Source organism: Pseudomonas imperatae, assembly GCF_057128625.1.
Genome location: NZ_JBSKHP010000039.1, coordinates 1 through 54,315, shown reverse-complemented (window position 1 = coordinate 54,315; position 54,315 = coordinate 1). Strand labels below are relative to the sequence as shown.

At 66.7% G+C, this 54,315-nt stretch carries 39 protein-coding genes and 2 pseudogenes; 26 read left to right on the top strand and 15 right to left on the bottom strand.

Annotated elements, in window-relative coordinates:
- Positions 1-203: 203 nt before the first annotated feature.
- Genes ACWKWX_RS30750 through ACWKWX_RS30740 form a run of 3 tightly spaced genes read left to right on the top strand, consistent with a single transcriptional unit; the run spans position 204 to position 4,268 of the window.
- Entirely contained in the window at positions 204-1,649 is a 1,446-nt protein-coding gene (locus tag ACWKWX_RS30750) for an efflux transporter outer membrane subunit (RefSeq protein WP_483829713.1), read from the top strand.
- Positions 1,646-2,776, top strand: coding sequence for an HlyD family secretion protein (locus tag ACWKWX_RS30745; RefSeq protein ID WP_483829712.1), 1,131 nt, complete (start codon positions 1,646-1,648; stop codon positions 2,774-2,776). The genes ACWKWX_RS30750 and ACWKWX_RS30745 overlap by 4 nt, the downstream gene beginning before the upstream one ends.
- Entirely contained in the window at positions 2,766-4,268 is a 1,503-nt protein-coding gene (locus tag ACWKWX_RS30740; protein ID WP_483829711.1) for an MDR family MFS transporter, read from the top strand. Before ACWKWX_RS30745 ends, ACWKWX_RS30740 begins: the two co-directional genes overlap by 11 nt.
- A 124-nt stretch (positions 4,269-4,392) precedes the next feature.
- Here the strand turns inward: ACWKWX_RS30740 and ACWKWX_RS30735 are convergent, their stop codons facing one another.
- Complete coding sequence (locus tag ACWKWX_RS30735; protein ID WP_483829710.1) at positions 4,393-4,593, bottom strand: hypothetical protein; 201 nt, start codon at positions 4,591-4,593, stop codon at positions 4,393-4,395.
- A gap of 318 nt (positions 4,594-4,911) precedes the next feature.
- On the opposite strand from ACWKWX_RS30735, the gene ACWKWX_RS30730 reads away from it, so the two are divergent.
- The 4 genes from ACWKWX_RS30730 (at position 4,912) to ACWKWX_RS30715 (ending at position 8,498) form a co-directional block, all read left to right on the top strand.
- Positions 4,912-5,778, top strand: a complete 867-nt coding sequence (locus ACWKWX_RS30730) for an alpha/beta fold hydrolase (protein WP_416425494.1) — start codon at positions 4,912-4,914, stop codon at positions 5,776-5,778.
- A 29-nt stretch (positions 5,779-5,807) separates the two neighbouring features.
- Positions 5,808-7,079 carry a glycosyltransferase gene (locus tag ACWKWX_RS30725; protein WP_483829709.1) on the top strand — a complete coding sequence of 424 codons (1,272 nt, stop codon included), beginning with the start codon at positions 5,808-5,810 and terminating at the stop codon, positions 7,077-7,079.
- Between the two features lie 98 nt (positions 7,080-7,177).
- Positions 7,178-7,903 carry an autoinducer binding domain-containing protein gene (locus tag ACWKWX_RS30720; protein ID WP_416425492.1) on the top strand — a complete coding sequence of 242 codons (726 nt, stop codon included), beginning with the start codon at positions 7,178-7,180 and terminating at the stop codon, positions 7,901-7,903.
- A gap of 19 nt (positions 7,904-7,922) precedes the next feature.
- Positions 7,923-8,498, top strand: coding sequence for an acyl-homoserine-lactone synthase (locus ACWKWX_RS30715; protein WP_483829708.1), 576 nt, complete (start codon positions 7,923-7,925; stop codon positions 8,496-8,498).
- Here the strand turns inward: ACWKWX_RS30715 and ACWKWX_RS30710 are convergent.
- A pseudogene (locus tag ACWKWX_RS30710) lies at positions 8,495-9,940 on the bottom strand (flavin-containing monooxygenase). The gene ACWKWX_RS30715 and the pseudogene ACWKWX_RS30710 sit on opposite strands and share 4 nt — an antisense overlap.
- Positions 9,941-10,139: 199 nt before the next feature.
- Between ACWKWX_RS30710 and ACWKWX_RS30705 the strand changes: the two are divergent.
- The gene (locus tag ACWKWX_RS30705) at positions 10,140-11,744 is read left to right on the top strand and encodes an ArnT family glycosyltransferase (RefSeq protein WP_483829707.1); all 1,605 of its coding nucleotides are present in this window, start codon (positions 10,140-10,142) and stop codon (positions 11,742-11,744) included.
- Positions 11,745-11,871: 127 nt separating this feature from the next.
- On the opposite strand, the gene pmrG (ACWKWX_RS30700) is transcribed toward ACWKWX_RS30705, so the two are convergent.
- The 3 genes from pmrG (ACWKWX_RS30700) to ACWKWX_RS30690 all read right to left on the bottom strand — a co-directional run bounded on the left by pmrG (ACWKWX_RS30700) (position 11,872) and on the right by ACWKWX_RS30690 (position 14,698).
- Positions 11,872-12,513 (bottom strand): lipopolysaccharide core heptose(II)-phosphate phosphatase PmrG, encoded by a 642-nt coding sequence (pmrG, locus tag ACWKWX_RS30700; protein WP_483829706.1) that lies wholly within the window; start codon positions 12,511-12,513, stop codon positions 11,872-11,874.
- Positions 12,514-12,618: 105 nt separating this feature from the next.
- Positions 12,619-14,028: a sensor histidine kinase gene (locus tag ACWKWX_RS30695; protein WP_473003425.1), complete on the bottom strand. Its 1,410-nt coding sequence runs from the start codon at positions 14,026-14,028 to the stop codon at positions 12,619-12,621.
- A complete protein-coding gene (locus ACWKWX_RS30690; protein ID WP_416425487.1) occupies positions 14,006-14,698 on the bottom strand; it encodes a response regulator transcription factor in 693 nt (230 codons plus the stop codon). The genes ACWKWX_RS30695 and ACWKWX_RS30690 overlap by 23 nt, the downstream gene beginning before the upstream one ends.
- A 141-nt stretch (positions 14,699-14,839) precedes the next feature.
- On the opposite strand from ACWKWX_RS30690, the gene ACWKWX_RS30685 reads away from it, so the two are divergent.
- From ACWKWX_RS30685 to kdoO, 7 genes and pseudogenes are all read left to right on the top strand, one after another.
- Positions 14,840-15,511, top strand: a complete 672-nt coding sequence (locus ACWKWX_RS30685; RefSeq protein ID WP_416425486.1) for a response regulator transcription factor — start codon at positions 14,840-14,842, stop codon at positions 15,509-15,511.
- A 194-nt stretch (positions 15,512-15,705) separates the two neighbouring features.
- Complete coding sequence (locus ACWKWX_RS30680) at positions 15,706-17,106, top strand: efflux transporter outer membrane subunit (protein ID WP_483829705.1); 1,401 nt, start codon at positions 15,706-15,708, stop codon at positions 17,104-17,106.
- Complete coding sequence (locus tag ACWKWX_RS30675; protein WP_483829704.1) at positions 17,103-18,266, top strand: efflux RND transporter periplasmic adaptor subunit; 1,164 nt, start codon at positions 17,103-17,105, stop codon at positions 18,264-18,266. Before ACWKWX_RS30680 ends, ACWKWX_RS30675 begins: the two co-directional genes overlap by 4 nt.
- A complete protein-coding gene (locus ACWKWX_RS30670; RefSeq protein ID WP_483829703.1) occupies positions 18,263-21,343 on the top strand; it encodes an efflux RND transporter permease subunit in 3,081 nt (1,026 codons plus the stop codon). The genes ACWKWX_RS30675 and ACWKWX_RS30670 overlap by 4 nt, the downstream gene beginning before the upstream one ends.
- Before the next feature lie 23 nt (positions 21,344-21,366).
- Positions 21,367-22,191, top strand: a pseudogene (locus ACWKWX_RS30665) (sensor histidine kinase); the annotation flags it as partial.
- A gap of 180 nt (positions 22,192-22,371) precedes the next feature.
- On the top strand, positions 22,372-23,079 hold the full coding sequence (locus ACWKWX_RS30660; protein WP_416425482.1) for a response regulator transcription factor: 708 nt from the start codon (positions 22,372-22,374) through the stop codon (positions 23,077-23,079).
- A 167-nt stretch (positions 23,080-23,246) separates the two neighbouring features.
- Positions 23,247-24,122 carry a Kdo hydroxylase KdoO gene (gene kdoO, locus ACWKWX_RS30655; protein WP_416425481.1) on the top strand — a complete coding sequence of 292 codons (876 nt, stop codon included), beginning with the start codon at positions 23,247-23,249 and terminating at the stop codon, positions 24,120-24,122.
- A 92-nt stretch (positions 24,123-24,214) separates the two neighbouring features.
- On the opposite strand, the gene ACWKWX_RS30650 is transcribed toward kdoO, so the two are convergent.
- The gene (locus ACWKWX_RS30650; RefSeq protein WP_483829702.1) at positions 24,215-25,744 is read right to left on the bottom strand and encodes an ArnT family glycosyltransferase; all 1,530 of its coding nucleotides are present in this window, start codon (positions 25,742-25,744) and stop codon (positions 24,215-24,217) included.
- 225 nt (positions 25,745-25,969) lie between these two features.
- Here ACWKWX_RS30650 and ACWKWX_RS30645 point away from each other — a divergent pair, with 225 nt between their 5' ends.
- Positions 25,970-27,388 (top strand): ArnT family glycosyltransferase, encoded by a 1,419-nt coding sequence (locus ACWKWX_RS30645; protein ID WP_483829701.1) that lies wholly within the window; start codon positions 25,970-25,972, stop codon positions 27,386-27,388.
- A gap of 284 nt (positions 27,389-27,672) precedes the next feature.
- Here ACWKWX_RS30645 and ACWKWX_RS30640 read toward each other — a convergent pair whose 3' ends face one another.
- Genes ACWKWX_RS30640 through arnB form a run of 8 tightly spaced genes read right to left on the bottom strand, consistent with a single transcriptional unit; the run spans position 27,673 to position 36,473 of the window.
- Positions 27,673-29,034, bottom strand: a complete 1,362-nt coding sequence (locus tag ACWKWX_RS30640) for a UDP-glucose dehydrogenase family protein (protein ID WP_476297627.1) — start codon at positions 29,032-29,034, stop codon at positions 27,673-27,675.
- Entirely contained in the window at positions 29,031-29,447 is a 417-nt protein-coding gene (arnF, locus tag ACWKWX_RS30635; RefSeq protein WP_416425477.1) for a 4-amino-4-deoxy-L-arabinose-phosphoundecaprenol flippase subunit ArnF, read from the bottom strand. The genes ACWKWX_RS30640 and arnF overlap by 4 nt, the downstream gene beginning before the upstream one ends.
- Positions 29,444-29,791 carry a 4-amino-4-deoxy-L-arabinose-phosphoundecaprenol flippase subunit ArnE gene (arnE, locus tag ACWKWX_RS30630; RefSeq protein WP_473003411.1) on the bottom strand — a complete coding sequence of 116 codons (348 nt, stop codon included), beginning with the start codon at positions 29,789-29,791 and terminating at the stop codon, positions 29,444-29,446. Before arnE ends, arnF begins: the two co-directional genes overlap by 4 nt.
- Entirely contained in the window at positions 29,788-31,437 is a 1,650-nt protein-coding gene (gene arnT / locus ACWKWX_RS30625; RefSeq protein ID WP_483829700.1) for a lipid IV(A) 4-amino-4-deoxy-L-arabinosyltransferase, read from the bottom strand. The genes arnE and arnT overlap by 4 nt, the downstream gene beginning before the upstream one ends.
- Positions 31,434-32,318 (bottom strand): 4-deoxy-4-formamido-L-arabinose-phosphoundecaprenol deformylase, encoded by an 885-nt coding sequence (gene arnD / locus ACWKWX_RS30620; RefSeq protein ID WP_416425474.1) that lies wholly within the window; start codon positions 32,316-32,318, stop codon positions 31,434-31,436. Before arnD ends, arnT begins: the two co-directional genes overlap by 4 nt.
- A complete protein-coding gene (arnA, locus tag ACWKWX_RS30615; protein WP_416425473.1) occupies positions 32,318-34,309 on the bottom strand; it encodes a bifunctional UDP-4-amino-4-deoxy-L-arabinose formyltransferase/UDP-glucuronic acid oxidase ArnA in 1,992 nt (663 codons plus the stop codon). The genes arnD and arnA overlap by 1 nt, the downstream gene beginning before the upstream one ends.
- Positions 34,306-35,328: an undecaprenyl-phosphate 4-deoxy-4-formamido-L-arabinose transferase gene (gene arnC, locus ACWKWX_RS30610; RefSeq protein ID WP_416425472.1), complete on the bottom strand. Its 1,023-nt coding sequence runs from the start codon at positions 35,326-35,328 to the stop codon at positions 34,306-34,308. Before arnC ends, arnA begins: the two co-directional genes overlap by 4 nt.
- A complete protein-coding gene (gene arnB, locus ACWKWX_RS30605) occupies positions 35,325-36,473 on the bottom strand; it encodes a UDP-4-amino-4-deoxy-L-arabinose aminotransferase (protein WP_483829699.1) in 1,149 nt (382 codons plus the stop codon). The genes arnC and arnB overlap by 4 nt, the downstream gene beginning before the upstream one ends.
- Positions 36,474-36,908: 435 nt before the next feature.
- On the opposite strand from arnB, the gene ACWKWX_RS30600 reads away from it, so the two are divergent.
- The gene (locus ACWKWX_RS30600; RefSeq protein WP_416425470.1) at positions 36,909-38,213 is read left to right on the top strand and encodes a sensor histidine kinase; all 1,305 of its coding nucleotides are present in this window, start codon (positions 36,909-36,911) and stop codon (positions 38,211-38,213) included.
- Here the strand turns inward: ACWKWX_RS30600 and pmrG (ACWKWX_RS30595) are convergent.
- A complete protein-coding gene (gene pmrG / locus ACWKWX_RS30595; protein WP_483829698.1) occupies positions 38,210-38,887 on the bottom strand; it encodes a lipopolysaccharide core heptose(II)-phosphate phosphatase PmrG in 678 nt (225 codons plus the stop codon). The two genes, ACWKWX_RS30600 and pmrG (ACWKWX_RS30595), sit on opposite strands and share 4 nt — an antisense overlap.
- Before the next feature lie 325 nt (positions 38,888-39,212).
- On the opposite strand from pmrG (ACWKWX_RS30595), the gene ACWKWX_RS30590 reads away from it, so the two are divergent.
- From ACWKWX_RS30590 to ACWKWX_RS30550, 9 genes are all read left to right on the top strand, one after another.
- Positions 39,213-39,479, top strand: a complete 267-nt coding sequence (locus ACWKWX_RS30590) for a DUF1652 domain-containing protein (protein ID WP_416425468.1) — start codon at positions 39,213-39,215, stop codon at positions 39,477-39,479.
- Positions 39,480-39,638: 159 nt separating this feature from the next.
- Positions 39,639-40,961, top strand: coding sequence for an OprD family outer membrane porin (locus ACWKWX_RS30585; RefSeq protein WP_483829697.1), 1,323 nt, complete (start codon positions 39,639-39,641; stop codon positions 40,959-40,961).
- Between the two features lie 166 nt (positions 40,962-41,127).
- On the top strand, positions 41,128-41,628 hold the full coding sequence (tpx, locus tag ACWKWX_RS30580) for a thiol peroxidase (RefSeq protein WP_473003401.1): 501 nt from the start codon (positions 41,128-41,130) through the stop codon (positions 41,626-41,628).
- A 305-nt stretch (positions 41,629-41,933) separates the two neighbouring features.
- Complete coding sequence (locus ACWKWX_RS30575; protein ID WP_416425465.1) at positions 41,934-43,259, top strand: MdtA/MuxA family multidrug efflux RND transporter periplasmic adaptor subunit; 1,326 nt, start codon at positions 41,934-41,936, stop codon at positions 43,257-43,259.
- Positions 43,256-46,429 carry an MdtB/MuxB family multidrug efflux RND transporter permease subunit gene (locus ACWKWX_RS30570; protein WP_483829696.1) on the top strand — a complete coding sequence of 1,058 codons (3,174 nt, stop codon included), beginning with the start codon at positions 43,256-43,258 and terminating at the stop codon, positions 46,427-46,429. Before ACWKWX_RS30575 ends, ACWKWX_RS30570 begins: the two co-directional genes overlap by 4 nt.
- Positions 46,426-49,533 carry an efflux RND transporter permease subunit gene (locus ACWKWX_RS30565; protein ID WP_473003397.1) on the top strand — a complete coding sequence of 1,036 codons (3,108 nt, stop codon included), beginning with the start codon at positions 46,426-46,428 and terminating at the stop codon, positions 49,531-49,533. The genes ACWKWX_RS30570 and ACWKWX_RS30565 overlap by 4 nt, the downstream gene beginning before the upstream one ends.
- Positions 49,530-51,038, top strand: a complete 1,509-nt coding sequence (locus ACWKWX_RS30560) for an efflux transporter outer membrane subunit (protein ID WP_483829695.1) — start codon at positions 49,530-49,532, stop codon at positions 51,036-51,038. Before ACWKWX_RS30565 ends, ACWKWX_RS30560 begins: the two co-directional genes overlap by 4 nt.
- Before the next feature lie 217 nt (positions 51,039-51,255).
- Positions 51,256-53,346 carry a putative bifunctional diguanylate cyclase/phosphodiesterase gene (locus tag ACWKWX_RS30555; protein WP_416425461.1) on the top strand — a complete coding sequence of 697 codons (2,091 nt, stop codon included), beginning with the start codon at positions 51,256-51,258 and terminating at the stop codon, positions 53,344-53,346.
- 60 nt (positions 53,347-53,406) lie between these two features.
- Complete coding sequence (locus ACWKWX_RS30550; protein ID WP_483829694.1) at positions 53,407-54,153, top strand: SDR family oxidoreductase; 747 nt, start codon at positions 53,407-53,409, stop codon at positions 54,151-54,153.
- Positions 54,154-54,315: the final 162 nt, after the last annotated feature.

The window sequence follows — 54,315 nt, the reverse complement described above, 5'->3', positions numbered from 1 at the left end:
ACGGAACTGGGCGCAGGGCCGCTGGCGCTGCTCACGCTGCGCGGCTTCAGTTTGCCGCCGCGAATTTTCCTGGCGGAGGGCGATGCAGCGGGGCATCAAGGCTGAATGTCCGAATTGAAACGACGGTTGTCCCGAACGCGCGGGCGTCGGCTCTATAGGATCCAATAACCTGCAAGCCTTGTCTCCCGCGATGAAGGCTGCAGATGTTCGCTCCCCAGTTTCGTCCCTTCCTGTGGCTGTTGATGGCCACGCTGCCCGCCTGCAGCTCATGGACCCACCATGAGCCTGCACGCTCGACCCTGGCCGGCGTCAACCCGCTGCAGCAGCTACCGGCGCAGGTCACCGACCAGCCCCTGCCAGCCCAATGGTGGCAGCTGTACCACGACCCGCGCCTAAACGGCCTGGTGCAGCAGGCTTTGGCCCATAACCGCGACCTGGCCGCCGCCCAGGCCCATGTGCAGGCGCTGCTGGGTGGCCTGCATGAGGCTGATGCGCAGCGGTGGCCGAGCACCGACGTGCAGCTGGGCGCCAGTTATGGCAAGACCGCCGATGACCAGACCCTGGCCAGGGCTACCGGCAGCCACGCGCCGGCCCAGTGGGAGTTCAACCCGGGGCTGGAGCTGGCCTACCAGGTGGACGTGTGGGGCCAGGTGCGCCAGGCCATTGAGCACGCCCAGGCCAACGCCGAGGCCGCCGCGGCCGCCGAGGACCAGCTGCGCGTCACCGTCGCGGCGCAGACCACCCGCGCCTATGTCAACGCCTGCGCCCTGGGGGCTCGCGCGGCCGTGCAACGCCAGTCGTTGCAGGTGTTGGGTGACAGCGTGCGCCTGCTGCAACGCCAGCGCCGGGGCGGGGTGGTCACCGATTTCGAGGTGTCGCGCATGCAGGCCTTGCAGGGCCAGACCCAGGCGTTGCTGCCGATGCTGGAGGCACGGCGCCAGGCCGCGGTGTTCGAGTTGGCGACGCTGACCGGCAACAGCAACCCCGATCCGCTCAGTTGCCAGCAGGTACCGCGGCTCGACGCCGACCTGCCGGTGGGCGACGGCTGGCAGTGGCTGGCCCGGCGCCCGGACATCCGCCAGGCCCGCCGCGAGCTGCAGGCCGCCGGCCTGCAAGTGGGCATCACCCAGGCCGACCTCTACCCCAAGGTCAGCTTCGGCGCCTCGCTGACCTCGTCCAGCCACCCGCTGAACGAGCTGGGCAGCAGCCAGGCGGTGATGTTCGGCATCGGCCCGCTGATCAGCTGGCAGTTCCCCAACCGTGCCGCCAACCGCGCCCGCGTCGAACAGGCCAAGGCCCTGGAGCAGGGCAGCCTGGCGCGCTTCGACGGCCAGGTGCTGCTGGCGCTGCAAGAGGTGCGCCAGGCCCTGGCCCTGTACGACGGTGAACGCCAGCGCCATGCCGCGCTGGCCCAGGCCCTGGCCGACAGCCAGCGCGCCTTCGAGCTGGCCCAGCGCAACTACCGCGCCGGCGCCCTGGATTTTCTCGACGTGCTCGACAGCGAGCGCGAACTGGTAGCCCTGCAGGCCCAGGTCGCCGACGCCGACGGCCAACTGCTGCAACGCCAGATCACCCTGTTCGCCGCCCTGGGTGGCGGCTGGCAACGCCCTGACACTCTTCCTGCCACTGCCGATGGAACCCCCCGATGAACATTGCCGCCGACGACATCAACCACCGTGAACAGCAACTGCTGGCCCGCCGGGCGGCGCGCCGCCGGCAGTTGCAGCTGGGCGCCGGGGTGCTGGGGCTATGCCTGGCCGTGGGCTACGGCGGTTATTGGTGGCTGACCGGGCGTTACCTGGAAAGCACCGACGACGCCTACGTGCGTGCCGACTGGGTGCCGGTAAGCGCGCGCATCAACGGCTATGTTGCCCAGGTGCTGGTGGCCGACGATCAGCCGGTCAAGGCCGGCGACGTGCTGGTGCGCATCGACGACCGCGACTACCAGGCGCGCCTGGCCGCCGCTACCGCCAGCGTCGCCGAAGCCGACGCTTCGGTACAGGCCGCCCAGGCCAGCCTGACGGTGGCCCACGAGCGCGTGGCCGAACAGCAGGCGGCCATCGCCCAGGCGGCGGCGCTGGCCGAGGGCGCCGGCGCCGAAGCCCGCCGCGCCGGCCTCGATCGCCAGCGCTACCAGGGCCTGGTGCGCGACCAGGCGGCCAGCGCCCAGCGCCTGGAAAGCGCCGAGTCAAGCTTCGCCCAGGCCCGTGCCGCGTTGCAGGCGGCCCAGGCCCGGCAGCATCAGCAGGCCCTGGCGCTGAACGTCGCCCGCAGCCGCGAACAGCTGGCCCAGGCCGCCGTGCAGCAACAGCTGGCGCGCCAGGCCCAGGCCCAGGCGCAGCTGGCGTTGGCGCGCAATGCCCTGGAGGACACGCTGGTGCGCGCGCCCATCGACGGCGTGGTCGGCCAGCGCAAGGTGCGCGAGCGCCAGTACCTGGCCCCCGGCCTGCCGTTGCTGGCGGTGGTGCCGGTGCAGCAGGCCTATGTAGTGGCCAACTTCAAGGAAACCCAGTTGCAGCACATGCGCCCCGGACAGCCGGTGGAGCTGCGCGTGGACAGCTTCGGCGGCCAGCGCCTGCACGGCCACGTGGCGAGCTTCTCGCCCGGCTCGGGGGCGGTGTTCGCGCTGCTGCCGTCGGACAACGCCACGGGCAACTTCACCAAGATCGTCCAGCGCTTCCCGGTGCGCATCCTGCTGGACAAGGCCGCGGATGGCGCGCCGATCCTGCCGGGCATGTCGGTAATGGCCACGGTGGACACCCGCGATGAGCGCTGAACAGGCGGTCTCCCTGCGCGCCTGGGTGGCGGTGATCGGCGGGCTGTTCGGCTGCTTCATGGCCGGCATGAACGTGCACGTCACCAGCGCCGCCCTGCCGGAAATCGAAGGTGCGCTGGGCGCCACCTTCCAGGAGGGCTCGTGGATTTCCACCGCCTACCTGGTGGCGGAAATCGTGATGATCCCGCTCACGGCCTGGCTGGTGGAGGTGTTCTCCCTGCGGCGGGTGATGCTGGTGGGGGCGTTCGTTTTCCTGCTGGCCTCGGTGGCCTGCTCGCTGGCGCCGAACCTGGCGGTGATGATCGCCATCCGCGTGGTGCAGGGCGCGGCGGGGGCAGTGCTGATCCCGCTGTCGTTCCAGCTGATCATCACCCAGTTGCCGGCGAGCAAGGTGCCCATGGGCATGGCCCTGTTCAGCCTGGCCAACAGCGTGGCCCAGGCGGCGGGACCGTCCATTGGCGGCTGGCTGACCGACGCCTACAGCTGGCGCTGGATCTTCTACCTGCAACTGGCACCGGGGGTATTGCTGCTGATGGCCATCGCCTGGGCCATCGACGCCAGCCCCACGAAGCTGGCGCTGCTCAAGCGCGGCGACTGGTTCGGCATTGCGGCGATGATCATCGGCCTGGGCGGCCTGCAGATCGTGCTGGAGGAGGGCGGCCGCGAGGACTGGTTCGGCTCGGACTTCATCGTCGCCATGAGCTGGGTGTCGGCGCTGGCGCTGGTGTATTTCGTCTGGTCGCAGCTGTACGGCAGCCGCGCGTTCATCAACCTGCGGCTGCTCAAGGGCTACAACTTCGGCGTGGCCAGCGTGGCCATGTTCATCTTCGGTGGCATGACCTTCGGCCTGGTCTTCCTGGTGCCCAACTACCTGTCCCAGCAGCAGGGCTACAACGCCAGCGAGATCGGCGTCAGCCTGATCCTGTATGGCCTGGTGCAGTTGCTGCTGGCGCCGCTGATGCCGGCGCTGATGCGCGTGCTCAACCCCAAGCTGATGGTGGCCGGGGGCTTCCTGATCATGGCGCTGGGCTGTTACCTGGGCGCGTTCCTGGACGCCGACAGCGCCGCCAACGTGATCGTGCCGTCGGTGGTGGTGCGCGGCATTGGCCAGCCGCTGATCATGGTGGCGCTGTCGGTGCTGGCAGTGGCGGGGCTGAGCAAGGCCGAGGCCGGCTCGGCGTCGGCGCTGTTCTCGATGCTGCGCAACCTGGGCGGCGCCGTGGTCACCGCCGCCCTGGCCCAGGCCGTGGACGTGCGCGAGCGGGTGCACAGCGAGCGCATCGGCGAAGCCCTGAACGTGTTCGCCGCGCCCGTGCAGGAACGCCTGGGCGGCCTGCTCGACCCCTCGCTGCCCGAACAGCAGCAGACCCTGGCGCTGATGCTGGCTAGCGTGCGCCACCAGGCGTACCTGATGGCCTACAGCGATGCGTTCTACGTGGCGTTCGTGGCACTGGCGGGGTGCGCGGTGGCGGCGTTGCTGATGCGCCGCTGACCCGCCATCCTGAACCGTCTGTAGCCGCTGCCGAAGGCTGCGCTGGCCCTTGAATACACCCAGGTTCTTTGGCGTCGACACGGGCCAGCGCAGCCTTCGGCAGCGGCTACGCTGAATCCGTGCGCTATCGACCACTCATTGGAGGAAGTGCTTGGTTAGCATGAGATGAAGTGGGAAAATGAACTTGTTCATACTTCTCGATCAGTTGGGTCAGTGCCTCCAATTCGTCACCTTCCTCCGAAGCAATCGGTGCGCCCCACAATTGGTCTACGCGTGTGAGGGCGCGGGCAAGATCGTCGTCATTGCGAATGTGGTTGATGTTCATGCTCGCCTCGATGATTGGGTGCAAGCGGTTGCGCCCAGTGCCGGTTATTTTCTCCTGATTTGTGACAGGACTGCGATATACATATCGCCAAAAGTTCAATCTTTCGCCCCCCACCTACCTGATCAGGTAGTTGTTCCATTGCGCCATCACGCCGAGAATCACTTCCATTGGCAGCCAGTGTTTGCGCTGCCCGCCTGCTTTGCAAAGCCCTCGCCGTCTCACAACAACAAGGACGAACCTTTGCCCGCTGTGCCTGTAACCGGGGGCGCGTCGGGCTTCTATGCACGCAAATGGATGATTCAAGTGAGAGGTAATGACATGCGACACGACAACTTCGTGGTCGAGGGGCTGTACAAGGATTACAAGGTCTACGTCGAACGCCTGGGCAACGACCCGCGGCGCAAGAACGTGCTGTGCGTCAACGGCGCCATGGCCACCACCACCTCCTTCACCCGCGCGGCGAAGGTGATGGCCGAGCACTTCAACGTGTTCCTGTTCGACCTGCCGTTCGCCGGCCGCTCCCGCGAGCACAACTGCCAGCAGCACCTGGTGACCAAGGACGACGAGGTGCAGCTGCTGCTGGCGCTGATCGAGCGCTTCGAGATCCACCACCTGGCCTCGGCCTCGTGGGGCGGCATCTCGACGCTGCTGGCGCTCAGCCACAACCCCGAGTCCATCGACAGCTCGGTGGTGATGGCCTTCGCGCCTACCCTGAACAAGGCCATGCTCGACTACGTCAACAAGGCCCGCCTGCTGATTGAAAGCGACAGTAAGTCCGACATCGGCCACCTGCTCAACGACACCGTGGGCCGCTACCTGCCGCCGCGCCTCAAGGCCAGCAACCACCAGCACATGGCGTCGCTGGCCACCGGCGAATACCACCAGGCCAAGTTCCACATCGAGCAGGTGCTGCAGCTGGGTGGCGGTGGCTACCTGGAGCGCCTGGGCAGCATCAACAGCCACGTGCATTTCATCAACGGCCTGTGGGACGAGTACACCAGCCCGGCCGATGCGCTGAATTTCGCCAAGCACGTGCCCAGCTGCAGCTTCGCTGTGCTCGAAGGCACCGGCCATTTCCTCGACCTGGAGTCGCGCCTGGCGGCTGCCCGCGTGCACCGCGCGCTGATGGGCCATCTGCTGTCGGTGCCGTGGAAACCCATGGTGGCCCAGGCGCGGTACGCCTGAGTGAACGTTTTTTCGAGTGAGGTATGCCCATGCAGGTAATCATGGTGGCCATCGGTTCGGCCGGTGACGTTTATCCCTTCATTGGCCTGGGCAAGGCCCTGGTCGAACAGGGCCACGGGGTGACCTTGTGCAGCATGCCGGCGTTCCAGGCGGCCATCGAGCAGCAGGGGCTGGAGTTCGTCCCGGTGTGCGACGAGCAGACCTACCGCCAGGCCATGGACGACCCGCGCCTGTGGGAGCCCAAGACCTCGTTCGGCACCCTGTGGCAGGCCATCGCCGGCATGCTGGAGCCGGTGTACCGCTACGTGGCCTCGCGGCGTTTCGAGGACATCGTGGTGGTGGGCTCGCTGTGGGCGCTGGGCGCGCGCATTGCCCACGAACGCTACGGCATTCCCTACCTGTCGGTGCAAGTGTCGCCGTCGACGCTGCTGTCGGCCCACGTGCCGCCGGTGCACCCCAAGTTCAACGTCTCGCCGCGCATGCCGCTGTCGCTGCGCAAATGGCTGTGGCGGGGCATCGAATACCTGAGCCTGGACCGCACCTGCGCGCCGGCCATTGACGCGCTGCGCCACAAGGTCGGCCTGACCGGCACCGTGCAGCGGGTGTTCAGCCAGTGGCTGCACGCGCCCCAGGGCGTGCTGTGCCTGTTTCCCGACTGGTTCGCCGCACCGCAGCCGGATTGGCCACGCCCGCTGAACATGGTCGGCTTCCCGCTGTACGACGGCAGCCAGGGGGGCGAGCTGGCCCCGCAGGTGCAGGCGTTCCTGGCGGCCGGGCCGGCGCCGGTGGTGTTCACCCAGGGCTCGACCACGCATTTCGACCAGCGTTTCTACCGCCTGGCCATCAGCGCGCTGGCCAAGCTGGGTGCCCGCGGCATTTTCCTCACCGGTGACCGCGAGGCCATCAGCGACCTGCCCGCCAGCGTGCTGCAATGCCGCTACGCGCCGATGTCCACCTTGCTGCCCCATTGCGCGGCGCTGGTGCACCCGGCGGGCGTCGGGGCCATGAGCCTGGCGTTGGCGGCGGGCATTCCCCAGGTGGTGCTGCCCGTGGCCCACGACCAGTTCGACAACGCCGAGCGCCTGGTGCGCCTGGGCGCCGGGGTAAGGCTGAAGCTGCCGCTGGGCGAGCATGACCTGCTCGAAGCGCTGCTGCACGTGCGCAGCGACCCGGCCATCCGCCGCGCCTGCGTGCTCGCCCACCAGCGCTCGGTGGTCAGCGATGCCTGCGCGCAAGCCGTGGAACTGATTGAAGAATGCCACGGCCGCTACAGCGCCCGTGCATTGTCACAAGCGGGCTGAGGTGGCGGATTATTGACGTATTGTAATCAGACATTTCATTGACACAGAGCGACGGTGCGTTAGATTCCCTGCAAGGATGGGAAATCGAGAGCAGAGTCATGGGCAAGGACAGCGATCTGGTGCGATGGGCGAACGAGCTCCGCGCCGAGATGCTCGCACAACAGCACATCTGGCAGGTGCTGACGGTGCTGGACCGTGAGGTGCATCGATTGGGCTTCGACTATTACGCCTGCGGCATCCGTCACCTGGTGCCGTTCACGCGACCGACCACCGAGGTCATCGGTTCCTACCCCGGTGACTGGCTGGAGCATTACCAGGCGCAGGACTATGCGCGGGTCGACCCCTCGATCCTGCATGGCCTGCGTTCCAGCGACATGGTGGTGTGGGACGACGCGCTGTTTCGCGAGTGCCGGCAGCTGTGGGGCGAGGCCCGTGACAACGGCCTGCGGGTCGGCGCCACCTTGCCGCTGCGCACCACCAACCAGACCTTGAGCGTGCTGTCGGTAGCCCGCCACGACGAGAAGATCGGCGAGGTGGAAAGCGAAGTGGTGCGCCTGCACCTGCGCTACCTGATCGAGCAGACCATGCAGCGCCTCGCCGAGCTGGGCCACCCCATGCTCTCGCAGCCGTCCATCAGCCTCAGCCAGCGCGAGCGCGAGGTGCTGCAATGGACCGCCGACGGCAAGAGCTCCGGCGAAATCGCGCTGATCCTCGACATCTCGATCAATACCGTCAACTTTCACCTCAAGGCCATCCTGAAAAAATTCAAGGCGACCAGCAAGACCCTGGCCGCGGCGCATGCCGCCATGCTGGGGCTGCTTTAAGACAAGGAAATCACACTTGATGGTGCAGATAATCAGCAAACGCTACAGCGAACTGTCGGCGCCGCTGCGCGACGCCCTGGGGCGTTACCGCCACCGGGTGTTCATCGAGCAGATGGGCTGGGACGTGCGCAGCACCTCGCCGCTGGCGGGGCGCGAGTTCGACCAGTTCGACCATCCCGGCACGCGCTACATCATTGCTCTCGACGAACATGGCCAGGTGCGTGGCTGCGCACGCCTGCTGCCCACCCTGGAGCCCTACCTGCTGGGCGAGGTGTTCGACTACCTGTGCGACGAAACCCCGCCGGCCAACCGCGGCACCTGGGAGATCTCGCGGTTCGCCGCCCAGTCCGACCAGGACCCGCGCCTGGCCATGCGCGTGTTCTGGACCACCCTGCATGCCGCCTGGGAGCTGGGTGCCAAGGCCGTGGTGGCGGTGACCACGGCGTCGCTGGAGCGCTATTTCCAGCGCAATGGCGTGGTCCAGGCGCGCCTGGGCGAGGCGCGCAAGGTCAAGGGCGAGCGCCTGGTGGCGTTGCATTTCGACGCCTGGCAGCCCAATGGCGTGCGGGAGCTGGGGCTGGGCGAAGTGGCCTAGTGGAACACCAGGCCCTGGGCATTCATGCCGCCCAGGCGGAACGCCAGGTAGTCGGCCAGGTAGTTCTGCCGCAGCCGCCAGGGCGCCCGCGCGCCTTGTTTGGGCAGGCCGTCGAGGGCGCGCAGCACGTAGCCTGAATTGATGTCCAGCAGCGGCCGGCGCTCGCCGCCGGCATCGGCCAGCTGCGCGCGGCACTCACGGTAGCCATGGCGCTGCATGTGGTTGAGCAGCCGGCACACCTGGCGTGACGACAGGTCGGCGCGCAGGGTCCAGGACGCGTTGGTGTAGCCCACGCAGAACGCCAGGTTCGGCACCCCGTCCAGCAGCAGCCCCTGCCACGCCAGGCGCTGGCCCAGGTCCACCGGCTGGCCGTCGACGTTCAGCTGCATGCCGCCGCAGGCCTGCAACTTAAGGCCAGTGGCGGTAATGATGATGTCGGCGGGCAGGCGCTTGCCGGAGGCCAGCAGCAGGCCGTCGGCCTCGACGCTGGCGATGGTGTCGGTGACCACCTGGGCCTAGCCGCTGGCGATGGCGCGGAACAGGTCGCCGTCGGGCACGATGCACAGGCGCTGGTCCCAGGGCGCGTAGCGGGGCTTGAAGTGGGTGTCCACGGCATAGCCGCGGGGCAGGGCGCGCTTGACTCCCAGGCGCAACAGCCGGCTCGACAGGTTGGGCAGGCGCCGGCACAGCTGGAACAGCGCCTGCCCGGCCAGGGCATTTTTCCAGCGCGCCAGGCTGCCGGCCAGCCGTGCGGGCAGGGCGCGGCGCAGCCAGTTGGCCAGCAGGTCGCGGGCGGGCAGGGCCAGCACATAGCTGGGCGAGCGTTGCAGCAGCGTCACCTGCCGCGCGCTGGCCGCCAGCGCTGGCACCAGGGTCACGGCGGTGGCGCCGCTGCCGATCACCACCACGTCGCGGTGGCTGCAGTCCAGGTCGGCCGGCCACTGCTGCGGGTGCACCCAACGGCCGCGGAATTGCGCCTCGCCGGGGAAGGCGGGGCGATGGCCCTGGGCGTAGTCGTAGTAGCCACAGCACAGGTACAGGAAGTTGCAGTGATACTGCCGCGTGACGCCGGCCACCTCGACCTCCAGGGTCCAGCGCGCCGCCTGTGAATCCCAGGCGGCGCCCAGCACCCGCTGGCCGAAGCGGATATGCCGGTCGATGTCACCCTCGCGGGCGGTGTCACGCAGGTAGGCATGGATGGCCGCGCCGTCGGCGATCGACGCCGGCCCCTGCCAGGGCCGGAAGGGGTAGCTGAGGGTGAACATGTCCGAGTCCGAACGGATGCCGGGGTAGCGGAACAGGTCCCAGGTGCCGCCCAACGTATCGCGGGCTTCCAGCACCGCGTAGCGGCGGCCGGGGCACTGGGCCTGCAGGCGCCAGGCGGCGCCGATGCCCGACAGCCCGGCACCGACGATGAGCACGTCGAAGGCTTCGATTGTCATGATCTTCCTTGTCGTAACCTGTAATGATTGCAGCCCGCGTCATTGACTGCGCGATGACACAAATTTCATAACTTCTCACTGATACTGTGCGCGCTCCCAACAATAAACGGAATTGCTTCGATGGGTACCCGATTGGTCCAGCTGCTGTCGTTCATTACCATCACCGGCCTTGTGTTCCTGACGCTTACAGGAATAGCCAATGCTTGAGTTGCCTGCCAACGCTTCACGTGGAATCGCCCGCCAGGCCTGGTGGGCCGGGTTGGTCGCCCTGGTGCTGTTCATGGCCGGCGCGTGGGGCATGGCCCCCATCGGTTTCGATTCGCGCTTCGTCATGTTCGCCGAGGAAATGCTGCGCCATGGCCTGACGTTCTTCCCCACCACCTATGGCGAGCCGTACGCCGACTACTCGGCCACCTCGACGTTCTTCATCTACCTGTTCTCGCGGCCGTTCGGCGAGGTCACCAGCTTCAGCGCCTGGCTGCCCAGCGGCATTGCCGCCGCGGTCACCGTGGCCTTGCTGTACCGGTTGGTGGCCCCGTATTCGCGGCGCTGGGCGCTGATCAGCATCGCCCTGATGGCGCTGAGCGGCACCTTCGTCATGGAAACCCGGGCGGTGTCCCAGGACCTGATGTTGGCGGCGGTGAGCCTGGCGGTGTTCTACCTGGGCTACGCCCATGACCATTTCCACACCCCCCGGCGCCTGTGGGCGCTGCTGGCGCTGGTGGTGCTGGGCTTCGCCATTCGCGGGCCGATCGGCCTGGTGGTGCCCACCGGCATGCTGTGCAGTTATTACCTGCTCCACGGCCAGTGGAAGCGCCTGTTCGCCTTCGGTTTCAGCGCCCTGGCGCTGCTGGGCCTGTGCGTGGGCCTGCTGCTGTGGCTGGCACGCCTGAGTGGGGGCGACGCCTTTGTCGCCGACGTGATCCACATGCAGGTGGGCGGGCGTATCGACGGCAGCGAAGGCGCCAGTGGCCCGCTGTACTACTTCATCAGTTCCCTGGGCAACTACGCCCTGGCGTACCCGCTGGCGCTGCTGGTGCTGGCCGGTGCCTGGTTCGCCGGGCCGGCGCGCCAGGGGCCGGGGCTGCAGCTGCTCAAGTGCTGCGCGGTGGCGGGGCTGATCGTGTTGCTGGGGCTGTCGGTGCCCCAGGCGAAGAAGGCCCGCTATGTGCTGCCGATGCTGCCCATGGCGGCGGTGATCGCCGGTTATCCCTTCCACCGCCTGGGCGGGCGCGTGTTCGCCTGGCTGCGCGGGCTGATGCAGGGGCTGTGGCTGGTCATGCCCGGCCTGCTGCTGGCCGGGGTGCTGGTGGCGCATCATCGCTTCCCGCAATGGTTGCCCCACGTCACCGCGCCGGCGGTGGTGCTGGGCCTGTTGCAGGCGGTGGCCGTGGCTTGGCTGCTGCGCGCCAGCGGCCGTGCGGTGGGCCTGGCGTTTTGCGCGGTGCTGGCGCTGTGGTCCAGCTACATCCTGGTGTTCGAGCCGGTGGAGCAGGTGATGTATGACACCCGTGCCTTCAGCCAGGCCGTGGACCAGGCCGTGCAGCACGACCCGGCGCCGCTGGTGCTGCATGGCATGGGCAAGGACGCCAAGGCGATCAAGTTCATGGTCAACATCGATCGCGACCTGCTGCCGCAGTTCACCGACAGCCCGGCGCAACTGGCTGCCCTGCCGAGCGGTACCTGGGTGATGATGGAAGCCAAGGACCGCGAGCTGCTCAAGGGCACGCCCCTGGGCACCCAGGCCCCGGTGCTGGCCGGCAGTTTCGACAAGGATGACTACGTGCTGCTGCGCGCCCCATGAAGCACCCCCAACCCACGTAGCAGCTGCCGCAGGCGGCGTCTGGTTCGCTGCGGTGCGCCGGGAGAAACGCGGGGTCTGGGACGCGGCCTTTGGCCGCTGCTACGGGGGGAATCCGGGTTCGCGGTGGTTAGCGCTTGAGCGCCACGTCCCAGCCATCGGCGTTCATCACGCCCAGGGAGCTTGCCTGGTTGTGGGCGTCGATGGCGACGAAGAACGCGGTGCCGTAGTCGCTGGCCTCGGCGTGTTCGAAGTCCAGCTGCGCTTCCAGCTTGCTGATGCAGTCACTGTGGGTGACCAACACCAGGTTGCGGTGCGCCTGCTTGTGCGCCAGGGCGTCCTGCAGCAGGGTCTTGCGGTTGCACACCCGCAGCCATTCCTGGCTCTGGTTGGCCGCGCCGAACATGCCCTGGCCGGTCTGCGCGGTGCGCGTGGTGGGGCTGCTGATGACGTCGGTGTTGGCCATGCCCAGGGTGCGGAAACCGTCGCCGATGCGCGTGGCCATGGCATGGCCGTCATGGGTAATGCCGTCGGCGGCGTTCATGCAGGCCGCGTCCGAGCGGTCGCAACGCTCCGCATGGCGCACCAGCACAATCACGTCGCCGGCCGCCCAGTGCTGCTGCACCCCGGCAGCCGCGAGGTTGCCAGGCTCGCCCAGGTCCAGCGGCGAGCGTGGCCACAGAACGAAACCGGCGATCAGGGCCGGTACCACCGCGATGGCAGTACCGATCAGAAGCTTGCGCATCAGCTTGCGCTGCGGGGGTACCGTCATGGCCGAATTCCGAAGAAGCGTGCAAAGAGTATTGGACACTATTGGCCAGAAAGTGCCCTGGCCGTGAAAACGTTGTGAAAATATCGAAAATTCGTGAACAGCCTCTCACTGCCTACCTATACCGGAGCTGTCCGCCCGCGCAAATGCCGACAGATGGAGCGGCTTGCCAGCCAGTTCGATGATGCACCCCGGTGCCCCGTCGCGCACCTGCAGGTGCAGGTCGTGCAGGCGGGCCACCGCGGCCACCATGCTCAGGCCCAGGCCGTTGCCCACGGTGTGGCGGCTGCTTTCGGAGCGGTACAGGCGGCGGAACACCGCTTCGCGCTCGGCTTCGGGAATGCCCGGGCCGGTGTCGCTGACCTGCAACGCCACGCTGTCGCTGCTCTGGGACAGCGCCACCACCACACGGGCGCCGTCGGGGGAGAACTTGATGGCGTTGTCCAGCAGGTTGCAGGTGGCGTCGAACAGCAGCTGCGCATCGCCGGCAAGCATGGCCGGGCCGTCGCTTTCCAATAGCGTAAGCTCGATGCCGCGTTCCTCGGCCAGGGGCTCGAAGAACTCCACGGCGTCGGCGCCGATGCGGTTCAGGTCCACGGGCGCGAAGTGGCTGCGGCGGGCGCTGTCCTCGATCTCGGAAATGCGCAGCAGGGCGCGGAAGGTCATCAGCAGGCCCTTGGCCTCGCCCAGGGCCGAGTCGATGGTCTGCGCGTATTCTTCTTCGCGCAGGCCGCGCCGCTGGGCGCGTTCCAGCCCGGCGATCAGGCGGGTGAGCGGGGTGCGCAGGTCATGGGCGATGTCGTCGCACACGCCTTTCACCTCGCTCATCAGCCGTTCCAGCTCGTCGAGCATGCCGTTGACCACCCGCGCGATACGGTCGATGTCGTCGTGGCTGCCGCGCACCGGCAGGCGCTGGCTGAGGTCGCCCTCGACAATGCCGCGGATGGCGTTGCCCAGGGCGTTCAAGCGCAGGCGCGTGGAGTTGCCCAGCCAGATCGCGCCTAGCAGGCCCACCACCAGCAGTAGTACGCCGCCGGAGATCAGGGCGTTGACCAGCAGTTCGTCGAATTCATGGATGTCGTGCACGTCCTGGGCCACCAGCAGCTGCGTGCCGTCTTCCAGGCGGTGGACGATGAAACGGATCGGCCGGTGGTGACCGTTGGCTTTCAGCCAGCGAAACTCCTGGGGTTTGTCGTAGCCGTTGATGGCCGGCAGGCGATGAATGGCGCCGGCCAGGTAATGGCCGTTGGCGTCGAACAGCGCGTGGGGCAGGCGGCCGTCGGCGTCCTGTTGGGCGTGCTTGCGGATTTCCGCCAGGCGCAGGTCCGGCGCCTGCTGGCTGCGGTTGTCCACCTGGCGGTAGAGGTTGGCGTCGGCCTCGGCCTTCAGGTACACCGCCGTCTGCCAGTACAGGTAGCCGAACAGCGCCAGGAACGAACAGCCAAACAGCGCCAGGAACAGCACGCCGATGCGGAAGCCGCTGGTGCGGGGGATCTCACTCAGGCGCACGGAGGACATAGCCGGCTCCCCGAATGGTCTGCAGCATGGGCGCTTCGCCGTCGGCGTCGATCTTGCGGCGCAGGCGGCCGATGTGCACTTCGATGACGTTGGTGCGCTCGTCGTAACTGTAGTTCCACACCGCCTCGAACAGCATGGTGCGGGTCACCACCTCGCCGGCATGGCGGGCCAGGTGCTCCAGCAGGGCGTATTCGCGCGGCAGCAGGTCCACTTCGCGCTGGCCGCGGTGCACGCTGCGGCGCAGCAGGTCGATAGTCAGTTCGCCCACCTGCAGGCGGTTGGTCTGCTCGTTCGCCACCGGCGCGCCGCCGCGGCGCAGCAGGGCGTCCAGGCGTGCGGTCAGCTCGATGAATTCGAACGGCTTGGTCAGGTAGTCATCGCCACCGGCGCGCAGGCCGCGCACGCGCTCATCCAGCGCGCTCAAGGCGCTGAGGATCAGCACCGGGGTGGCCACGCCGGCGCTGCGCAGGGCGGTCAGCACGCCCAGGCCGTCGGTGCTGCCGGGCAGCATGCGGTCCAGCACGATCAGGTCGAACGGGTTGCTCAGGGCCTGGACGATGCCCTGGCGGCCATCGCCGGCCAGGGTCACGGTGTAGCCATGGTCATGCAGCGCCGCTTCTATTTCGCGTGCGGTGGTGGGATCGTCTTCGACGACCAGTACGTGGGTCATGGGCAGTGTCGCTCCGGCAGGCAATGGGCGAGGGCAGGGACAACACAGGGCCCCGGCTGGCATAGTGTGCGCATGCTTGGGCAAACGGCAGGTCGCCGCCAGCTAAATTTTAGTTTAGGTAACGATTGAGGAGGTCCGGCAGTGCGCATACTGGTGATCGAGGACGATGCCACCGCCGCCGGCTACCTGGTGCGCGGCCTGGCCGAAAGCGGCCACGTGGCCGACAGCGCCGACAACGGCCGCGATGGCCTGGAAATGGCACTGGAAGGTATCTACGACGCGTTGATCGTCGACCGCAAGTTGCCGCTGCTCGATGGCCTTGAAGTGGTGCGCCAGCTGCGCGCCGAGGGCCTGCAACTGCCGGTGCTGATGCTCAGCGCCCTGGCCTCTACCGAGCAGCGGGTGGAAGGCCTGCGCGCCGGCTGCGACGACTACCTGGTCAAGCCCTACGCCTTCGTCGAGGTGGTGGCGCGCCTGCACGCGCTGCTGCGCACCGCCGGGCAGGCGCCGGGCAGCGGCGAGCACCTGAAGGTCGGCGAGCTGGAACTCGACTGCGCGGCCCGCACCGCGCGCCGCCAGGGCCGGGAAATCCGCCTGCAGTACCGCGAGTCGCTGCTGCTGGCCAAGCTGATGCGCCACAGCGGCGAGATCGTCACCCGCGACATGCTGCTGGAAAGCGCCTGGGATTACGCCTTCGACCCCAACGACAACGTGATTGACAAGCACATCTATCGCCTGCGCCGGAAGTTGGACGAAGGCTTTGATACCTCGTTGATCCGCACCGTGATGGGTGCGGGGTATGTGCTCGAATAACCTGCATGCCGCGTGAAGCGGACGCCGCCTGCGGCAGCTGCTACGGGGGCCTGTAGCAGCGGCCGCAGGCCGCGTCCCAGGCACGCGTTCTTAAACAAAAGTTTATTTCCAGGCGAACGCCCTGCCAGCCCCTTCCCTATACCGTCGCAACCATTCGTGGACCCCCCGTCCACCCAAGGCTCGACGGAGTACCCATGCCCGCTGCTGCACCTTCTTTCTTCCGCTTGTGGCCCCTGTGCCTGGCCGTGTTGTTGGGCGGCTGTTCGCTGGTGCCGGCGTACCACACGCCCAGCGCGCCGGTCGACGGCCCCTGGACTGCCGCGCAACCGCTGTCTGCCGCGCCGGCAGCCGGGGGCGCGTGGTGGCAGGAGTTCCATAGCCCCGAGCTGGACGCCCTGGTGGCTCGTGGCCTGACGGGCAATTACACCCTGGAGGCGGCCCGGCAGCGCATCGAGCAGGCCCGTGCCAGCGCCCAGGTCGCTGGCGCGCTGCAATACCCGCAGCTGTCCCTGGACGGCAATTTCCAGCGCGAGAACAACTACGGCACCACCGCCAAGCGCAGCGTGGGCCTGGGCGCCAGTTATGAGGTGGACTTCTGGGGCAAGCAGCGCGCCACCGCCGACTCGGCCAGCGCCCTGGCCGACGCCAGCGCCTTCGACGCCCAGACCCTGCGCATGACCCTGGGCGCCAACATCGCCAATAGCTACTTCCAGGTGCTGTCCCTGGACGAGCGCCTGAAGCTGGCCCAGTCGATTGCCGATGACGCCCAGCAGGTGCTCGACCTGGTGCAGGTGCAGGCCAGCCAGGGCGCGGTCTCGAACCTGGAAGTGGCCCAGCAACGCAACGCCCTGCAGACCTTCCAGGCCGCCATGCCGCCGCTGCGCCAGCAACGCGACCAGGCGCTGTACCAATTGGCCGTGCTGGTGGGCGCCGCGCCCCAGGGCTTCACTCTTGAGGCCAACGGGCTGCAGGGCATCGCCCTGCCCACGGCCAACGCCGGCATGCCGGTGAGCCTGCTGCGCCAGCGCCCCGACATCCAGGCCGCCGAGGCGCGCCTGCGCTCGGCCAATTTCGACGTGGGCGTGGCCCGCGCGGCGTTTTTCCCCAACCTGTCGCTGAACCTGCTGGGCGGCATCGACACCCTGGCCGGCGGGCAGATCTGGAGCGCCATCGGCACCCTCAGCCAGCCGCTGTTCCAGGGCGGCCAGCTCAAGGGCCAGCTGACCCTGGACAAGGCCCACGTCAAGGAACTGGTGGCCACCTACCGCGAGACTGTGATCGAAGGCCTGCAGGACGTGCAGACCCAGCTCAGCGCCAGCCGTGAGCTGGACAAGAGCGCCGCCCTCAACCAGGCCGCCGTGGACTCCGCCCGCGAAGCCGCGCGCCTGGCCCAGGTGCGCTACCGCCTGGGCTCCACCGATTTCCAGACGCTGCTGATCGTCGAACGCACCCAATACCAGGCCGAAGACACCCTGCTGCAAGTACGCCTGCAACACCTGCAGGCCGCCGTCGGGCTGTTCCGCGCCCTGGGCGGTGACTTCGGCGCGGCCCCCACGCTTGCCTCCAACCCCGTTACCAAGGACGCCCAGCCATGAGCCTCTCGTCTTCCCCCCGTCGCCTGCGCCTGGCAGCCCTGGCCGTCGCCGTGATGGCCGTTGCCGGCGTTGGCCGCTACAGCTGGCTCGACCACGCCCAGGCCGCCGCCGCGCCCAAGGCTGCCGCCGCCGTGCCGGTGCACGTGTCCCAGGCCAGCCAGATGGACGTGCCGGTGTGGCTGTCGGCCATCGGCAACGTGCAGCCGCTCAACAGCGTCAACGTGCGGGTGCGCGCCGATGGCGAGCTGACCCAGGTGCTGTTCAACGAAGGCCAGATGGTGCAGGCCGGCAGCCTGCTGGCGCAGATCGACCCGCGCACCTACCAGGCCCAGGTCGCCCAGGCCCAGGCCCAGGTGGCCAAGGACCAGGCGCAGTTGGCCAACCTGCGGGTCAACCTGCAGCGCGCCAGCAACCTGGCCGCCGCCAAGGCCGGCCCGACCCAGGATGTCGACACCTACAAGGCGCAACTGGCTGCGCAACAGGCCACCGTGCAGGCCGACCAGGCCGCCCTCGACAACGCGCGCCTGCAACTGGGCTTCACCGAGGTGCGCGCGCCGTTCACCGGGCGCACCGGCCAGCGCCTGCTGGACGTCGGCTCCATCGTGCACGGTGCCGAGGCCACGGGCCTGGTCACCCTGACGCAGATGGACCCGATCTCGGTGGCCTTCGCCGTGTCCCAGGACGAGCTGGCGCAGATCCTCGAGCAGAACGCCCGGCAGCCGCTGCAAGTGGTAGCCATGAGCCGCGACGGCAGCCACGAAATCGCCCGCGGCCAGCTGACCTTCATCGACAGCCAGGTGGCCACTGCCAGCGGCCAGGTGCAGCTCAAGGCGCAGTTCGACAACGGCAAGCGCCAGCTGTGGCCGGGCGAGCTGGTCAGCGCGCGCCTGCTGATCAACACCCAGCGCGCCGCCACCGTGGTGCCGGCCAGCGCCGTGCAGCTGGGCCGCGACGGCGACTACGTGTACGTGGTCAACGCCCAGCAGCAGGTGGAGCCGCGTCAGGTGAAGGCGTCGAGCATTGTCGTGGATGGCAAGCAGTGGATTCGCGAAGGGCTTGCGCCTGGCGAAAGCGTGGTCACCGTCGGTCAGTCGCGGGTTGCGCCGGGCGTCAAGGTTGCGGCAATCAATGAGCAGGCCGTGGCAGGGGTGCAACCATGAACGCCCTGGCCAGCCTGATCCCACGTCGCGTGGGCCTGAGCATGCTCGCCATCGGCGTGATGCTGCTGGGCGTGTTCGCCTACTTCAAGCTGCCGGTGGCGGCGTTGCCGACCGTGGACTTCCCCACCATCCAGGTCACCGCGCTGCTGTCGGGCGCCAACGCCGAGACCATGGCCAGCTCCGTGGCAACGCCCCTGGAGCGGGCCTTTGCCGCGGTGCCCCAGGTCACTTCCATGACCTCGGCCAGCGCCGCCGGCAAGACCCAGATCGTCCTGCAGTTCGACCTGTCGCGCAACATCGACGGCGCCGCCCAGGACGTGCAGACCGCCATCAACGCCGCGGCCTCCAACCTGCCCAAGACCATGACCAGCCAGCCGACCTTCAACAAGGTCAACCCGGCCGAGGCCACGGTGCTGTCCATCGCCCTGACCTCGCCGGTGCGCACGCTGCCCGAGCTCAACCAGTTCGTCGACAACTACATGGCCCAGCAGCTGTCGCAGATGCCGGGCGTGGGCATGATCGACTTCCACGGCCAGCAGAAGCCGGCCATGCGCATTCGCATCGACCCGGACCGCCTGGCGGCCCGTGGCCTGACCCTGGAAGACGTGCGCAGCATCATCGGCATCAGCACCCTCGACCAGCCCAAGGGCAACCTCGACGGCACCAGCCGCACCATCACCCTGGGCGCCACCGACCAGCTGCTGGACGCGGCCCATTACCGCGACCAGGTGGTGGCCTACAAGAGCGGCGTGCCGATCAAGGTCAGCGACATTGGCGAGGTGGTCGCCGGCGCCGAGGACACCGAGCAGTCGGCGGCCCTGAACGGCCAGCCGACGGTGATCGCCGACATCCACAAGCAACCCGGCTACAACGTGCTGGCCACCATCGACAACATCAAGGCGCGGCTGCCATCGCTGATGGCGCAGCTGCCGGCCGACGTGCAGGTGCACATCGTCGGCGACCGCACCCAGACCATCAGCGCCTCCATCGACGACGTGCAGTTCACCCTGCTGCTGTCCATCGCCCTGGTCGTGGTGGTGATCTTCCTGTTCCTGCGCAAGGCCACGGCCACGCTGATCCCGGCCATGACCATCCCGCTGTCGCTGGTGGCCACCTTCGCGGTGATGTACGTGCTGGGGTACAGCCTCGACAACCTGTCGATCATGGGCCTGGCCATCGCCGTCGGCTTCGTGGTGGACGACGCCATCGTGGTGATGGAAAACATCGTGCGCCACCTGGAGATGGGCAAGTCGCGCCTGCAGGCGGCCGTGGAGGGCCTGCGCGAGGTGGGCTTCACCATCGTTTCCATGACCGTGTCGCTGATCGCGGTGTTCCTGCCCATCCTGCTGATGAGCGGCATCGTCGGCCGGCTGATGCGCGAGTTCGCCGTGACCGTCAGCGTCGCCATCGTCATGTCGTGCATCGTTTCGTTGACCATCACCCCGATGCTCTGCGCCTGGCTGCTCAAGCCCCACGCCGAGGACGAGCCCGAGGGCCGCTTCGCCAGCGCCTGCGAGCGTGCGTTCATGGCGGTGCAGAACGGCTACCAGCGCAGCCTTGACTGGGTGCTGGGCCACCAGCGCCTGACCCTGGCGGTGGCCATCGCCACGGTGGCGGTCACCGGCGTGCTCTACGCCAACATCCCCAAGGGCTTCTTCCCGCAGCAGGACACCGGCCTGATCACCGCAGTGGCCGAGGCGGCGCCGGACATCTCGCCGCTGGCCATGCGCGCCCAGGTGGGCAAGCTGGCCGATATCGTCGGCCAGGATCCGGCCGTGGACAAGGTGTACTTCTGGGTCGGCCCCAACCCCACTATCAGCCAGGCGAAAATGATGGTGGCGCTGAAGCCGTTCGCCCAGCGCAGCGCCAGCGCCAGCCAGGTCATCGCCCGCCTGCAGGCGCCGCTGGCCCAGGTGCCGGGCATCAAGCTGTTCATGCAGCCCAACCAGGACATCGTCATCGGTGGCCGCGCGGCCAAGACCCAGTACCAGTACACCCTGCAAGACCCCAACACGGCAGAGCTCAACCATTGGGCCGACCTGCTGCTCAAGCGCCTGCAAGGCCTGCCGCAGCTGCAACACGTGACCTCGGACCAGCAGAGCGGCATTCCCCAGGCCACCCTCGATATCGACCGCGACTCGGCCTCGCGCCTGGGCGTGTCGGTGCAGGCCATCGACGACGTGCTGTACGACGCCTTCGGCCAGCGCCAGGTGGCGACCATGTTCACCCAGCTGGACCAGAACCACGTGATCCTGGAACTGGACCCGGCCTGGCAGGTGTCGCTCACTACCCTGGAGCACCTGTACGTGCGCTCCACCAGCGGCGCCATGGTGCCGCTGAACATGCTCACCCACCTCAAGCGCGAATTGGTGCCGATCGCCATCAACCACCAGGGCATCTTCCCGGCCATTACCCTGTCGTTTGACCTGGCGCCGGGCATGGCGCTGAGCGATGCGGTCAACGCCATCAACCAGACCACCCAGGCGGCGGGCCTGCCCGACAGCGTGCAGGGCAGCTTCCAGGGTACCGCCCAGGCGTTCCAGGACTCGCTGAAGTCGCAGCCGTGGCTGATCCTGGCGGCGATCATCACGGTGTACATCGTGCTGGGCGTGCTGTACGAGAACGCCATTCACCCGCTGACCATCATCTCGACCCTGCCGTCGGCCGGTTTCGGCGCGCTGGTGGCGCTGATGCTGGGCGGGCTGGACCTGTCGGTGCTGGGCATGATCGGCATCATCCTGCTGATCGGCATCGTCAAGAAGAACGCGATCATGATCGTCGACTTCACCCTGCAGGCCCAGGCCGAGGGGCGCACGCCCCAGGAGGCGGTGCGTGAGGCCTGCCTGCTGCGCCTGCGCCCCATCTTGATGACCTCGCTGGCGGCGCTGCTGGGCGCCATCCCGCTGGCGTTCGGCCACGGCCCCGGTTCCGAGCTGCGCCAGCCCCTGGGCGTGGCGATTGTCGGCGGCCTGCTGGTGTCCCAGGTGCTGACCCTGTATACCACCCCCGTGGTCTATCTTTGGTTCGAACGCCTGCGTACGCGCAAGGCGGCGCGCCGGGAAGCAGTGGCCGCGTGACGGAGGACACAGGGCAGAAGAACATGGAATTTCGACACAGCCTCACCCAACGGATTGTCATCGTTTTCGCCATCATGACCACGGTGGTCGCCGGGGCATTCGCCATCGGCATCGTCGCCACCGTGCACGTGGTCGAGAAGCGCCTGGTCACCACCAGCCTGGGCGGCACCCTGCAGCGCATCCTGTTGATGGACGACATGGCCGCCTGGCGGCCCAAACCCGAGCGCGACGAGCGCTTCTACGCCCAGGAGGGCCATGGCGAGCTGGCCCTGCCGGCCGACCTGCAAGGCCTGCGGCCAGGGTTCAGCGAGCTGGTGCGCGAGGGCAGGGCCTGGTACGTGATGGTGCAGGAGGTGAACGGCCGCAAGTACGTGCTGCTGCGTGACCAGCAGGGCTTCGACCAGCGCGAGCAGGTGCTGTTCGCGGTGGTCATCATCGGCTTCGTGCTCAGCCTGGCCGCGGCGCTGTTGCTGGGCCGCGCGCTGGCGCGCCGGGTGATGGTGCCGGTGACGCGCCTGGCCCGCCAGGTGCGCCACCGTGACCAGCTGCTGGACCTGGCACCGCCGCTGGCGCCGGGCTATGCCCTGGACGAGGTGGGCGAGCTGGCGCGTTCCTTCGACCTGACCCTGGGCCGCCTGCGCGTGGCGCTGATGCGCGAAAAACTGTTCACCGGCGACGTCAGCCACGAGCTGCGCACGCCGCTGATGGTGCTGGCCACCTCCAGCGAGCTGCTGCTGGAAAACCCGCGCCTGAGCGCCGAGCAGCGCGAGCAGGTCGCCAGCATCGCCCGTTCCAGCCGCGAGATGCGCGAGCTGGTGGAAAGCCTGCTGGCGCGGGCACGCGCCGAAGGCACCGGGATGAAATCGCTTTGAGCCTTGGCGCGGTCGTGATATTCCGTGGACGACAATGTAACGCGATTTTGACGGTCGTGATGCTATACGCCTTCCTGGATTCTGCGCCGCGCCTGTTTTTGCACACATTGGCAGCCGCGGCGCGCATGGAAAGTACAAAAAGAAGCTGGGGGATGTATGCAAATTCTGGTGGTTGAGGACAATCGCGATATCCTCGATAACGTGACCGAGTACCTGCAGCTGCGCGGCTGCGAGGTAACCCGCGCCGAGGACGGCCTGAGCGGCCTGCACCTGGCGGCCACCCGTTCGTTCGACATGGTGATCCTCGACGTGATGCTGCCGGGCATGACCGGCACCCAGGTGTGCCAGCGGCTACGCGAAAGCTCGCGGGCCGACACCCCGGTGATCATGCTGACCGCGCGCGACGCCTTGTCCGACCGCCTGGACGGCTTCAAGGCTGGCGCCGACGATTACCTGATCAAGCCGTTCGCGCTGTCGGAGCTGATGGCGCGCATCGAGGCCCTGGTGTGGCGGTTCAAGCGCAAGAGCTCGCGCACCCTCAAGGTCCACGACCTGTCCTACGACCTCGACACCCTGGACATCAGCCGGGGCGGGGTGGCGCTGCGCCTCAACCCGACTAACCTGAAGATGCTCGAACTGCTGATGCGCCGCAGCCCGGCGGTGGTCACCCGGCGCGAGCTGGAAGAAACCGTGTGGGGCGAATACACCCCCAACAGCGACAGCCTGCGCAGCAACCTGCACCTGTTGCGGCGCATGGTCGACAAGCCGTTCGGCGTACCGCTGGTGCACACCATTCATGGCATCGGCTACCAGATGGTTTATAAAGGGGTGGAACCGATTGCCGAGGATGACGCCGACGCTTGAGCGCGACCGATTGCCCCGGCGCGCACGTTTCACCGAAATTTTCACGTTGTAAGTTGTCGGCTGAGCTATAACTGGAAATATTTTGTAAATATTCCACCAATGCTCGCTTACCGCAGGAAGCGGGCACACATGCATGTGCTGTACATGGATCTACGTAGGCGAACCATATGACTGAAGTTGTCAGCTTGCCCCTCACTGCCTGGAACACCGATATTGACGCAGAGGTTCAAGCCCGCGGTATCGCAGCCCTGGAGGCCGGCAACGTCCTGGCCTTCCCGGGCCTGCGCTTTGAAGTCGGTGAACATGAACGCGACCTGCTGACCCCACGGGTGGACGGCAAGAGCAAGAACATCAGCCTGTCGCCCAAGGGCGACGCGCTCAAGGGCGTGGAAGGCGATGAAGCCCGGGCCCGGCAGATGCAGGCCATGGTCGGGCGCTACGCCGATTATGCCGAAAACCTCGCCCGTACCCTGCTCAAGCCCTACGCCGGCGCCCTGCAGCGTGCCCGCACCAGTTTCCGTCCCGAAGAGATCGCCGGGCGCCAGAGCTCCTGGCGCAAGGACGACACGCGCCTGCACGTGGACAACTTCCCGTCCTCGCCCACCCGTGGCAACCGTATCCTGCGCGTGTTCGCCAACATCAACCCGGCGGGCGAGCCGCGCTGCTGGCGCCTGGGCGAGCCGTTCGAGCAACTGGCCGACCGCTACGCCAAGGCGCTGCCCAAGCCGGTGTGGGGTTCGGCCGCGGTGCTCAACGCCCTGGGCATCACCAAGGCGCCGCGCAGCGCCTACGACCACTACATGCTGCACCTGCACGACCGCATGAAGGCGGACCTTTCCTACCAGCAGAGTGCCCCGCAAAGCGTCTGGGACTTCCCGGCGGGTACTACCTGGATGGTCTTCACCGACCAGGTCTCCCACGCCGCCACCCGCGGCGCCTGCGCCCTGGAACAGACCTTCCTGTTGCCGGTGGACGCCATGCAATCGGTCGAACGCGCGCCGCTGCGCGTGCTCGAACGGCTGATGGCGCGCAAGCTGGCGTAAGCCCACTGAGGTCTGTGGGAGCTGGCTTGCCAGCGAGCTTTTGAGGCCCTAAAAGCTCGCTGGCAAGCCAGCTCCCACAAAGGCCCCCCCTCTCACGGTTTTGGAATGAACGCCACGCTCTGGTTGTCATGGGCATGGAACAGGCGGGCGCCGTTGTCCGGCTGGGTCAGCACCAGGTCATGGTCCTCGGCCAGGTAGCGCAGCGGCAGGTCCTTGAGGGTCGGGTACTGGGCGAAGACGATGGTGCGCGCCGGGTTCCACGCGGTGCCGGTGCGGTGCGCCAGCCAGGCCATGAAGTCGGCGCTGGTGCCGTCGCGCGGGTAGTCCTCGTCCTCGCCGATGTAGGTGAACGGCCCGGCGTGGTTCTGCACGTACAGTGGCAGCTTGTTGTCGACCTCCACCATCACCAGGTGCCACTGGTTCCACGGCGCCTGCTCGCTGGCACGGGCCTCCACGTCCTGGCCGAAGCGGATGATGCCGCCGTTGCCGTTGGTCCAGGGGTAGGCCACGCCAATCACCAGGATCATCAGCACCGCGGCGATGCCGATGCCACGCTGCCAACGGCGTGCGCTGGCCGGGCGGTTGGCCAGGTAGCCGCGCAGCCAGGCGGCGCCCAGCAGCTGGGCGAACGGCACCAGCGGCAGCACGTAATAGCTGCGCCGGCTGCCGCAGGCGGTGAAGAACGCGAACATCAGCCCCAGCCCCAGCACCAGCCAACGGGTGTTGGCGTCCGTGCTGCGCCAGTGCCGCACGGCCAGCCACAGGCCGATGAGCCAGCAGGGCGCCCAGGGCAGGGTGTACACCGGCAGGTAGAGCAGGTAGGTGTAGATCGGGCCGAAGTTGTCGAACGGCTTGAAGAAGCGCACCACGTTCTCGCGCACCACCAGGCCCAGGCCGCTCTCGCCGTAGGTTGGCTGGCCGTAGAAGTGCGACAGCACGAAGGGGATCATGTACACCGCGCCGGCCACCACCAGCGCTGCCAGCAGCCGCAGGTTCAGGTGGCGCTTCCAGCGCCCCTCGGCCAGCAGGTGTGGCAGCAGCATCAGGCCTGGCAGGATAAAGCCGATCAGGCCCTTGAGCAGCGAGGTCAGCGCCAGTATCAGGAAGAACGCCGCGTAGCGTGACAAGCGCGTGTCCAGCGGGTCGCGCCAGTACCACCAGACCGCCGCCAGTACGCCGAACACGGTGAGCACGTCGGCGGTGGCCACCCGCGACCAGACCAGGAAGTAGAACGTGGTCGTCAGTAGCCAGCCGGCGATCAGCCCGGTGCCCTTGCGAAACAGCTGTTCGCCCAGCAGGTACACCAGCCAGACGCTCAGCCACGCGGCAAGCACCGACGGCAGGCGCAGCGACCAGTGATCCAGGCCGCCCATCAGGCCGGCGGTGGCGGTGATCAGCCAGTAGGAGGGCAGGGGCTTGTCGTAATAGGCGCCGCCCTTGAGGTAGGGGTCGAAGTAGTCGCCGCTCTGCAGCATCTGCAGGGCGATGTTAGCCCAGCGCGTCTCGGCCCCCCACAGCTCGCGCTGGCCCAGGCCCAGCAACAGGGCGATGGCAGCGACGCCGAGCAGCAGCACCAGGGCGCCGCGCTCGGAGCGGAAGTATCGGTACAGGGTGTCAGTCATGTTCAGCCACATAGGATCGAAGGCCCGGAGGTCCATCCACCGGGCGGGTCAAACCTAGTGCACCAACCGTTGCGTTTGCGTGACCACAATGAGAAAAAACCGTTGATGGCACTACGGTCATCATCGACATGAAATCCTGCGTCACAGGCCCTGCTTTCACCTGCTTTTGACCCGTGGCCCCGCACACTGCCCCGATACCCCCGCTCACCGCTGGATGACCCGTACATGACGTCGAAACGCCCCTTCCTGCTGTTGCTGTTGATCACCGGCCTGCTGTTTTTCGTTGCCCTGGGCAACCATCAGTTGCAAGGTTCCACCGAGCCGCGCGTGGGCGGCATCGCCATGGAGATGCACCTGCAGGGCGACTGGGTGACGCCGCGCCTCAACGGCGAACCGTTCCTGGAAAAACCGCCCCTGAGCCTGTGGCTCGACAGCGCCGCCATGAGCCTGTTCGGCCCCAGCGCATGGTCGGTGCGCCTGGCGTCGGCGCTTGCCGGCTTGTGCAGCGTGCTGCTGCTGTACGGGTTCCTGCGGCGTAATGACCGGCCGGTGGCAGTCGCTGTCACGGCCGGGCTGATGCTCGCCACCACCGCCAGCTTCTGGGGCAACGTGCGCCAGGTAGGCGAGGACTCGCTGCTGACCCTGGGCGTCAGCCTGGCGCTGCTGGCGTTCTACCAGGCCAGCCAGCGGCGCAGCCTGGGCAGCGCGCTGCTGTTCAGCGCCGGTATTGCCATTGCCACCCTGAGCAAGGGCGTGTTGGGCCTGGCCCTGCCGGGCGTGGTCATCTTTGCCTGGCTGCTGGCCGAGACCGTGCAGCAGCGGCGCCTGGCGCTGGGGCGCTGGCTATGGCCGGCGGCGCTGACCCTGGTGGGCCTGCTGCCGTTGCTGGTGTGGCTGGGCTTCCTCTACCAACAGGGCGGCGGCCAGGCACTCAAGGAGCTGCTGTGGGCCAACAGCGTCGGGCGCTTCAGCGGCTCGTTCAGCGAGGCCGGGCACTTCGAACCCTTCTATTACTACCTGGGCAAGTTGCCCGAAGCCTTCCTGCCGTGGAACCTGCTGGTGTACCTGGGCCTGTGGCATTTCCGCAAGCAGTGGCGCGTGCAGCCGCACCTGATGTTCTGCAGCCTGTGGCTGCTGGCGCAGTTCGTGCTGCTGACCCTGGCTTCGAGCAAGCGCATGGTCTACCTGATGTCCCTGGCGCCGGCCGCCGCGGTGATCGCCGCGGAATACGCGCGGGTGCTGCTCGCCTGGCGCCCGGCCGCCCATTGGCAGCGTGCGGCCGCAGGGGTGATGGGGCTGGTGGTGGCGGCCTACCTGGGCGTGGCTATCTGGGTATTGCCGCGCGCTGACCGTGCCGAGTCCTTCGTGCCCCTGGCCGAGCAGATCCGCGACTACCAGGCGCAAGGCCGCCACGTGGCGTTGGCCACGCCCAGCGAGCGGTTGGCGGGGGCAGGGGTGTTCTACAGCCGCAGCCTGTTGCCGGCGCTGGCCAGCGAGCAGGCGATGACCCAGTTCCTGGCGCAGGCGCCGGGCAACGTAGCGGTGATGGAGCGCGAGACAGCGCCGGAGGCGGGGGTGGAGGTGTTGCGCAAGGTGGTGGTGGGGGATCGGGCCTATTACTTCCTGGCCCAGCCCGCCTTGTAGCAAGGACGCGGCCTTTGGCCGCTGCTACGCAGATCGCACGTAGCAGCAACTGTCTTGTGGGAGCTGGCTTGCCAGCGAGCTTTTATGGCCCCAACAGCTCGCTGGCAAGCCAGCTCCCACAGAATGTAGCAGCAACTGTCGTGAAACGGCGTCGTCTGCATCGCGACTAAAGTCGGCTCCTACCCTATTCGTGGTAGGAGCCGGCCTTGGCCGCGATGCAGGCGACGCTGTCCATGGGGTATCCGCATTCGCGTAGCAGCTGCCGAAGGCGGCGTCCTAGGGGGTTACACCCACTTCTGGTGCGGGATCGGCAGGCTGCAGGATTCGCCGCGGCCAATCGGGAAGTAGGTGATGCCTTTCTGCGCCAGGCGGTCCACGTCGTACAGGTTGCGGCCGTCGAAGATCACCGGCTGCGCCAGGCGCTTCTGGATCAGGTCGAAGTCCGGGGCCTTGAACTGTTGCCATTCGGTGCAGATGATCAGCGCGTCGGCACCGTTCAGGGTGGCTTCCGGGGTGCCCATCAGCATCAGGTTCGGCTGCTCGCCGTACAGCAGTTGGGTCTGCTGCATGGCCTCGGGGTCGAACGCACGCACCTGGGCGCCGGCGGCCCACAGGGCTTCCATCAGCTCGCGGCTCGGGGCGTCGCGCATGTCGTCGGTGTTGGGCTTGAACGCCAGGCCCCAGACCGCGAAGGTGCGGCCTTTCAGGTCACCCTTGAAGTAGGCTTTCACCCGCTCGAACAGCTTGTGCTTCTGGCGCTCGTTGATGGCTTCCACGGCCTGCAGCAGGTCGTTGGAGCAGTTGGCGGCCTCGGCGGTGTGGATCAGCGCGCGCATGTCCTTGGGGAAGCACGAGCCGCCGTAGCCACAGCCTGCGTAGATGAAGTCGTAGCCGATACGCGGGTCGGCGCCCATGCCCAGGCGGATGGCCTCGATGTCGGCACCCAGGTGCTCGGCCAGCTCGGCGATCTGGTTGATGAAGCTGATCTTGGTCGCCAGCATGCAGTTGGCGGCGTATTTGGTCAGCTCGGCGCTGCGCAGGTCCATGAACAGGATGCGGTCGTGGTTGCGGTTGAACGGCGCGTACAGGTCGCGCATCACGTCGCGCACTTCCTCGCGCTCGCAGCCGATGACGATACGGTCCGGGCGGCGGCAGTCACGCACCGCCGAGCCTTCCTTGAGGAATTCGGGGTTGGAGACGATATCGAACTGCAGGGTGCGGCCGGCTTTCGCCAGGGCCTCGTTGATGTGCTTCTGCAGGGCGTCGCCGGTGCCCACGGGCACGGTGGATTTCTCCGCGACGATCAGCGGCTCCACGCGGTGGCGGGCAATGGCGTCGCCCACCGAGAACACGTACTTGAGGTCGGCCGAGCCGTCATCGCCCGAGGGCGTGCCGACGGCGATGAACAGCACTTCGCCGTGCTCGATGGCCAGCTTTTCGTCGCTGGTGAAGTGCAGGCGACCGTTGTCCAGGTTTTCCCGCACCAGCGCCGACAGGCCCGGCTCGAAAATGGTCACGTGGCCCTTGGACAGTTGGTCGACCTTGTGTTGGTCTATGTCCATGCAGATCACGTCATGACCCACTTCGGCCAGCACGGTGGCTTGCACCAGACCTACGTAACCACTACCGATAACACTGATTTTCATTGCGCAGATCCTATGGACTTGTTGCCGTGTGTACGTCGCGAGTTGATGATCAGCACCCCGAGCACGACCAGCGTCACCCCGAGGCTTTTCAACAGCGAAAAATGTTCATTGAACGCCGGCAGGCAGGCTGCCAGCAGGTAGACCAGGGCGTAGCTGATGCTCAGCAGCGAATAGGCACGTCCCAGGGGCAGGTGCTGCAGCGCGCCGAGCCAGCACAGCATGGACAGGGCGTAGGCGAAGATCGCCGCCATCACCACGCCCAGCGCCAGCCACGGCACCGGGCCGTTGAGCAGGGTGTCGAGCCACTGCGCCGGCACCGGCAGCCGGGTCATGCTCCAGCGCATGCCCAGTTGCGCACCGCTGACCAGCAGCACGCTGCCGCCCGCCAGGGCAAAGCCCTGGGCGCGGCTCATGCCTGCCACCCCAGCAGCAGCACGCCGGCCATGACCACGCCCACGCCCAGCCAGTGGCGCACGTCCACGTGCTCGCGGAAGACAAAGCGCGCCACCAGGGTGATCAGCACGAAATTGAGGCTGAGCATGGGGTAGGCAATGCCTACCTCAAGGTGTTGCAGCACCAGCAGCCACAGCAGCAGGCCCAGGCCCAGGCACAGCAGCGCCAGCCACAGCCACGGCGTGGCCAGCTTGGCCAGGGCGCCGCCGGCCGGGGCGTCGCGCCAGGACTCGACCGCCAGTTTTTGCGCGATCTGGCCCAGGCAGGTGAGGGTGCAGGCCGCCAGCAACAGAAGGAAGATCATGGCGGCGTCTGGTCGAAAATGAAGATCATCAGGCTGCCTTGCACGAAGCGCTTGCCGTCCTTGGGCAGCAGGTCGACCTCATGCAGTTCGTCATCACTCTTGACCCGCATCACCACGCCCACCGAACCCTGGCGTCGGGCCTCGGTCATCCACGCCTGCACCTGCTCCAGCTGCACCTCGCGGGCGCTGGAGTCGGCGTAGCTCAAGCCATATTTGGTCTCGCCCACGGTGTTGTACAGGTACACGGTGGGTTGCGCGGTGTGCCAGGCCAGGGCCGAGGCAGCGCCCAGGTCGTTGGCCAGCAACGTGTGGGTCTGGCGCAGCTCGTCGCTGTGTTCGGCGATGAACGCGTCGGGGGTCTTGTTGTTGACGATGGAGTCCGGCAACGCGGCCGGCAGCAGGGCAATCAGCACGCCCATGCCCACGGCCGGGGCAGCCCAGCAGCGCAACGGCTTGAGCAGCGCCACGGCGTTGGCCAGCACCACGCCGCCCAGGGCCACGACGATCAGCGCCAGGTGCTGGGGCTCGTCCACGTACACCGGCTTCTTGTGCTGCAGCCAGGCGATGGCGGCCAGGCCAATGACGCCCATGGCCAGGTTGAGCACGGCGTTGCTGCGCAGCATCAGGGTCTTGCCCTGGGCCAGCGCCTGGTTCAGCAGGTGGCCCAGCAGCAGCGCCAGGGGCAGCATGCACGGCAGGATGTAGGTCGGCAGCTTGCCGCGGCTCAGGCTCAGGAAGGCCAGGGGCAGCAGCAGCCACAGCAGCACGAACAGCACCTTCGGGTCGCGGCGGGTGGCCCAGGCCTGGCGCACGGTAGCCGGCAACAGCAGCGCCCAGGGCAGGCTCGAGGCGGCCAGCAGCGGCAGGTAGAACCAGATTGGCTGGGCGTGCTGGGCGTCGTCGCCGGCGAAGCGACGGATGTGCTCGTGCCAGAAGAAGAACGACCAGAAGTCAGACTCCTGCTGGTTGACCATCAGCGCCCACGGCGCCGCCACCAGCACCGCCACCAGCACGCCGAACAGGCCGAAGCGCACCAGCTCGCCGAAGCGCTTCTGCCAGATCATCCACGGCGCCGCGATGAGCACCGGGAATACCCAGGCCAGGAAACCCTTGGTCATGAAGCCCATGCCACAGGCCACGCCCAGCAGGCCCCAGTGCAGCAGGCGCGCGCTGGTGGTGCGGCTGTCGATGGCGAACCAGAGGGCCACCAGGCTCAGGTTCACCCACAGGGTGAATTGCGGGTCGAGGTTGGCGTAGCCGGCCTGGCCGGCCACCAGGCCGAAGCTCATGTACAGCACCGCGCAGATCACGCTCTGGCGCTTGTCGGCCCACAGGCGGTTGGCCACAAGGTAGGTCAGCAGCACGCTCAGGCCCAGGCTCAGGGCCGAGGCCACGCGCACGCCGAACAGGTTCTGGCCGAACAGCCACTGGCCGATGGCGATCAGCCAATAGCCGGCGGCGGGTTTTTCAAAGTAACGCAAGCCCATGAAATGCGGCGCGGCCCATTTGCCGGTCAGCAGCATTTCCTGGCTCATTTGCGCGTAGCGGGTTTCATCGGGAATCCACAGCCCGTGGAAGGGCAGTGGCAGCAGGTAGAAGAGCCCGAATGCAAGCAGCAAGACGGGCAGGGTCCAGCGCTGGATCATGGTCGTTGAACCCCAAGCCAGCCTTCGCGTCCTTCCAGGGCGCCGCGGGTCAGTTGTTCCACCGGCAGGGCGGTGGTGTCCGCGGGCAGCAGTTGCCCCAGGGGTTGGAACTGTATCTGTCGCTCGCGTGCCGTTGCCAGCAAGCGGCGGAAATCGTCAGCCATCAGAATCCCTTCAACCTCGGCATGAATGGTGTAGTTGTTCAAGCCTCCAGGCTTGAAGCGTTCCAGGATGTAGTCGTTGAAGCCTTGGGCGCTCACCGTTGGCCCCACCACCTCGTCGAAGGTGGGCAGGTCCACGGGGATCTGCACGGTACCGGCCGAACCATCGGCCAGGCGTGGCTGGAACAGGTGGGTGCCACGGCAATCGCTGTTGTAGCGGAAACCGAAGTCTTCCTTGGCCTGTACCACGCGTTCGTCGGCGCGCCAGCCGGCGGCAGCGGAGCAGTCGATGCGCTGCCCGAGGATATCGTTCAGGGTTTCCACGCCCCGGCGGATCTGCTCGTGCAGTTGCGCGTCGCTCCAGCGACCGGTGTTGGCCTGCCAGCCATGGTGATCCCAGGCGTGCAGGCCAACCTCGTGGCCGGCGTCGCGGGCCTGGCGCATCAAGTGCCCCAGGTCGCGACCGATCGGCTTGCCGGGCCAGGCGGTGCCGGCCAGCAAGATATCCCAGCCGTACAGGCCTGCGGCATTGGAACGCAACATCTTCCACAGGAACTGCGGGCGGATCAGGCGCCACAGGTGGCGCCCCATGTTGTCCGGCCCGACGCTGAAGAAGAACGTCGCTTTCACCTGGGCTTCGTCGAGCAGTTCGAGCAACCGCGGCACCCCTTCACGGGTGCCTCGGTAGGTGTCGACGTCGATGCGCAGACCTGCCTGCATTAACGCTTGCTCTCGATTTCAACCATGGCTTCGCGCAGGAAGAAGTCCAGGGTCTTGCCGATGGTTTCGCTCAGCTCGATGGTCGGGGTCCAGTCGATCAGGCGACGGGCGTTCTCGATGCTCGGGGTGCGGTGGGTCACGTCCTGGTAGCCGTTGCCGTAGAACGCCTTGCTCTCGATTTCACGGAAGCCGGCGAACGGTGGGAAGTTGCCACGCAGCGGGTGAGCTTCGAACTGGCGCAGCAGCTCTTCGCCCAGCTGGCGGATGCTGGCTTCGTTGGTCGGGTTGCCGATGTTGATGATCTCGCCGTCGCACTTGCCATCGCGGTTCTCGATGATGCGTGCCAGGGCTTCGATGCCGTCGTCGACGTCGGTGAAGGTGCGCTTCTGCTCGCCACCGTCCACCAGGCGGATCGGGGTGCCTTCCACCAGGTGCAGGATCAGCTGGGTAATGGCGCGCGAGCTGCCGATACGGGCCGAATCCAGGCGGTCCAGGCGTGGACCCATCCAGTTGAACGGACGGAACAGGGTGAACTTCAGGCCCTTGTCGCCGTAGGCCCAGATCACGCGGTCCAGCAGTTGCTTGGAGACCGAGTAGATCCAGCGCTGCTTGTTGATCGGGCCGACGATCAGGTTCGAGGTGTTCTCGTCGAAGTGGCTGTCCTGGCACATGCCATAGACTTCCGAGGTCGACGGGAAGATCACGCGCTTGTTGTACTTCACGCAGTGACGAACGATTTTCAGGTTTTCTTCGAAGTCCAGTTCGAATACGCGCAGCGGGTTGCGGGTGTATTCGATCGGGGTGGCGATGGCGACCAGCGGCAGCACCACGTCGCACTTCTTGATGTGGTATTCGATCCACTCGGAGTGGATGCTGATGTCACCTTCCACGAAGTGGAAGCGCGGGTTGCCGCGCAGGTGCTCGATGGCGTCGGAACCGATGTCCAGGCCATAGATTTCATAGCGGTCGTCGCGCAGCAGGCGCTCCGACAGGTGGTTGCCGATGAAACCGTTGACGCCCAGGATCAGCACGCGGGTGCGGCGCACAGGGCGGCCGGCGGCCTTGCCGATCAGCTTGGAGCCTTCCACCAGGCCCAGTTCACGGGCCAGTTGCGGGCCGCTCAGGTACAGGCCGTCGTTGTTGCGCTGGCCGGCGGTGATTTGCAGGGCGTCGGTGCCGCAGGCGATGCGCAGCGGTTCGACGCTGATCACGTGGCCTGGCTCGAAGCCCTGGTTGCCGGCGACCACTTCGGCGCTCCAGACAATCAGCTTGTGCTCGCCCACGGCGCAGAACGCGCCCGGGTATGGCTGGGTGACAGCGCGCACCAGGTTGAACAGCTCTTCGGCCGGGCGGCTCCAGTCCAGCAGGCCGTCGGCAGGGGTGCGGCGGCCGAAGGTGGTGGCCTGGCTCTCGTCCTGGGCGGTCTCGGTGACTTCGCCCTTGGCCAGCAGCGGCAGGGTTTCGTTCAGCAGCGCGGTGGCGGCGTCACGCAGCTTGGCGTGCAGGCTCAGGCCGGTGTCGGAGCGCTCGATGGCCACGCGTTGCTGGGCAACGATGGCGCCAGCGTCGGCACGCTTGACCATGCGGTGCAGGGTAACGCCGGTCTCGGTTTCGCCCTTGACCAGTACCCAGTTGGCCGGTGCGCGGCCGCGGTAGCGTGGCAGCAGCGAGCCGTGCAGGTTGAACGCACCTTGCTTGGCGCAGGCCAGCACGGCCTCGCTCAGCAGGTTGCGGTAGTAGAACGAGAAGATGAAGTCGGCGTCGAGCTTGGCGATGCGCTCGATCCAGATCGGGTGGTTGGCGTCTTCCGGGGCGTGCACCGGGATGCCTTTGCGTGCGCACAGTTGCGCCACCGAGCCGTAGAAGTTGTTTTCCTTGGGATCGTCGGCGTGGGTGAATACGGCGGCGATGTCGTAGCCTGCCTCAAGCAGGGCGTTGATGCCGGCGCAGCCGATATCGTGGTAGGCGAAGACAACAGCTTTCTGGTTCATGAGGCAGCCTTGCTGGAAGAAATGGAAATCGAGGTTTCAGGGTGAGGTTCGGTGTTGCCGCCAGCCGGTTCGTTGCTGCGCAGCACCTTTTCGATGAAGAACCGCGGCCGGGCGCGGACGTCGCTGTACATGCGGCCCAGGTATTCACCCAACAGGCCCATGCCGATGAACTGCGCACCGGTGAACACGAACAGCACGGCGAACAGCACGAAGGTGCCGTGGCCCGACCAGGCGGCGCCGTAGATCATGCGCAGCGCGATCAGCGCCACGGCGAACAGCACGCCCAGGGCGGCCATGCCGATGCCGACCACGCTGAGCAGGCGCAGCGGCGTGGTGGTCATGCAGGTGACCAGGTCGAACATCAGGCTGATCAGGCGCATGGGGCTGTACTTGGAGTCGCCGTGCTCGCGCTCGGCGTGCTGCACCAGCACCTCGGTGGTGTGGCGGGCGAAGCTGTTGGCCAGGATCGGGATGAAGGTGCTGCGCTCGCGGCAGGCCAGCATCGCGTCGACCACGCTGCGGCGGTAGGCGCGCAGCATGCAGCCGTAGTCGCTCATGGCCACGCCGGTGGAGCGCTGCACGGCCAGGTTGATCAGCTTCGATGGCCAGCGGCGCAGGGCCGAGTCCTGGCGGTTGTTGCGCACGGTGCCGACCACGTCGTAGCCCAGCGAAGCCTGGGCGACCAGGTTGGGGATCTCTTCTGGCGGGTTCTGCAGGTCGGCGTCGAGGGTGATCACCAGGTCACCGATGCACTGCTCGAAACCGGCCATGATCGCCGCGTGCTGGCCGTAGTTGCGGTTCAGGATCACCGCCACCACCGGGCTGCCCGGGCGTTCGGCGGCGTCCTGGAGGATGTCGGCCGAGGCGTCGCGGCTGCCGTCGTCCACCAGCACGATTTCATATTTCTGCGTCAGTTGCGCACACGCAGCTTCGGTGCGGCGCAGCAGCTCCGGCAGGCTCTGCTCTTCGTTGTACACCGGTATCACGATGGACACGGTGTTGATCGGATAAGGTCTCACGGGCGGTGTTCCAGGGTTTTCTCAATGGCGCAGGCAACGCGCTCGACATCGTCGAGGGTCATGTCGGGGAACAGCGGGATGGAGCACAGGCGGGCCGAGTTCCACTCAGTGTTGGGCAGCTGCACGTCCGGGAACTTCTGGCGGTACCAGGTGTGCAAGTGCGTGGCAATGAAGTGGATGCCGGTGCCAATGCCTTGATCTTGAAGACCTTTCATGAAGGTTTCACGATCAATGCCGCAACGTTCCGGGTCGATGCGCAGGATGAACAGGTGCCAGGCGTGCTGTTGCGGCCAGGTCGGTTGCGACAGTGGCAGCACCGGCAGGTGCTTGAGGCGTTCGAGGTACGCCTGGGCCAGCTGCTCGCGCTTGGCATTGATGGCGTCGACGCGCTCCAGTTGCACCAGGGCAATGGCGGCGTTGATGTCGGCCAGGTTGTACTTGAAGCCCGGCTCCTGGACCATGGCCTGTGGCTTGCGGCCGTGGGTCATGCGGTCGTAGGCGTCCACGCCCAGGCCGTGGAACTTGAGCATGCGCACGCGGTTGGCGAAGGCTTCGTCATCGCTGACGAACATCCCGCCTTCGGCGCAGGTCATGTTCTTGATGGCGTGGAACGAGAAGATCGCGGTGCCCTGGGCACCGATCTCGCGGCCGCGGTAGCGGGTGCCTACGGCGTGGGCGGCGTCTTCGATGACGCGGATGCCGTGGCGCTCGGCCAGGGCGTACAGCGGGTCGAGGTCGAAGGCGGCGCCGGCGTAGTGCACGGGGATGATCGCCTTGGTGCGCGGGGTGATGGCGGCCTCGATGGCGGCCACGCTGCACATCAGGGTGTCACGGTCGATGTCGACGAATACCGGGGTAGCACCCAGCAGGCAGATCATGTTGGCGGTGGACACCCAGGTCTGGGACGGGGTGATGACTTCGTCGCCCGGGCCGATGCCCAGGGCCAGCAACGCGATGTGCATGGCGCCGGTGGCGGACGACAGGGCCACGGCATGGGCGCAGCCCACGCGGCGAGCGAATTCCTGCTCCAGCTCCTGGGCCTTGGGGCCGGTGGTGATCCAACCGCTGCGCAATACCTGCTCTACTGCTGCGATCTCCTGGTCACCCATGCTGGGACGGGAAAAGGGGAGAAAACTCTGATTCATGGCATCCTCGGAATCTGACAGGCTTATGCGCTTCGTGCGTCATACATGCCCCACTTTAGTCGCAGGGCCATCCGTTATAGAGGGAGATTATTACCGCCGCAAGCTGAACGAACGCTTGCTGAACGAATCAATTGCTGTTTGATACAAAAATCGGGGTAGTCAGGCCTGGCAGGCATTGAAGTCGACGAATGCCCACGTGTCTGTAGGAAATGTCTGAAGATGCTCGTAGAAAATGCCACTGTGAAAAACTGCCGATGGTTCAATACGTCAAAGGTGCATTTTCATGTGTCAAAAAAGAGTGAGTGACAGATGAAAATGCTGTCCCGGTGCCAGCTTTTCCGTTCATCACAAGTCTTTGACATGGGCTGCGGTACAAGGGCTGATAAACTGCCTGGCCCTCCAGACCCCTAGCATGACGCTGAGCTGCCCCCGCCCATGAATTCGATCGTCGCCCGCTGGCGCACCAAGCACTCCCGACAAAGCCTGGCCCAACGCATTATTGTAGTCTTCGCGCTGATGACCACGTTGGTGGCTGGCGTTTTTGCCGTGGGAATTGTCGCAACCGTGCATGTGGTGGAGAAAAAGCTCACCACCACGGGGCTGGGCGGCAACCTGCACCGCATGCTGATGATGGAAAACCGCGACGACTGGACCCACCGCCCGGAAAAGGACGAGCTGTTCTTCGCCGACGACGGCCAGGGCGACCTGGCCATGCCCCCGGACCTGCAGGCCCTGGAACCGGGCTTCCACGAGGTCAGGCGCCTGGAGCGCAGCTGGTACGCCATGGTGCGGGTGGTCAACGGCCGCAAGTACATCCTGCTGCGCGACCAGCAAGGTTTCGAGGAGCGCGAGCGGCTGCTGTTCGGCGTGGTCATCACCGGCTTCGTGCTGAGCCTGCTGGGCTCGATCCTGCTGGGCTGGCTGCTGTCGCGCAAGGTCATGGCGCCGGTGATCCGCCTGGCCGGCCAGGTGCGCCACCGCGACCAACTGCTGGACCTGGCGCCGCCCCTGGCGCCCGACTACGCCGCCGACGAGGTCGGCACCCTGGCCCGTTCCTTCGACGACACCCTGGGGCGCCTGCGCTCGGCGCTGGTGCGCGAGAAGCTGTTCACCGGTGACGTCAGCCACGAATTGCGCACGCCGTTGATGGTGCTGGCCAGCTCCAGCGAGCTGTTGCTGGAAAACCCCGGCCTGGATCCCCGTGCGCGTGAGCAGGTGTCGCGCATTGCCCGCGCCAGCGCCGCCATGCGCCAGCTGGTGGACACCTTCCTGCTGCTGGCCCGGGCGGAAAACGCCGAGGGCGGCCGCGGCCCGGCCGCCGGCATGGTGCAGGTGGCGCAGGAGCTGGTGGAGACCTGGCGCACGCCCATCGAGCACAAGGGCCTGGAGCTGATCTACCTGCCGGAAGACGCGGGGGAGGGGGTGTACAACCAGACCTTCCTGGGTGCGGTAATGGGCAACCTGCTGCGCAACGCCTGGCACTACACCGACCATGGCTTCATCCGCCTGACCCTGTTGCCGGGCGGCTTCAAGGTGGAGGACAGCGGCATCGGCATTCCGGAGGAAAAGCGCCTGGAGATGTTCCAGCCGTTCGTGCGCGGCGACGAACAGCGCGGCGAGGGCCTGGGGTTGGGCTTGTCGCTGGTGCAGCGGATCTGCGTGAACGAGGGCTGGTCAGTGACCCTGACCAGCCGCGAGCCCCACGGTTGCTGCTTCGAGGTGCGCCTGGCGGCGGTCTAGCCTTTCAGGCGGTGCAGCGTGCGCGGCCACTGGTTGGGGTTCAGGGCACCCAGCACATGGGGGGTGCCGGTGACCGGGTCGACGCTCACGAACAGTGCGCTGGCGTAGCCCGGGCCGCTGCCGCCATGAATGCCGGCCTGTTTCTCCAGGGCGTTGATGCACTCGCTGTGGGTGACCAGCACCAGGTTGTGGCCGGGCTGCTTGTGCGCCACCACGTCCTGGAGCATGGTCTGCCGGCAGTTGATCAGCCAGTCCTGGGGCGTGGCGGCCTGGCCGAACATGAACATCGCGGTCTGGCGGGTGCGGGTCAGGGGGCTGGTGAACACCTGCGCCTGGGTCATGCCCAGCGCCTGCAGGCTGTTGCCCACTTCGCTGGCCACGCGGCTGCCGGCCAGGGTAATGCCATCGGCGTCGCCCAGGCAGGCACCGTCGGAACGGTCGCAGCGCTCGCCGTGGCGCACCAGCACCGCTACGTTGCCGGCCTTCCAGGCGGCCTGCAGGCCCGAGTGGCGCAGGGTCTTGCCATCACCCAGGTCGGCCGGGCCGCTTGGGCGCAGCGCCCAACCGCCTAGCGCCGAAGCCGCCACTACTGCCAGCAGGCCCATGACGACAACGCGGCGACGCAGGGCGAAACGCCGTGGCGGCAAGGGGAGGGCGACAGAGGCTACCGGCATGATGGCTCCATGGAGCTATGAAAGTGCCGGGACTATAGGGGCGGCCAGGTTAAGGGCTGGTGAATGGAATGTGAAAATTTTAGTTTTGAGGGGGGGCAATTAGGTCTGTCAGACCGTGGCACGTTGCAACAGATGTAGGAGCCGACCTTGGTCGCGACAGGCCGCGCGGGCGGCCGGTGGTGGCCGTTATCGAGTCGCAAGGCGAGCGCAAAAAGCAGCTTGCACTCTCGTCGCCAACTCGTTGCAAGGCTCTGCGACAGGGTATATACACAATATTTCAAGCGCATGTCTGCGCGCCCGAACTGCCTGAGCGAGGATGCCAAAGATGATGACACTGGGACTTTGTTCGCTGGAACTACGCAATATCATCGAATGTGCTTTTCTGCCGGCCCACTGCACCTGCACGGTGGCCCCGGACCAGTCGCTGACGGTCCAGGTCACTGACCCCGTCACCGGCCAGGTGCAACTGATGGTCACCGGTATTTCGACCGATCGGCTCAGCAGCAGTCGGGCTATTTCCGACCTGATCGCCGAGCTGCGCCATGATCTTGAGCACAATCGCCACACCTTCCCTCACGCCCTTGCCAGCTGAGGGCCTTGCCGGCGCCGCCCAGCGGCGCCGGGCCAATACTGGCGTTCCGCCAGTTACCTAAAATTTGTTTCATGTAGTTTCATGGAACTTGTCTCTGAAATGTCATGTAACGGATCCGTAATGGCGTCAGTTTTTTAACTGACTCCAACGAGACCCGTGATGATCAAGAAGATAGTCCGTCCCCTGGTAGGCGCCATGCTGGGCACTGCCGCCCTGGGTGCACACGCCGACTTCATCGATGACAGCCATGCAGACCTGACGCTGCTCAACCGCTACCTGAACCAACAGGGCAGCGACGTGGTTGGCAGCAACAAGAAGGCCAACAGCGTGCGCGACTGGGGCCAGGGCTTCGAATTCAACTTCAAGTCCGGCTACACCGAAGGCACCGTTGGCTTCGGCCTGGACCTGACGGCCTTCTACGGCGTCAAGCTGGACTCCAATTCCCAGCAGGGCAGCATGTTCCCGCTGGACGACGGCAAGTCGGCCAACGACTTCGGCGTGCTGAGCCCGACCTTCAAGATGCGCTTCCTCAAGGATGAACTGCGCGTCGGCACCCTGACCCAGAACAACCCGATGCTGGCCAACACCGACGGTCGTCTGTACCAACAGACCAACACCGGCGCGCAACTGGTGTCCAAGGATCTGGATAACTATGTTTTCACCCTGGGTAACATTACCCAGACCAAAATCCGCAACGAAACCGGCGACCAGGACATGATCACCGGCGGCGGCGCCAAGGGCAGCAACCGCTTCAGCTACGGTGGCGCCGACTATACCGGCATCAAGAACACCACCCTGAGCGGCTGGTACTCGAACCTGGCCGACTACTACCAACAGTTCTACCTGGGCCTCAAGCACACCGACCAACTGCCAGTGGGCAGCCTGGCCACCGACCTGCGCGCCTACCGCAGCCTGGGGACTGGCGGCAACGGCGACGGCGACAGCGAATACGGCGCAGCCGGCTACTACGGTGGCACCACCACCAAGGGCCGCATCAACCAGTCGACCTTCAGCATCATGGAAAGCTACAGCCTGATGGGCCACACCTTCGGCCTGGGCGCGCAGAAGAACACCGGCGACAGCGACTTCCCGTACCTGGACTCGGGCCTCAACAGCGGCGATGCCCGCCAGGGCCCTGGCAGCGGCGCGGACACCCCGGCGCTCACCAACCTGCAACTGAACAAGTTCCAGCACGCCGGCGAGCGTACCTTCCTGGCCCTGTACAAGTATGACTTCGGCCAGCTGGGCCTCAAGGGCCTGGGCTTCTCGGCCCTGTATGCCCACGGTGACCAGGTCAAGGTGGCCAGCGGTGGCGACAGCGAATGGGAACGCGACCTGGCGCTGAGCTACGTGGTGCCGGACGGTACCCTGAAAGGCCTCGGCGTGACCTGGAAGAACGCCCAGGCCAACCCCGAGATGACCGGCCAGACCCACCAGGACGAGAACCGCTTCTACGTCAGCTACGTGATGCCGCTCTGGTAACAGCTGCGCGGTGACGATGGGGTAAACGCACTGTGGGAGCCGGCTTGCCGGCGAGCTTTGAGGTATTGCCAAAAGCTCGCTGGCAAGCCAGCTCCCACAGTTTTAGTTTGCAGGGATTCATGGTTAACTCCCTGTCTTTATTCCATACCGCAGAAGGATTCCGTTCATGGCTCAAGTGACGCTCAAAGGCAACCCGGTCCAGGTCAAGGGCGAACTGCCGAAAGTCGGCGCCAAGGCGCCTGCGTTCTCGCTGGTTGCCGGCAACCTGGCCGACGTGACCCTGGCAAGCTTTGCCGGCAAGCGCAAAGTGCTGAACATCTTCCCAAGCGTTGACACCCCGACCTGCGCTACCTCGGTACGCAAGTTCAACGCCCAGGCCAGCGAACTGGCCAACACCGTGGTGCTGTGCATTTCCGCCGACCTGCCATTCGCCCAGGCCCGCTTCTGCGGCGCCGAAGGCCTGGAAAACGTGCAGAACCTGTCGACCCTGCGTGGCGCCGAGTTCAAGGAAGCCTACGGCGTTGCCCTGGCCGACGGCCCGCTGGCTGGCCTGACTGCCCGTGCCGTGGTGGTGCTGGACGAGAACGACAACGTGCTGCACACCGAGCTGGTCGGCGAAATCGCCGAAGAGCCGAACTACGATGCTGCCCTGGCAGTATTGAAGTAACACCCAGGACCAGGCACTTCGCCTGTAGCCGCTGCCGCCAGGCTGCGCTGGTCCTCCAGTACGCTGGAGATTTCCAGTGTAGGCGAGGGCCAGCGCAGCCTGCGGCAGCGGCTACGGGATGGATAGCGTCCAATGGTCTGTGTTACATGCAGTAATAAAGAAACGGCCTGGTATCCCCCAGGCCGTTTTCTTTTCTGGACGAAACACGGCATAAACGCGTCCTACGTAAATAGCGGGTAAAGGCACTTTGCAATATTCGCAACAATGATTATCGTTCCAGCCTCCCGACACACCCACTTTCAATAATGGTCGATCATTCCATGCAACCCGCCGGTTCCCGCACCTTTCCCCGTTGGCTGTTCGGCCTGCTGATCCTGATCCTGCTGATTGCCGCGGGCCTGTACTGGCGTGCGCAGCATTCGCCGGCCCAGCAGCATGAAGCCGGCGGCCCGCCCGAGAAAGGCCGCCCCCATGGCGGGCGGCCGGGCGGCAACCCCATGCGCCCAGGCTTCGGCCCGGCCAGTGGGCCGACGCCGGTGCGGGTGGCCCCGGCTACCGTGGGCGACTTCCCGGTCTATTTGAAAGCCCTGGGCACGGTGACCGCCACCAACACCATCAGCGTGCGCAGCCGCGTGGCCGGGGAGCTGGTGAAGGTGGCGTTCCAGGAAGGGCAGATGGTCAAGGCCGGCGACCTGCTGGCGGTGATCGACCCGCGCCCGTATGAAATTGCCCTGCAGCAGGCCCAGGGCACCCTGGCCCAGGACCAGTCGCAGTTGAAGAACGCCCAGCGCGACCTGCAACGCTATAAAGAGCTGTTCGCCCAGGACAGCATCGCCAAGCAGACCCTGGACACCGCGGAGGCGCTGGTGGGCCAGTACCAGGGCACGCTGCTCACCGACCAGGCCAACGTCAACAACGCCAAGCTCAATCTGGAATTCACCCAGATCCGCGCGCCCATCAGCGGCCGCGTGGGCCTGCGCCAGCTGGACGTGGGCAACCTGGTGGCCGCCAACGACACCACCGCCCTGGCGGTGATCACCCAGGTGCAGCCCATCAGCGTGATCTTCACCCTGCCCGAGACCACCCTCGACCCGGTGCTGGCCCGCGTGCGCAGCGGCGCCACCCTGCCGGTGGAAGCCTGGGACCGCGGCGACCGCGCCCAGCAGGCCACGGGCGTGCTGCACAGCATCGACAACCAGATCGACACCACCACCGGCACCCTGAAGTTCAAGGCCTACTTCGATAACAAGGACCTGGCGCTGTTCCCCAACCAGTTCGTCAACGTCCACCTGCTGTCCGACACCCTCAAGGACGTGGTGCTGGCGCCCTCGGCCGCGGTGCAGTTCGGCACCAACGGCACCTTCGTCTACGCCATGGACGGCAACGACAAGGTGCGCATTCGCCAGCTGAAGATCGGCGCCTCCGACGGCACTGTCACGGTGGTCGAGGACGGCCTGGCCAAGGGCGACCGTGTGGTGCTGGAAGGCACCGACCGCCTGCGCGACGGCAGCAGCGTGGAAGTGGTCAATGACCCAGGCCAGGTGCCCACCACCCCAGGCGAGCACCTCAAGGGTGAAGACGCCGCCGGCAAGCAGGCCGGCAACGGCCACCGGAGCAAGGCGGGCGTATGAATCTGTCGCGGCTGTTCATCCTGCGTCCGGTAGCCACTACCCTGAGCATGCTGGCCATTATCCTGGCCGGCCTGATCGCCTACCGCCTGCTGCCGGTGTCGGCGCTGCCCCAGGTCGACTACCCGACCATCCGGGTCATGACCCTGTACCCCGGCGCCAGCCCGCAAGTGATGACCAGCGCCGTGACCGCGCCGCTGGAGCGCCAGTTCGGGCAGATGCCCGGGCTCACCCAGATGGCCTCCACCAGTTCCGGCGGCGCCTCGGTGCTGACCCTGCGCTTCAGCCTCGACATCAACATGGACGTCGCCGAGCAGCAGGTGCAGGCGGCCATCAACGCCGCCACCAACCTGCTGCCCACCGACCTGCCGGCACCGCCGGTGTACAACAAGGTCAACCCGGCCGACACCCCGGTGCTGACCCTTGCTATCAGTTCGAAAACCATGCTGCTGCCCAAGCTCAACGACCTGGTCGACACGCGCATGGCGCAGAAAATCGCCCAGATCACCGGCGTCGGCATGGTCTCCATCGCCGGCGGCCAGCGCCAGGCGGTGCGCATCAAGGTCAACCCCGAGGCGCTGGCCGCTAACGGCCTGAACCTGGCCGACGTGCGCACGCTAATCGCCGCCTCCAACGTCAACCAGCCCAAGGGCAACTTCGACGGCCCCACGCGGGTGTCGATGCTCGATGCCAACGACCAGATGGTCTCGCCCGAGGAATACGCCAACCTCATCCTCAGCTACCGCAACGGCGCGCCGCTGCGCCTGAAGGACGTGTCGACCATCGTCAACGGCGCCGAGAACGAGCGCCTGGCGGCCTGGGCCAACAAGAACCAGGCGGTGCTGCTGAACATCCAGCGCCAGCCCGGTGCCAACGTGATTGAAGTGGTGGACCGCATCAAGGCGGTGCTGCCGTCGATCACCGACAACCTGCCGGCGGGCCTGGACGTGGCGGTGCTCACCGACCGCACCCAGACCATCCGCGCCTCGGTGGCCGACGTGCAGCACGAGCTGCTGTTCTCCATCGCCCTGGTGGTGCTGGTGACCTTCCTGTTCCTGCGCCGTTTCAGCGCCACGATCATTCCGTCGGTGGCCGTGCCGCTGTCGCTGATCGGCACCTTTGGCGTCATGTACCTGGCCGGTTTTTCCATCAACAACCTGACGCTGATGGCCATGACCATCGCCACCGGTTTCGTGGTGGACGACGCCATCGTCATGCTGGAGAACATCTCCCGCCACATCGAGGAGGGCGAGACGCCGCTGCAGGCGGCGCTCAAGGGCGCCCGGCAGATCGGCTTCACGCTGCTGTCGCTGACCTTCTCGCTGATCGCCGTGCTGATCCCGCTGCTGTTCATGGCCAACGTGGTGGGGCGGCTGTTCCGCGAGTTCGCCATTACCCTGGCGGTGGCCATCCTGATTTCGCTGGTGGTCTCGCTGACGCTGACGCCGATGATGTGCGCGCGCCTGCTCAAGCGCGAGCCCAAGCCGGAAGAACAGACGCGCTTCTACCGCGCCAGCGGCGCCTGGATCGACTGGCTGATCGAGGCCTACGGCCGCAAGCTGCAGTGGGTGCTGCGCCACCAGCCGCTGACTCTGCTGGTGGCCCTGGCCACCCTGGGCCTCACCGTGTTCCTTTATATGGTGGTGCCCAAGGGCTTCTTCCCGGTGCAGGACACCGGGGTGATCCAGGGCATCACCGAGGCGCCGCAGTCGATCTCCTTCAGCGCCATGAGCCAGCGCCAGCAGGACCTGGCGGCCATCGTGCTGCAGGACCCGGACGTCGAGAGCCTGTCTTCTTACATCGGCGTGGACGGCGACAACGCCACGCTCAACAGCGGGCGCATGCTGATCAACCTCAAGCCCCTGGGCCAGCGCAGCCACACCGCCAGTGAAGTCATCGCCAACATCCAGCCTGAAGCCGACAAGCTGGTGGGCATGCGCCTGTTCATGCAGCCGGTGCAGGACCTGACCATCGAGGACCGGGTCAGCCGCACCCAGTACCAGTTCAGCCTGTCGTCGCCCGATGCCGACTTGCTTAGCCAGTGGAGCGGCAAGCTGGTGGACGCCCTGCGCCAGCAGCCGCAGCTCACCGACGTGGCCAGCGACCTGCAGGACAAGGGCCTGCAGGTGTACCTGGTGATCGACCGCGACCAGGCCAAGCGCCTGGGCGTCAACGTCGCCGACATCACCAACGCCCTGTACGACGCCTTCGGCCAACGGCAGATTTCCACCATCTACACCCAGGCCAGCCAGTACCGCGTGGTGCTGCAGGCGGCCAACGCCTCGGTGATCGGCCCGCAGGCGCTGGAGCAGATCTACGTCAAGAGCACACCCAGCGACAGCGCCATCAACCAGACCGTGTCCAGCACCCTCACCGGTGCCAGCTCGTCGTTGCCGGTGACCAACAGCACCCAGGTGCGCCTGTCGAGCCTGGCGCACATCGAGCAGCGCCAGGCGCAGCTGGCCATCTCGCACATCGGCCAGTTCCCGGCGGTGATGGTCTCGTTCAACCTGGCGCCGGGCGTGGCCCTGGGCCAGGCTGTAGCGCTGATCGAGCAGGTGCAGAAGGACATCGGCATGCCGATTGGCGTGCAGACCCAGTTCCAGGGCGCGGCCCAGGCGTTCCAGGCGTCGCTGTCGAGCACGCTGCTGCTGATTCTGGCGGCGGTGGTGACCATGTACATCGTGCTGGGCATTCTCTACGAGAGCTACATCCACCCCATCACCATCCTCTCCACGCTGCCCTCGGCGGCGGTGGGCGCCTTGCTGGCGCTGCTGTTGAGCGGCAACGACCTGGGGATGATCGCCATCATCGGCATCATCCTGCTGATCGGCATCGTCAAGAAGAACGCGATCATGATGATCGACTTCGCCCTGGACGCCGAGCGCAACCAGGGGCTGGACCCGCAGACCGCCATCTACCAGGCGGCGCTGCTGCGCTTCCGGCCGATCCTGATGACCACCATGGCGGCGCTGTTCGGCGCCGTGCCGCTGATGCTGGCCGGTGGTTCGGGCGCAGAATTGCGCCAGCCGCTGGGCCTGGTGATGGTGGGTGGGCTGCTGGTGAGCCAGGTGCTGACGCTGTTCACCACCCCGGTGATCTACCTGTACTTCGACCGCCTGGGGCGCCGCTGGCGCAAGGCACCGGCCGCTGAACCGCAGGCGTCGGCATGAACCTGTCGGCCCCCTTCATTCGCCGCTCGGTGGCGACCATGCTGCTCAGCGTCGCGGTGATGCTGCTGGGCGGCGTCAGCTTCGGCCTGTTGCCGGTGTCGCCGCTGCCGCAGATGGACTTCCCGGTGATCGTGGTGTCGGCCAACCTGGCCGGCGCCAGCCCCGAGGTCATGGCCTCCACCGTGGCCACGCCGCTGGAGCGCGCCTTCGGCAGCATCTCCGGCGTCAGCAACATGAACAGCCGCTCCAGCCAGGGCTCGACGCGGGTGATCCTGCAGTTCGACATGGACCGCGACATCAACGGCGCCGCCCGCGAAGTGCAGGCGGCCATCAACGCCTCGCGGCCGCTGCTGCCCAGCGGCATGCGCAGCATGCCCACCTACAAGAAGGTCAACCCGGCGCAGGCACCGATCATGGTGCTTTCGCTGACCTCCGACGTGCTGCAGAAGGGCCAGCTGTACGACCTGGCATCCACCATCCTGTCCCAGAGCCTGTCCCAGGTGGACGGGGTAGGGGAGGTGCAGATCGGCGGCAGCTCGCTGCCGGCGGTGCGCGTGGAGGTCGAGCCCAACCTGCTCAACCAGTACGGCGTGGCCCTGGACGAGGTGCGCACCACCATCGCCAACGCCAACGTGCGCCGGCCCAAGGGCTTCGTCGAAAGCGGCGAGCACAACTGGCAGGTGCAGGCCAACGACCAGCTGGAAAAGGCCAAGGACTACGGCCCGCTGATCATTCGCTACCAGAACGGCTCGGCCCTGCGCCTGAGCGACGTGGCCAAACTCACCGACGGCGTGGAAGACCGCTACAACGCCGGCTTCTTCAACGACGACGCGGCGGTGCTGCTGGTGATCAACCGCCAGGCCGGCGCCAACATCATCAAGACCGTGGCGCAGATCAAGGCGCAGCTGCCGGCCCTGCAAGCGGTGTTGCCGGCCAGCGTGCGGCTGAACATCGCCATGGACCGCTCGCCGGTGATCACCGCCACCCTGCACGAGGCCGAGAGCACCCTGCTGATCGCCGTGGCCCTGGTGGTGCTGGTGGTGTACCTGTTCCTGGCCGACTGGCGCGCCTCGCTGATTCCCACCCTGGCGGTGCCGGTGTCGCTGGTGGGCACCTTCGCCATCATGTACCTGTGGGGCTTCTCGCTGAACAACCTGTCGCTGATGGCGCTGATCCTGGCCACGGGGCTGGTGGTGGACGACGCCATCGTGGTGCTGGAGAACATCGCCCGGCACATCAACGCCGGCATGGCGCCCATGAAGGCCGCCTACCAGGGCGCCAGGGAAGTGGGCTTCACCCTGCTGGCGATGAACGCCTCGCTGGTGGCGGTGTTCATGTCGATCCTGTTCATGGGCGGCATCATCGAGAAGCTGTTCCGCGAGTTCTCCATCACCCTGTCGGCGGCCATCGTGGTGTCGCTGCTGGTGTCGCTGACCCTCACCCCCATGCTCTGCGCGCGCTGGCTCAAGCCCCACGACCACGGCCACGAAACCCGCCTGCAGCGCTGGAGCAACCGCGTGCACGAGGCCATGGTGCGCGGCTACGACCGCACCCTGGGCTGGGCCCTGGCGCACCGGCGGCTGACCCTGATCAGCCTGGTGGTCACCATCGGCGTCAACATCGCCCTGTACGTGGTGGTGCCCAAGACCTTCATGCCCCAGCAGGACACCGGCCAGCTGATGGGCTTCGTGCGCGGCGACGACGGCCTGTCGTTCACCGTCATGCAGCCGAAGATGGAAGCCTTCCGCCGCGCCATCATCGCCGACCCGGCGGTGCTCAGCGTCGCCGGCTTCATCGGCGGCAACAACGGCACCAACAACGCCACCATCCTGGTGCGCCTCAAGCCCATCAAGGAGCGCGACGTCAACGCCCAGCAGGTCATCGAGCGCCTGCGCAAGAACCTGCCCAAGGTGCCTGGCGCACGGCTGATGCTGATGGCCGACCAGGACCTGCAGTTCGGCGGCGCCCGCGACCAGACCACCAACCAGTACCAGTACATCATCCAGAGCGGCGACCTGGCCGCGCTGCGCACCTGGTACCCGAAGATCACCGAGGCGTTCAAGCGCCTGCCGGAGCTGACCTCCATCGATGCCCGCGAAGGCCGCGGCGCGCCCCAGGTGACCCTGGTGGTGGACCGCGACCAGGCCAAGCGCCTGGGCATCGACATGAGCACCGTCACCGGGGTGCTCAACAACGCCTACAGCCAGCGGCAGATCTCCACCATCTACGACAGCCTCAACCAGTACGAAGTGGTGATGGAGATCAACCCCAAGTACGCCCAGGACCCGGTCACCCTCGACCAGGTGCAGGTGATCAACTCCGCCGGCGCGCGGGTACCGCTGTCGAGCATCGCCCACTATGAGAACAGCCTGGCCGACGACAGCGTCAGCCACGAGGGCCAGTTCGCCTCGGAAAGCATCTCCTTCGACCTCGCCGAGGGCGTGCCCCTGGACCGTGCCACCGCCGCCATCGAGCGCGCCATTGCTTCCCTGGGGCTGCCCGAGGACATCATCGTCAAGGTGGCCGGCACCGGTGACGCCTTCGCCGCGGCGCAGAAGAGCCAGCCGTGGATGATTCTCGGCTCGCTGGTGCTGGTGTACCTGGTGCTGGGTATCCTCTACGAGAGCTACGTGCACCCGCTGACCATTCTCTCCACGCTGCCGTCGGCGGGGGTGGGCGCGCTGCTGAGCATCTACGTCACCGGCGGCGAGTTCAGCCTGATCTCGCTGCTGGGGCTGTTCCTGCTGATCGGCGTGGTGAAGAAGAACGCCATTTTGATGATCGACCTGGCGCTGCAGCTGGAACGCGAGCAGGGCATGGGCCCGTTCGACTCGATTCGCCAGGCCTGCCTGCAACGCCTGCGGCCGATCCTGATGACCACGCTGGCGGCCATCCTTGGCGCGCTGCCGCTGCTGATCGGCGGCACCGAGGGCGCGGAGATGCGCCAGCCGCTGGGCCTGGCCATCATCGGCGGGCTGATCTTCAGCCAGATCCTGACCCTGTACACCACCCCGGTGGTCTACCTCTACCTCGATCGCCTGCGCCACCGGGTCAACCGCTGGCGCGGCGTGCGTACCGATGCATCCCTGGAAACCCCGCTATGAACAAGCCGACCGTGCTGCTGCGCCCCTTGACCTGCCAAATGGCCACCGCCCGCGGCTCGCGCCTGCTCAACCTGGGCCTGAGCGCGCTGATGCTCACTGGCCTGCTGCTGGGCGGCTGTGCCGTGGGGCCTGACTACAAGCGCCCGGACGTGGCCGCGCCGGCGCAGTTCAAGGAAGCCCAGGGCTGGCGCCAGGCGCAGCCCAGCGACGCCCTGGCCCGCGGTGCCTGGTGGGAAGTGTACGGCGACACCCAGCTCAATGGCCTGGTGGAGCGCCTGAACCACGCCAACCAGACCGTGGCGCAATATGAAGCCCAGTACCGCCAGGCCCAGGCGCTGGTGAATAGCGCGCGTGGCGCGTTCTTCCCCACTGTCGACCTCAGCGCCAGCAAGACCCGCTCCGGCCAGGGCGCCGGCAGCAGCAACAGCAACACCAGCCTGGGCAGTGCCGGCAGCGGCATTCGCAACAGCTACTCGGCCCAGGCCAACGTCAGCTGGGAAGCCGACGTGTGGGGCAAGCTGCGCCGCGGCCTGGAAGCCGACAAGGGCAGCGCCCAGGCCAGCCTCGCCGACCTTGCGGCCATGCGCCTGAGCCTACAGTCGGAGCTGGTGCAGAACTACCTGCAACTGCGGGTCATCGACCAGCAGAAGCGCCTGCTTGAGGCCACGGTGCAGGCCTACGAGCGCTCGCTGACCATGACCCAGAACCAGTACAAGGTCGGCGTCTCGGGCGCCGATGCGGTGGCCCAGGCGCAGACCCAGCTGCGCACCACCCAGGCTGACCTGGTGGACCTGCGCTGGCAGCGCGCCCAGTACGAGAACGCCATTGCCGTGCTGATGGGCGTGCCGCCAGCCGACTTCAACCTGGCCGAAAGCCAGGCCATCCCGGCGCTGCCGCAGATCCCCGTGCAAGTGCCGTCGCAGTGGCTGGAGCGGCGCCCCGACATCGCCGCCGCCGAGCGCTCGGTGATGGCCGCCAACGCCAACATCGGCGTGGCCAAGAGCGCCTATTACCCGGACCTGACCCTGAGCCTGTCCGGGGGCTACAGCAGCAGCACCTTCGCCAACTGGCTGAGCCTGCCCAACCGCTTCTGGTCGGTGGGCCCGCAGCTGGCCGGCACGCTGTTCGACGGCGGCCAGCGTTCGGCCGAGGTGGACCGCACCGAGGCGGTCTACGACCAGACCGTGGCCCAGTACCGGCAGACCGTGCTCAACGGCTTCCAGGAGGTGGAAAACTACATGGTCCAGCTCAAGGTGTATGAAGACGAGGCCCAAGTGCGCGAGCAGGCGCTGGAGTCGGCGCGCGAGTCCCTGCGCCTGACCACCAACCAGTACAAGGCCGGCCTCATCGCCTACCTGGACGTGGTGACGGTGCAGGCCACGGCGTTGAGCAACGAGCGCAGCGTGCTCAACGTGCTGCAGAGCCGCCTGGTGGCCAGCGTGCAACTGATCGCCGCGCTGGGCGGCGGCTGGGATGGGCAGCTGGAATTGAGCCGCGCGCCTTGATGCCGTTCGTCTGAAAGGTTAAGGTCAGCACCGGCCCTGTACAACGCTGTACAGGGGCCGGACCCTTGTAGAAGCTGGATTCGGTGATGGCAAAGCGATATCCCGCCAAGCCCCCGTATTCAGGCGCTCTTCGCAAGCAAACAAACGTTTAATTGCGTACAATCCCGGGCAGATTTTTCGCAGGGAACGCGTCGTATTTGCCGGTTTCGAGAGTCGCATGCTGATTGGTAGTTATTCCCCCTCCCTGGTTGTCATTTCACTGTGCGTGGCCATGCTGGCGTCCTATACGGCGCTCGACCTGGTAGGCCGCATCGCCACCGCGAAGGGGCGCGCGGTGTATTTCTGGATGGCCGGTGGCTCGCTGTCCATGGGCGTCGGCGTGTGGTCCATGCACTTTATCGGCATGCTCGCCTTCAGCCTGCCCATCGCCCTGGGGTATGACCTCAAACTGACCGCGCTGTCGCTGCTGATCGCTGTGCTGTCCTCGGGCTTCGCCCTGTGGCTGGTGAGCCAGCCGCGGCTGCCGTTCGGGCAACTGGCCTTCGGCGCGCTGATCATGGGCAGCGGCATCGCCACCATGCACTACACCGGCATGGCCGCCATGCGCATGACCCCCGGCATCCAGTACGATCCCGTGCTGTTCATCGATTCCATCGTCATTGCCATCGGCGCCTCGGCGGCCGCCCTCTACATAGCGTTCCGCCTGCGCCATGCCGCGCCCCACGTGGTGCTTGCGCGCGGCGTGGCCTCGGTGGTGATGGGCGTGGCCATAGTGGGCATGCACTACACCGGCATGGCCGCGGCCATGTTCCCCGAGGGCAGCGCCTGTGGCGCCCTGGGCGGTGGCCTGACCGGCAAGGGCCTGGACTACATGGTGCTGATCACCAGCCTGGCGGTGCTGGGCATCACCCTGCTGACCTCGGTGCTGGACGCGCGCATGGAGGCACGCACCGCTGACCTGGCCAACTCCCTGCGCCTGGCCAACCGCGAGCTGACGCAGCTGGCCCTGCACGACAACCTCACCGGCCTGCCCAACCGCATGCTGCTGGCCGACCGCATCGAGCAGGCGATCCAGATGGTGGACGAGAAGGGCGGCTGCTTCGCGCTGATGTTCATCGACCTGGACGGCTTCAAGCCGGTGAACGACGCCTTCGGCCACTTCACCGGCGACGAGCTGCTGCGCGCCGTGGCCCTGCGCCTGCGCGGCAACCTGCAGGGCCAGGACACCCTGGCGCGCATCGGTGGCGACGAGTTCGTGCTGCTGGTGGCCCTCGACGAGCCGGACGACGTGCCCACCGTGGCCGCCCGCCAGGTCGCCCTGATCGCCCAGCCGTTCCGGGTGGCCGAGCAGAACCTGCAGATCTCCGCCAGCATTGGCATCGCCCTGTACCCCGGCAACGGCATTGACCAGCACAGCCTGCTGATGAACGCCGACGCCGCCATGTACCACGCCAAGAGCGCGGGCAAGAACTGCTACAGCTTCTTCGACGGCTCCATGAACACCAACGCCCGCAAGCAGCTGCAACTGCTGCAGGACCTGCGCCTGGCGGTGGAGCGCGGCCAGCTGCGCCTGCACTACCAGCCCAAGTTCGAGGCCAGCACTGGCCAGCCGGTGGGCGCCGAGGCGCTGCTGCGCTGGCAGCACCCGGACATGGGCCTGCTGAGCCCGGACCGCTTCATTGACCTGGCGGAGAAGACCGGGCTGATCATCGGCATCGGCGACTGGGTGCTGGACGAGGCCTGCCGGCAGATGCGCGAGTGGGCGGTGCAGGGCTATGGCCACTGGCGCATCGCGGTGAACCTGTCGGCGCTGCAGTTCTGCCACGTGGGCCTGGTGGCCAGCGTCGCGGCGGCGCTTGAACGGCACCAGTTGGCGGCGAACAACCTGACCCTGGAGATCACCGAGACCACCGCCATGAACGACGCCGACGCCAGCATGAGTGTGCTGCGCCAGCTGTCGGACATGGGCGTGGACCTGTCCATCGATGACTTCGGCACCGGCTACTCCAGCCTGATGTACCTCAAGCGCCTGCCGGCCAACGAGCTGAAGATCGACCGCGGCTTCGTCCGTGACCTGGAGCAGGACAGCGACGACGCCGCCATCGTCTCGGCCATTGTCGCCCTGGGGCAGGCCCTGGGCCTGCGTATCGTCGCCGAGGGCGTGGAGACCGATAACCAGCAGAACTTCCTGACCCGCCTGGGCTGTGACTCGCTGCAGGGTTTTCTGTTGGGCCACCCCTTGCCGGCGGAGCGCTTCATGGCCGATATTCACGCGGCGGAAAATCTGCAGCGCGCGTCGGGCGCTTGAATTTCGTACTATTAGCCAGCCTTCAACCCTGCAATCCCCATGAGGAGTGTACCGAGGTCCATGGATAAAGTTATCGTCATCACCGGCGGCAGCCGTGGCATCGGTGCCGCCACTGCGCGCCTGGCCGCCCGCCAGGGTTACCGCGTGTGCATCAACTACCTGGCCGATGAACAGGCCGCCCAGACCACCCTGGCCGAACTGCGCGAGCTGGGCGCCCAGGCCATTGCCGTGCGCGCCGACGTCAGCGTCGAGGACGAGGTGGTGCACCTGTTCAACCGCGTCGACACCGAGCTGGGCACGGTCAGCGTGCTGGTCAACAACGCCGCCACCGTGGGCCACACCTCGCGGGTCGACGAAATGTCCGAATTCCGCCTGCTGAAGCTGCTCAAGAGCAACGTTGCCGGGCCGATCCTGTGTGCCAAGCACGCCATCCTGCGCATGTCCACCCGCCATGGCGGGCCGGGCGGCAGCATCGTCAACGTCTCCTCGGTGGCCGCGCGCTTGGGCTCGCCGGGCGAGTACGTCGATTACGCGGCGTCCAAGGGTGCGCTGGATACCTTCACTGTGGGCCTGGCCAAGGAACTGGCCGGCGAGAGCGTGCGGGTCAACGCGGTGCGGCCGGGCTACATCTATACCGAGTTCCATGCCCTGAGCGGCGACCCGGATCGGGTGAGCAAGCTGGAGCCGGGGATTCCCATGGGGCGGGGCGGGCAGCCCCACGAGGTGGCCGAGGCGATCCTGTGGTTGGCCTCGGAGCAGGCCAGCTACACCACCGGCAGCTTCCTCGACCTGGGCGGCGGCCGCTGAGCTGCCGGTGTAGCCGCTGCCGCGAGGCTGCGCTGGGACGTGCTACCGCTACATAACTCAAGTGAGGCAGCTGTTGCTCTTGCTTCCGTGCGGCCTTTGATCTTGATTGTGTGCCCCGTAAAGCGCCAGGGCCGACTGGAGGCGGCGCTCAAGCGGTCCACG

Coding starts and splice junctions, on each gene's coding strand:
- ACWKWX_RS30750 (WP_483829713.1), top strand. CDS start 204: ATGTTCGCTCCCCAGTTTCGTCCCTTCCTGTGGCTGTTGATGGCCACG.
- ACWKWX_RS30745 (WP_483829712.1), top strand. CDS start 1,646: ATGAACATTGCCGCCGACGACATCAACCACCGTGAACAGCAACTGCTG.
- ACWKWX_RS30740 (WP_483829711.1), top strand. CDS start 2,766: ATGAGCGCTGAACAGGCGGTCTCCCTGCGCGCCTGGGTGGCGGTGATC.
- ACWKWX_RS30735 (WP_483829710.1), bottom strand. CDS start 4,593: ATGAACATCAACCACATTCGCAATGACGACGATCTTGCCCGCGCCCTC.
- ACWKWX_RS30730 (WP_416425494.1), top strand. CDS start 4,912: ATGCGACACGACAACTTCGTGGTCGAGGGGCTGTACAAGGATTACAAG.
- ACWKWX_RS30725 (WP_483829709.1), top strand. CDS start 5,808: ATGCAGGTAATCATGGTGGCCATCGGTTCGGCCGGTGACGTTTATCCC.
- ACWKWX_RS30720 (WP_416425492.1), top strand. CDS start 7,178: ATGGGCAAGGACAGCGATCTGGTGCGATGGGCGAACGAGCTCCGCGCC.
- ACWKWX_RS30715 (WP_483829708.1), top strand. CDS start 7,923: ATGGTGCAGATAATCAGCAAACGCTACAGCGAACTGTCGGCGCCGCTG.
- ACWKWX_RS30705 (WP_483829707.1), top strand. CDS start 10,140: ATGCTTGAGTTGCCTGCCAACGCTTCACGTGGAATCGCCCGCCAGGCC.
- pmrG (WP_483829706.1), bottom strand. CDS start 12,513: ATGACGGTACCCCCGCAGCGCAAGCTGATGCGCAAGCTTCTGATCGGT.
- ACWKWX_RS30695 (WP_473003425.1), bottom strand. CDS start 14,028: ATGTCCTCCGTGCGCCTGAGTGAGATCCCCCGCACCAGCGGCTTCCGC.
- ACWKWX_RS30690 (WP_416425487.1), bottom strand. CDS start 14,698: ATGACCCACGTACTGGTCGTCGAAGACGATCCCACCACCGCACGCGAA.
- ACWKWX_RS30680 (WP_483829705.1), top strand. CDS start 15,706: ATGCCCGCTGCTGCACCTTCTTTCTTCCGCTTGTGGCCCCTGTGCCTG.
- ACWKWX_RS30675 (WP_483829704.1), top strand. CDS start 17,103: ATGAGCCTCTCGTCTTCCCCCCGTCGCCTGCGCCTGGCAGCCCTGGCC.
- ACWKWX_RS30670 (WP_483829703.1), top strand. CDS start 18,263: ATGAACGCCCTGGCCAGCCTGATCCCACGTCGCGTGGGCCTGAGCATG.
- ACWKWX_RS30660 (WP_416425482.1), top strand. CDS start 22,372: ATGCAAATTCTGGTGGTTGAGGACAATCGCGATATCCTCGATAACGTG.
- kdoO (WP_416425481.1), top strand. CDS start 23,247: ATGACTGAAGTTGTCAGCTTGCCCCTCACTGCCTGGAACACCGATATT.
- ACWKWX_RS30650 (WP_483829702.1), bottom strand. CDS start 25,744: ATGACTGACACCCTGTACCGATACTTCCGCTCCGAGCGCGGCGCCCTG.
- ACWKWX_RS30645 (WP_483829701.1), top strand. CDS start 25,970: ATGACGTCGAAACGCCCCTTCCTGCTGTTGCTGTTGATCACCGGCCTG.
- ACWKWX_RS30640 (WP_476297627.1), bottom strand. CDS start 29,034: ATGAAAATCAGTGTTATCGGTAGTGGTTACGTAGGTCTGGTGCAAGCC.
- arnF (WP_416425477.1), bottom strand. CDS start 29,447: ATGAGCCGCGCCCAGGGCTTTGCCCTGGCGGGCGGCAGCGTGCTGCTG.
- arnE (WP_473003411.1), bottom strand. CDS start 29,791: ATGATCTTCCTTCTGTTGCTGGCGGCCTGCACCCTCACCTGCCTGGGC.
- arnT (WP_483829700.1), bottom strand. CDS start 31,437: ATGATCCAGCGCTGGACCCTGCCCGTCTTGCTGCTTGCATTCGGGCTC.
- arnD (WP_416425474.1), bottom strand. CDS start 32,318: ATGCAGGCAGGTCTGCGCATCGACGTCGACACCTACCGAGGCACCCGT.
- arnA (WP_416425473.1), bottom strand. CDS start 34,309: ATGAACCAGAAAGCTGTTGTCTTCGCCTACCACGATATCGGCTGCGCC.
- arnB (WP_483829699.1), bottom strand. CDS start 36,473: ATGAATCAGAGTTTTCTCCCCTTTTCCCGTCCCAGCATGGGTGACCAG.
- ACWKWX_RS30600 (WP_416425470.1), top strand. CDS start 36,909: ATGAATTCGATCGTCGCCCGCTGGCGCACCAAGCACTCCCGACAAAGC.
- pmrG (WP_483829698.1), bottom strand. CDS start 38,887: ATGCCGGTAGCCTCTGTCGCCCTCCCCTTGCCGCCACGGCGTTTCGCC.
- ACWKWX_RS30590 (WP_416425468.1), top strand. CDS start 39,213: ATGATGACACTGGGACTTTGTTCGCTGGAACTACGCAATATCATCGAA.
- ACWKWX_RS30585 (WP_483829697.1), top strand. CDS start 39,639: ATGATCAAGAAGATAGTCCGTCCCCTGGTAGGCGCCATGCTGGGCACT.
- tpx (WP_473003401.1), top strand. CDS start 41,128: ATGGCTCAAGTGACGCTCAAAGGCAACCCGGTCCAGGTCAAGGGCGAA.
- ACWKWX_RS30575 (WP_416425465.1), top strand. CDS start 41,934: ATGGTCGATCATTCCATGCAACCCGCCGGTTCCCGCACCTTTCCCCGT.
- ACWKWX_RS30570 (WP_483829696.1), top strand. CDS start 43,256: ATGAATCTGTCGCGGCTGTTCATCCTGCGTCCGGTAGCCACTACCCTG.
- ACWKWX_RS30565 (WP_473003397.1), top strand. CDS start 46,426: ATGAACCTGTCGGCCCCCTTCATTCGCCGCTCGGTGGCGACCATGCTG.
- ACWKWX_RS30560 (WP_483829695.1), top strand. CDS start 49,530: ATGAACAAGCCGACCGTGCTGCTGCGCCCCTTGACCTGCCAAATGGCC.
- ACWKWX_RS30555 (WP_416425461.1), top strand. CDS start 51,256: ATGCTGATTGGTAGTTATTCCCCCTCCCTGGTTGTCATTTCACTGTGC.
- ACWKWX_RS30550 (WP_483829694.1), top strand. CDS start 53,407: ATGGATAAAGTTATCGTCATCACCGGCGGCAGCCGTGGCATCGGTGCC.